This window comes from Caballeronia terrestris (assembly GCF_001544515.1).
Lineage (GTDB): Bacteria > Pseudomonadota > Gammaproteobacteria > Burkholderiales > Burkholderiaceae > Caballeronia > Caballeronia terrestris.
In genome coordinates, this window is sequence record NZ_FCOL02000040.1 from 1 (window position 1) to 50,565 (window position 50,565).

44 protein-coding genes are annotated in these 50,565 nt (G+C 63.8%); 21 read left to right on the forward strand and 23 right to left on the reverse strand.

The genetic code is table 11. The annotated features are described in order from the left end of the window. Positions 1-173 precede the first annotated feature (173 nt). The 6 genes from AWB67_RS24945 to AWB67_RS24970 form a co-directional block, all read right to left on the reverse strand. Complete coding sequence (locus AWB67_RS24945) at positions 174-1,016, reverse strand: ABC transporter permease (RefSeq protein ID WP_087658897.1); 843 nt, start codon at positions 1,014-1,016, stop codon at positions 174-176. Beyond that, positions 1,013-1,930, reverse strand: coding sequence for an ABC transporter permease (locus AWB67_RS24950; RefSeq protein ID WP_087658898.1), 918 nt, complete (start codon positions 1,928-1,930; stop codon positions 1,013-1,015). The genes AWB67_RS24945 and AWB67_RS24950 overlap by 4 nt, the downstream gene beginning before the upstream one ends. A 5-nt stretch (positions 1,931-1,935) precedes the next feature. Continuing rightward, positions 1,936-3,033 (reverse strand): ABC transporter substrate-binding protein, encoded by a 1,098-nt coding sequence (locus tag AWB67_RS24955; protein ID WP_087658899.1) that lies wholly within the window; start codon positions 3,031-3,033, stop codon positions 1,936-1,938. Positions 3,034-3,178: 145 nt separating this feature from the next. Further along, positions 3,179-4,102 carry a transglutaminase family protein gene (locus AWB67_RS24960; protein ID WP_087658900.1) on the reverse strand — a complete coding sequence of 308 codons (924 nt, stop codon included), beginning with the start codon at positions 4,100-4,102 and terminating at the stop codon, positions 3,179-3,181. After that, on the reverse strand, positions 4,099-6,675 hold the full coding sequence (locus tag AWB67_RS24965; protein ID WP_087658901.1) for a circularly permuted type 2 ATP-grasp protein: 2,577 nt from the start codon (positions 6,673-6,675) through the stop codon (positions 4,099-4,101). Before AWB67_RS24965 ends, AWB67_RS24960 begins: the two co-directional genes overlap by 4 nt. 53 nt (positions 6,676-6,728) lie before the next feature. After that, positions 6,729-10,196 carry a transglutaminase family protein gene (locus AWB67_RS24970; RefSeq protein WP_087658902.1) on the reverse strand — a complete coding sequence of 1,156 codons (3,468 nt, stop codon included), beginning with the start codon at positions 10,194-10,196 and terminating at the stop codon, positions 6,729-6,731. A 198-nt stretch (positions 10,197-10,394) separates the two neighbouring features. Here AWB67_RS24970 and AWB67_RS24975 point away from each other — a divergent pair, with 198 nt between their 5' ends. Further along, a complete protein-coding gene (locus tag AWB67_RS24975; RefSeq protein ID WP_087658903.1) occupies positions 10,395-11,597 on the forward strand; it encodes a zinc-binding metallopeptidase family protein in 1,203 nt (400 codons plus the stop codon). Between the two features lie 65 nt (positions 11,598-11,662). Continuing rightward, positions 11,663-12,469 (forward strand): transglutaminase-like domain-containing protein, encoded by an 807-nt coding sequence (locus AWB67_RS24980; RefSeq protein ID WP_087658904.1) that lies wholly within the window; start codon positions 11,663-11,665, stop codon positions 12,467-12,469. A gap of 19 nt (positions 12,470-12,488) precedes the next feature. Here AWB67_RS24980 and AWB67_RS24985 read toward each other — a convergent pair whose 3' ends face one another. After that, positions 12,489-13,517, reverse strand: a complete 1,029-nt coding sequence (locus tag AWB67_RS24985) for an alpha-E domain-containing protein (RefSeq protein WP_087658905.1) — start codon at positions 13,515-13,517, stop codon at positions 12,489-12,491. Between the two features lie 82 nt (positions 13,518-13,599). Continuing rightward, positions 13,600-15,072 carry a circularly permuted type 2 ATP-grasp protein gene (locus AWB67_RS24990; RefSeq protein WP_087658906.1) on the reverse strand — a complete coding sequence of 491 codons (1,473 nt, stop codon included), beginning with the start codon at positions 15,070-15,072 and terminating at the stop codon, positions 13,600-13,602. Positions 15,073-15,484: 412 nt separating this feature from the next. Here AWB67_RS24990 and AWB67_RS24995 point away from each other — a divergent pair, with 412 nt between their 5' ends. Both AWB67_RS24995 and AWB67_RS25000 read left to right on the forward strand, forming a co-directional pair. Further along, complete coding sequence (locus AWB67_RS24995; RefSeq protein ID WP_087658907.1) at positions 15,485-16,315, forward strand: alpha/beta fold hydrolase; 831 nt, start codon at positions 15,485-15,487, stop codon at positions 16,313-16,315. Positions 16,316-16,509: 194 nt separating this feature from the next. Next, positions 16,510-16,965, forward strand: a complete 456-nt coding sequence (locus AWB67_RS25000) for a response regulator (protein ID WP_087658908.1) — start codon at positions 16,510-16,512, stop codon at positions 16,963-16,965. Between the two features lie 3 nt (positions 16,966-16,968). Here the strand turns inward: AWB67_RS25000 and AWB67_RS25005 are convergent, their stop codons facing one another. Next, positions 16,969-17,208, reverse strand: a complete 240-nt coding sequence (locus AWB67_RS25005; protein WP_087658909.1) for a hypothetical protein — start codon at positions 17,206-17,208, stop codon at positions 16,969-16,971. 52 nt (positions 17,209-17,260) lie between these two features. Next, on the reverse strand, positions 17,261-18,826 hold the full coding sequence (locus tag AWB67_RS25010; protein ID WP_087658910.1) for a sensor domain-containing diguanylate cyclase: 1,566 nt from the start codon (positions 18,824-18,826) through the stop codon (positions 17,261-17,263). A gap of 172 nt (positions 18,827-18,998) precedes the next feature. Between AWB67_RS25010 and AWB67_RS25015 the strand changes: the two genes are divergently transcribed. Beyond that, positions 18,999-19,232, forward strand: coding sequence for a hypothetical protein (locus tag AWB67_RS25015; RefSeq protein ID WP_087658911.1), 234 nt, complete (start codon positions 18,999-19,001; stop codon positions 19,230-19,232). Positions 19,233-19,289: 57 nt separating this feature from the next. Here AWB67_RS25015 and AWB67_RS25020 read toward each other — a convergent pair whose 3' ends face one another. Together AWB67_RS25020 and AWB67_RS25025 are read right to left on the reverse strand one after the other, a co-directional pair. Then, positions 19,290-19,562 carry a type II toxin-antitoxin system HicB family antitoxin gene (locus tag AWB67_RS25020; RefSeq protein ID WP_125477661.1) on the reverse strand — a complete coding sequence of 91 codons (273 nt, stop codon included), beginning with the start codon at positions 19,560-19,562 and terminating at the stop codon, positions 19,290-19,292. A 100-nt stretch (positions 19,563-19,662) separates the two neighbouring features. Beyond that, positions 19,663-20,028: a hypothetical protein gene (locus tag AWB67_RS25025; RefSeq protein ID WP_143328422.1), complete on the reverse strand. Its 366-nt coding sequence runs from the start codon at positions 20,026-20,028 to the stop codon at positions 19,663-19,665. 293 nt (positions 20,029-20,321) lie between these two features. Here AWB67_RS25025 and AWB67_RS25030 point away from each other — a divergent pair, with 293 nt between their 5' ends. From AWB67_RS25030 to AWB67_RS25050, 4 genes are all read left to right on the forward strand, one after another. Continuing rightward, entirely contained in the window at positions 20,322-21,443 is a 1,122-nt protein-coding gene (locus tag AWB67_RS25030; protein ID WP_087658914.1) for a purine-nucleoside phosphorylase, read from the forward strand. A gap of 474 nt (positions 21,444-21,917) precedes the next feature. Beyond that, a complete protein-coding gene (locus AWB67_RS25040; RefSeq protein WP_235025298.1) occupies positions 21,918-22,199 on the forward strand; it encodes a hypothetical protein in 282 nt (93 codons plus the stop codon). A gap of 257 nt (positions 22,200-22,456) precedes the next feature. After that, positions 22,457-22,897 (forward strand): Hsp20/alpha crystallin family protein, encoded by a 441-nt coding sequence (locus AWB67_RS25045; RefSeq protein WP_087658916.1) that lies wholly within the window; start codon positions 22,457-22,459, stop codon positions 22,895-22,897. A gap of 25 nt (positions 22,898-22,922) precedes the next feature. After that, positions 22,923-23,345 (forward strand): Hsp20/alpha crystallin family protein, encoded by a 423-nt coding sequence (locus AWB67_RS25050; protein WP_087658917.1) that lies wholly within the window; start codon positions 22,923-22,925, stop codon positions 23,343-23,345. A 45-nt stretch (positions 23,346-23,390) separates the two neighbouring features. On the opposite strand, the gene AWB67_RS25055 is transcribed toward AWB67_RS25050, so the two are convergent. The 4 genes from AWB67_RS25055 to AWB67_RS25070 all read right to left on the reverse strand — a co-directional run bounded on the left by AWB67_RS25055 (position 23,391) and on the right by AWB67_RS25070 (position 29,496). Beyond that, on the reverse strand, positions 23,391-26,540 hold the full coding sequence (locus tag AWB67_RS25055) for a bifunctional diguanylate cyclase/phosphodiesterase (RefSeq protein ID WP_087658918.1): 3,150 nt from the start codon (positions 26,538-26,540) through the stop codon (positions 23,391-23,393). Then, the gene (locus AWB67_RS25060; RefSeq protein WP_087658919.1) at positions 26,537-27,349 is read right to left on the reverse strand and encodes a substrate-binding periplasmic protein; all 813 of its coding nucleotides are present in this window, start codon (positions 27,347-27,349) and stop codon (positions 26,537-26,539) included. Before AWB67_RS25060 ends, AWB67_RS25055 begins: the two co-directional genes overlap by 4 nt. A gap of 251 nt (positions 27,350-27,600) precedes the next feature. Further along, the gene (locus AWB67_RS25065) at positions 27,601-28,614 is read right to left on the reverse strand and encodes a cyclase family protein (protein ID WP_159964927.1); all 1,014 of its coding nucleotides are present in this window, start codon (positions 28,612-28,614) and stop codon (positions 27,601-27,603) included. Positions 28,615-28,695: 81 nt separating this feature from the next. Continuing rightward, positions 28,696-29,496, reverse strand: a complete 801-nt coding sequence (locus AWB67_RS25070) for a hypothetical protein (RefSeq protein WP_087658921.1) — start codon at positions 29,494-29,496, stop codon at positions 28,696-28,698. A 373-nt stretch (positions 29,497-29,869) separates the two neighbouring features. Here AWB67_RS25070 and AWB67_RS25075 point away from each other — a divergent pair, with 373 nt between their 5' ends. Then, positions 29,870-30,505: a hypothetical protein gene (locus AWB67_RS25075; RefSeq protein WP_200822300.1), complete on the forward strand. Its 636-nt coding sequence runs from the start codon at positions 29,870-29,872 to the stop codon at positions 30,503-30,505. Positions 30,506-30,529: 24 nt separating this feature from the next. Continuing rightward, positions 30,530-30,895, forward strand: coding sequence for a hypothetical protein (locus AWB67_RS25080; RefSeq protein ID WP_087658922.1), 366 nt, complete (start codon positions 30,530-30,532; stop codon positions 30,893-30,895). Between the two features lie 9 nt (positions 30,896-30,904). Here AWB67_RS25080 and AWB67_RS25085 read toward each other — a convergent pair whose 3' ends face one another. The 4 genes from AWB67_RS25085 to AWB67_RS25100 form a co-directional block, all read right to left on the reverse strand. After that, positions 30,905-32,458, reverse strand: a complete 1,554-nt coding sequence (locus tag AWB67_RS25085) for a phospholipase D family protein (protein WP_087658923.1) — start codon at positions 32,456-32,458, stop codon at positions 30,905-30,907. A gap of 71 nt (positions 32,459-32,529) precedes the next feature. Continuing rightward, positions 32,530-32,814, reverse strand: a complete 285-nt coding sequence (locus AWB67_RS25090) for a hypothetical protein (protein ID WP_087658924.1) — start codon at positions 32,812-32,814, stop codon at positions 32,530-32,532. Positions 32,815-32,883: 69 nt separating this feature from the next. Further along, positions 32,884-33,984: an extracellular catalytic domain type 2 short-chain-length polyhydroxyalkanoate depolymerase gene (locus tag AWB67_RS25095; RefSeq protein WP_235025299.1), complete on the reverse strand. Its 1,101-nt coding sequence runs from the start codon at positions 33,982-33,984 to the stop codon at positions 32,884-32,886. Positions 33,985-34,060: 76 nt separating this feature from the next. Continuing rightward, positions 34,061-35,632, reverse strand: a complete 1,572-nt coding sequence (locus AWB67_RS25100) for a sensor domain-containing diguanylate cyclase (RefSeq protein WP_087658925.1) — start codon at positions 35,630-35,632, stop codon at positions 34,061-34,063. A gap of 383 nt (positions 35,633-36,015) precedes the next feature. Between AWB67_RS25100 and AWB67_RS25105 the strand changes: the two genes are divergently transcribed. Further along, positions 36,016-37,206, forward strand: coding sequence for a chromate transporter (locus AWB67_RS25105; RefSeq protein WP_087658926.1), 1,191 nt, complete (start codon positions 36,016-36,018; stop codon positions 37,204-37,206). Here AWB67_RS25105 and AWB67_RS25110 read toward each other — a convergent pair whose 3' ends face one another. After that, positions 37,207-38,013 (reverse strand): ProQ/FINO family protein, encoded by an 807-nt coding sequence (locus tag AWB67_RS25110; protein ID WP_087658927.1) that lies wholly within the window; start codon positions 38,011-38,013, stop codon positions 37,207-37,209. A gap of 322 nt (positions 38,014-38,335) precedes the next feature. Between AWB67_RS25110 and AWB67_RS25115 the strand changes: the two genes are divergently transcribed. Together AWB67_RS25115 and AWB67_RS25120 are read left to right on the forward strand one after the other, a co-directional pair. Then, positions 38,336-38,719, forward strand: coding sequence for a DUF6632 domain-containing protein (locus AWB67_RS25115; protein ID WP_087658928.1), 384 nt, complete (start codon positions 38,336-38,338; stop codon positions 38,717-38,719). Between the two features lie 66 nt (positions 38,720-38,785). Further along, positions 38,786-39,460, forward strand: coding sequence for an HAD family hydrolase (locus tag AWB67_RS25120; protein ID WP_087658929.1), 675 nt, complete (start codon positions 38,786-38,788; stop codon positions 39,458-39,460). Positions 39,461-39,850: 390 nt separating this feature from the next. Here AWB67_RS25120 and AWB67_RS25125 read toward each other — a convergent pair whose 3' ends face one another. Next, positions 39,851-40,297, reverse strand: a complete 447-nt coding sequence (locus tag AWB67_RS25125) for a DUF3597 domain-containing protein (RefSeq protein WP_087658930.1) — start codon at positions 40,295-40,297, stop codon at positions 39,851-39,853. A 368-nt stretch (positions 40,298-40,665) separates the two neighbouring features. Between AWB67_RS25125 and AWB67_RS41480 the strand changes: the two genes are divergently transcribed. Next, the gene (locus AWB67_RS41480) at positions 40,666-40,959 is read left to right on the forward strand and encodes a hypothetical protein (protein ID WP_087658931.1); all 294 of its coding nucleotides are present in this window, start codon (positions 40,666-40,668) and stop codon (positions 40,957-40,959) included. 52 nt (positions 40,960-41,011) lie between these two features. Here AWB67_RS41480 and AWB67_RS25135 read toward each other — a convergent pair whose 3' ends face one another. After that, positions 41,012-43,021, reverse strand: a complete 2,010-nt coding sequence (locus AWB67_RS25135) for a glycoside hydrolase family 28 protein (protein ID WP_235025300.1) — start codon at positions 43,019-43,021, stop codon at positions 41,012-41,014. Positions 43,022-43,430: 409 nt separating this feature from the next. Between AWB67_RS25135 and AWB67_RS25140 the strand changes: the two genes are divergently transcribed. The 6 genes from AWB67_RS25140 to AWB67_RS25160 all read left to right on the forward strand — a co-directional run. Then, complete coding sequence (locus AWB67_RS25140) at positions 43,431-44,750, forward strand: MFS transporter (protein ID WP_087658932.1); 1,320 nt, start codon at positions 43,431-43,433, stop codon at positions 44,748-44,750. Between the two features lie 29 nt (positions 44,751-44,779). Next, on the forward strand, positions 44,780-45,580 hold the full coding sequence (locus AWB67_RS25145; RefSeq protein ID WP_087658933.1) for an NAD-dependent epimerase/dehydratase family protein: 801 nt from the start codon (positions 44,780-44,782) through the stop codon (positions 45,578-45,580). 161 nt (positions 45,581-45,741) lie between these two features. Then, on the forward strand, positions 45,742-46,530 hold the full coding sequence (locus AWB67_RS25150; RefSeq protein WP_087658934.1) for an HpcH/HpaI aldolase family protein: 789 nt from the start codon (positions 45,742-45,744) through the stop codon (positions 46,528-46,530). A gap of 792 nt (positions 46,531-47,322) precedes the next feature. Continuing rightward, the gene (locus AWB67_RS41965) at positions 47,323-48,900 is read left to right on the forward strand and encodes a type VI secretion system Vgr family protein (RefSeq protein ID WP_235025301.1); all 1,578 of its coding nucleotides are present in this window, start codon (positions 47,323-47,325) and stop codon (positions 48,898-48,900) included. Continuing rightward, positions 48,864-49,847, forward strand: a complete 984-nt coding sequence (locus AWB67_RS41970; protein WP_235025302.1) for a DUF2345 domain-containing protein — start codon at positions 48,864-48,866, stop codon at positions 49,845-49,847. The genes AWB67_RS41965 and AWB67_RS41970 overlap by 37 nt, the downstream gene beginning before the upstream one ends. Then, the coding region (locus AWB67_RS25160) for a T6SS effector phospholipase Tle3 domain-containing protein (protein ID WP_445344245.1) at positions 49,847-50,565 on the forward strand (719 nt) is incomplete at its 3' end. The genes AWB67_RS41970 and AWB67_RS25160, both read left to right, overlap by 1 nt.

Genomic DNA, 50,565 nt, shown 5'->3' on the forward strand with positions numbered 1-50,565 from the left:
AAAGCTGCTTTCTTTGCTTACTTTCTTTGCAGCAGCAAAGAAAGTGAGTCCCGCCCCGGACAGGGGCAGAGCCAATAGACCGAAAAGAAAACAAGTTCCATCGAAGCCCAGGCGCATCAAACGGTTGAAACCCCAACCCAACCCAACCCCACCCCCCAAGCGCCAGCAAAAAATCACACTGCTACGCCGGCATCTCCGACCAGCTTCTCAAGCATCCAGATCAGAGCAAAGTCGATCACGACGATAAAGACGGCAAACGAAAAAACCGTAGGATCGAGCGAAGAAACCGTGCGGCTATAAAGCCAGACCGGCAAGGTCATCGTATCGATGTTGTAAAGAAAGAACGTCACCGTAAACTCGTTGAACGAGACGATGAAGGCGAACAGCATTCCCGCAAGAATGCCCGGCCGCATCAACGGCAGGATCACATCCACGAGCGAGCGTAGCGGCGATGCCCCCATGACGGTAGCCGCCTCCTCGAACTCCGGCCCGATCGAAGCAACGGACGCCGCGCAATTCTTCACCGTGAACGGAAGCGCAAGAATCACATGCGCGATGATGAGCCGCACGACGCCCAACTCCACCGGCAGCGCATTGAACACGAGCAGCAGCGAAAGCCCGAGCATCACCATCGGATACACGAGCGGCAACGCAACGAGTTGCTCGACAAACGCCTTCCCGCGAAACTCGTAGCGATTCAAGGCATAAGCCGCCGGTACCGACACGGCGGTCGCAATCAACATCGTCGATACGGCGACGATCATGCTCGTCTTCATCGCCTCGCCAATCGAGAGCACGTCGCTCGCGTCCGGCGACACGAAGTTGTGCCAGGCCGCGCGATACCACTGCAAGCCGAAATGCTGAGGCGGAAATTCGAGCGTGCCCGACGCGCCGAACGACATCACGATCATCGTGATGATCGGCGCCGCAGTCAGCACGAGGACGATCGTCGCGAGCACGCTCGTCACGCGGCCAAGCTCGCCCGGCAAGCGCCGCGTAAAACCGATTGTGCTCATCTCCTCGCTCCCAGCATGCCGTGCACACGCTTCGTCAATGTCTTCGATAACGCCATCACCGCGAGCGCGGCCGCCATCAGCGCAACCCCCGATGCCGACGCCGCCGGCCAGTTCAGCAACGGCGCGACCTGATCGTGCACAAGCAGCGCGAGCATTGGCACACGCCTTCCCCCGAGCAGCAAAGGCACCGCAAAGGCGCTGACGTTGTACGCAAACACGAGCAGCGCGCCCGCGACAAAACCTGGCATCGCAAGCGGCAACGTCACGTCGCGCAAAATCTGGAGGCGCGTGGCGCCGAGCGTCGCGGCGGCTTCCTCGTGCGAGCGCGAAATCGCGCGCAACGCGCTGGACAACGGCAGCACTGCAAGCGGGAACGCAGTCTGGATCAGCCCAAGCAACACGCCCTGCTCGCGATACAGCCACAGCACCGGCCGATGAATCAGCCCCGTGGCAAGCATCATCCGGTTCAGCAAGCCCGCAGGCCCGAGGATCACGAGCCAGCCGTACCCTTGCAGCAGCAGGTTGACGAGCAGCGGCAGCAGCACGCCCGCGAGCAAGAGTCGCCGCGCGAAGCGCGACTGCACGCGCGCCATCGCCAGCGCGACGGGAATCGCGAGCAGTACGGCGAACACCGTACTCTCGGCGGCGAGGCGCAACGTGAGCAGCATCGAGCGCACGAAATACGGCTCGGCCAGCGCAACATAGTTCGCGAGCGTGAAGCCGTGCCATTCGTCGCCCCGCGCGCCGAAGCTCATCCGCACGACGACGAGCGCCGCCGCAAGCAGCACCGCAAGGAAAAAAAGGATCGGCGCGAGCAGCAGCCACGCGCGCACGCTCCCGCCGCCGATCACCGCGGGCCGAACGAGCGGATCGTCGTCGGGCGGCGCGGCGTGCTCCGTGTCGAGCGCGGTCATCGGGTTCACGCCGAGAAGATCTCGGTGTAGCGCTTGATCCACTGATCGTGCACGGCGGCGAGCGCCTTGTCGTCGTGGAGGATCGCCTTGTCCGCGATTAGCTTCGGACTCGGCACGAGCGCGAGACTCTGCTGCGGAATCACGGCCTTCGAATTGACCGGGCCGTTCAACACGTCGGCGGCCATCTTGCCTTGCACGCCTGCGTCGAGCGAATGATTGATGAACGCGTGGATCAGGTCGATGTCGCCCGGATGCGCCTTCGGAATCACCGTGAACATCAGTTGCGCGGCAAAGCCTTCCTTCATGCCGTAGGTCACGCCCATCTTGTACTCAGGCTTCCTGATCGCATCGGGGAAAAAGGCCGGCGAATAGATCCCGCCGATATCGAGCGACCCCGTGCGGAACAGGTCCGCGACCTGATTCGGATTCTCGCCGAGCGTCATCACACGGTCCTTCAGTTGCGCCAGCTTCTTGAAGCCCGGTTCGATGTTCTGCTGCGAGCCGCCATCGAGGCGCGCCGCGATTATCGCCATGTCGACGGCTTCCACCCATTCCGGCGGCGGCAGGAAAATGCGGCCGGCGTACTTCGGGTCCCACATCGTTTCGTAGGTCGTCGGCGCCTGCTTGAACGTCGTCGTGCTGTAGATCAGGCCATCAGTCCACAACAGATACCCGACGCCGAAGCCGTTCGCGCCCGATCGATACGACGCGGGCACGTCCTTCAGGTTCGGCAGCTTGTCAGGATCGGGCTTGGTCAGAAGGCCCGCGTCCGCGAGGCCCGACGCGCCGACGCCCGCGAGCGTGATCACGTCGTATTGCGGCTTGTCGCCCGCGGCCTTCAGTTTCGCGACCATGCCCGACGTGCCGTCCGCGCGGTCGGCGATGACCTTCGCGCCCGTCTTCGCCGTGAACGTCGCGGCGATGTTCTTCAGCGCGGCGAGACCGGTGTCGTCGGACCAGGTCAAAAGGCGCAGTGTCTTGCCCGAGAAGTTCTGGGTTTGCTGCGCGCGCGCCGCGATGAACGGCGCGGGCAGCACCGATGCGGCGAGTCCCGCGCCGATGGTCTTGAGCGCGTCTCTTCTGCCACGTTTGATCGATTGCACGTCAGTCTCCTTGAGCGATGCCGCCGCAAGAATGGTCGGCGCGCACGAGCAAGGTAGGTTTGCCAAAATACGCCCGCAAGCGAAATATCGTCATGGTTGCCATGCGTGGGATGCATGGCTGCGGGCTTTGACTGAAGGGAATGCTTCAGGTGTCGGAAGCGGCTTCTTCTTCGGGCGCATCAAGCCCGAGCACCGTCACGCCGACATCCACGCGATGCGACCCGCCGCCGAGAATCAGCCCTCTCAGCAGCGACACATCGCTGTAATCGCGGCCGATCGCGAGCGTGATGTGATCGAGGTCCGCGAGGACGTCGTTGGTCGGGTCGAGGTCGATCCAGCCGCTGCCCGGGCAGAACACCGACACCCAAGCGTGCGACGCATCCGCGCCGATCAGCTTGACCTGCCCCGGCGGCGGATCGTTGCGCAGATAGCCGCTCACATACCGCGCCGGCAGGCCGATCGCCCGCATGCAGCCAATCATCACCTGCGCGAAATCCTGGCACACGCCGCTCTTCAGTTCAAACGCCTGATGCGCGGGCGTATCGTATGAAGTAGACATCGGCCGGTATGCGAAATCCGCATGGATGCGGTGCATCAGGTCGATGGCGCCCTCGGCGAGCGGACGCCCTTCCGCAAAACTTTCGCGCCCGTAATCCTGCAAGTCCTGCCTGAGCCCGATATTCGGCGACGCGAAGCAGAACTCCGTCTCCGGCAGGAACGGCGCGCCCGCGCTGAAGCGCGTGCTCGCCGCGATGGTTTCCCATGCGGGCGTCGCGGCGGGATCGAGCGAGGCCCAGCGCGGCGTGAGTTCCACCGTTGTCTCGCTCAGCATCTGCAGCGAGCGATGCGGCGACTCCAGCGAAAAGTACAGCACGTCGTTGCCGAACGCATCGACGCGGCTGTTGATGTACGACGGCTCCGGCTCGATGCTCTCCTCGTGCGCGATCACGCGCTGCCACGCGGTGTTCTGCGGGCGGATCGTCGCGAGGTGCTGCGCGGTTTCGACGAAGGTCGAGTAGCGGTAAGTGGTCCGGTGCGACACCGACAGGATGGATTTCTCGATCGTCACGACGACACCTGCAGCGATTGCGTCTTCGCGTGGCTGAAAAAGCGCGCGCTGATTTCGTGGGCGGCGGCGCTCGCGTTGTCCTCGAGTTCGTCGCAGGTGGAGATGAGCTCGGCGTAGGTGCCCTCGGCATCGGTCGTGCAGAGCGTTTCGAGATCCGGCAGCGATGTCGCGAGACGCGTCGCCTGGCTGAAATCGCTGTGCGTGCCGCGGCCCGCGGCCTGCGAAATCTCCACGAGCTTCGCGCACAGCCGACGGTAAACGCCGTAAAGGCCGCGCGGATTCGTCGGCTCGACCACCAGCAGGTCGATCAGCGGCGGCACTTCGAAGCGCCCCGGATAGAGCGACCGATACGTCAGCGTGCTGTCGAAGAGTTGCAGCAGGAGATCGAAGGCGGCGGGCGTCGAAATCTGTCCGTGCTTCGCCGCCGTGCGCAGGTAGGTCGCCATCGTCGCGACCCGTTCGATGTGGCGCCCGGCGAACACGAGCCGCCACGCTTCGTCCCGCGTCATGCGATCGCCCTGCGCGCCGCTGATCGCGAGCAGTTGCGCCGCGAGCGTTTCGAGCGTGCGCGTGAGCATCACGCGGTCGTAGCGCTCGACGCCGCGCGGCGGTTTCAGTGCCTCGATGGCATCGCGGAAATCGTTGCGCGCCGTGAGGATCGTGCGCCAGTGGTCGGTCGAAAGGCGTCCGCGAATCTCGCCGCTCGCGCGCGCCTGGCTCGCAAGGTTCTGCCCGATGCTCGCCGCCGCGCTGCCCTCGCCGAGATTCGCGACGAGCAGCCGCTCCAGCGACGCCGCCGTGTGCCCGCTCTTCGGCGCGCCCGGGGGCAGAAGGCCCGACTGCCACGCAAGATCGACCATCGTGTCGAGCATGCCTTCGGCGTCGTTGCTTTCCAGCGACGAGAGAATCACGCGCACGAGCCGCACGTTGTTCTCCGCGCGCTCGCCGTAGCGGCCGGCCCAGAAGAGGTTCTCGGCGGCGCGGCTCGATACCGTCCGATGCTTGCGCACGAGATCGTCGGGCGTCATCGGCGTGGGGAGCAGCGAGAAGGTGGAGCTCGGATGGCTCGACAGCACCCACGTATCGACGCTGCTGCTGCCGTACTGCATCGATACCGACGGCTGGCGTTCGGCCCCCAGGCGCGTGAAGCCGCCCGGCATCACCGACCAGCCGCCGCCCATGTCGGCGATCGCGTAGACGCGCAGCACGCACGAGCGTCCCGCGATCGTGCTCTCTTCGTAGCGCGGCGCGTGCGAGCCGGGGAATAGTTCCTGAATCGTGAACGCGTCGGGCATCGATTCGATGCGCTTTTTCCAGGCCTCCAGCGGCTGAAGTCCGTCGCCGAAACCGCGCGGGCTGTGGCCGTCCAGTTCGACGCCGGGCCACGTCGGAATCACGAACGCCTCGTCGAGCGATTCCAGCGCCGACTCGCGCGCGGCCTCTTCGCCGCACCACCACGTCGGCACGCTCGCGAGTTCGAGCCGCTCGTTCAGCAGTAAATGCGAGATCGCGGGCAAAAAGCCATGCAACGCGGGCGATTCGACGAACCCCGAACCGGGCACGTTCGACACCATCACATTGCCCGCGCGCATCACCTGCAACAGGCCCGGCACGCCGATGCTCGAATCGGCGCGCAGTTCGACGGGGTCGCAGAAGGCGTCGTCGAGACGGCGGACCAGCACGTGCACGCGCTCCAGCCCCGCGAACGTCTTGAGAAACAGCTTGTCGTCGCGCACCGTGAGGTCCTTCCCCTCGACGAGCGTCACGCCGAGATAGCGCGCGAGAAACGCGTGCTCGAAGAAGGTTTCGCTGAACGGGCCGGGCGTGAGGAGCGCGATGTGCGGCGAGCCTTCCTCGCCCGCCATCGTCGCGCGGCCGCCTTCCACGAGCGATGCAATCAGCCGCGAATAGAACGGCGCGAGCCGCTGCACGCGCATCGAGCGGAACGGATCGGCGAACGTGCCCGCGACGATCAGCCGGTTTTCAAGTGCATAGCCGAGCCCCGACGGCGCCGCGGTCTTGTGCGCCATGATGACCCACGCGCCGCTCGGCTCGCGCGCGAGATCCACCGCGACGAGTTGCAGATACTGCCCGCCCGGCGGCGTGAAGCCCTTCACTGAGCGCAGATAGCCGGGATGCCCGAACACGAGCGCCGGCGGCAAAAAGCCTTCGTGCAGCAGGCGCTGCGGGCCGTACACGTCCTTGACGATCGCGTTCAACAGTGTCGCGCGCTGCTTTATAGCGCGCTCGAGCACCGACCACTCGCCCTCGTCGATGATGAACGGCAGCAGGTCGAGCGCCCACGGACGCGGCTCGCCGTTATCCGCGTAGACGTTGTAGCTGATGTCGTTGTCGCGCACCTGCTGCGCCACCGACTCGACCGCGTGATCCAGCCCGGCGATGCCTTCGTCGCCGAGCAGGTCAAAGAAGCGCCGCCAGATGTCGCGCAACTGGCCCGACTCGTCACGCAGTTCGTCCCAGTGCCCTTCCCTCACCGGAAGCGCACGCAATGGCGACGACACCTTCGCGCGGTCCGCGACTTCTTCGAAAGGGAGTGAAGTTTGAACGGCCAAGTTTGACTTTTTTGGTTTAGGGAGTCGCCGCCGCTGCCGTCGCAGTGAAAAGATCACCGGCGGCGGCGCAGGTCGAGCGTGAACGGAAACTCCAGACTGCGTTGGGCGGTGCCCACTTCCATGCGTCCCGGCGTGTGCCCGGTCTTGAAGAAACGCGCGCGCCGGCGGCTCTCCGCCTCATAGGCGTTGACCGGAAAGGTCGCGTAGTTGCGCCCGCCCGGATGCGATACATGATACCGGCATCCACCGATCGAGCGGCTGTTCCAGGTATCGACGACATCGAAGGTGAGCGGCGCATCCACGCCGATCGACGGATGCAGCGCCGAGGACTGCTCCCACGCCCGAAAGCGCACGCCCGCGACGTGTTCGCTCGCGCGGCCGGTGGGCTGCATCGGTAGCGGCACGCCGTTGACGGTTACGACATAGCGGTTGTCGTTCAGGCCGAGCACGTGCACTTCGAGCCGTTCCACCGACGAATCCACGTAACGCACCGTGCCGCCGACCGAGCCTTCCTCGCCCATCACGTGCCACGGTTCGAGCGCGTTACGCACGGTCAATTCGATGCCGCTCGTCTGGATCGCGCCGACGAGCGGGAAGCGGAACTCGAAGTGCGGCGCGAACCACGCGGCATCGAAAGCGTAACCCGCTTCGTTGAGTTCGGCGATGACGTCGTCGAAATCCATCCTGATGAACGTGCCGAGCAGGAAACGGTCGTGCAGTTCCGTGCCCCAGCGCGTGAGACGCGTCGTGTACGGCTTGTCCCAGAAGCGCGCGACGAGCGTGCGCAGCAGCAGTTGCTGCACGAGACTCATGCGCGCGTGCGGCGGCATTTCGAAGCCACGTAGTTCCAGCAAGCCCAGGCGGCCGGTCGGGCCGTCGGGCGAATAGAGCTTGTCGATGCAGAACTCGGCGCGGTGCGTATTGCCGGTCACGTCGATCAGCAGGTTGCGCAGTGTGCGATCGATCAGCCACGGCGGAATCCGCGCGCTTTCGCGGCCGCCCAGGCGATCGAGCTGGCGTTGCAGTTCGTGGAACGCGAGTTCGAGTTCGTAGAGCTGGTCGTTGCGCGCCTCGTCGACGCGTGGCGCCTGGCTCGTCGGCCCGAGGAAGAGCCCGGAGAACAGGTACGACAGCGACGGATGATTGATGAAGTAGCCGATCAGGCTCGCGAGCAGGTCCGGGCGCCTCAGGAACGGGCTGTCGGACGGGGTCGCGCCGCCGAGCACGAAGTGATTGCCGCCGCCGGTGCCGGTGTGGCGGCCGTCCGTCATGAACTTCTCGGTGCTCAGATACGTCTCGTGCGCCGACTGATACAGGTACTCGGTATGGTCGACGAGCTGGTCCCAGTTCGACGCCGGGTGGATGTTCACCTCGATCACGCCCGGGTCCGGCGTCACCTGCAGCATCTTCAGGCGCACGTCGCGCGGCGGCGGGTAGCCTTCGATGATCACCTTCATGTTGAGGTCGGCCGAAGTCGCTTCGACGGCGGCGAGCAGGTCGAGGTAATCGTCGAGTTCGGTGAGCGGCGGCATGAAGACGTGCAAGAGGCTCTTGCCGCTGCCGAACGCTTCGGCTTCGACTTTCGGTCCCGCCGCGCGCGCGGGGTCGCGCGTTTCGATGCAGAGCGCCGTGCGTCGAATCCATGACGCGGATTCACCTCTTGAAGGCGAGCGCGATGCTTGCGCGGACGTGGCCGGTCCCGCTGCTCCTGCGGCTGCTCCCGCTGCGCCGACGGCACCGTCGCCCGTGCCGACGCCGCTTCCCGCCTCGCCGCCTTCCGCCAGCGTCCCGCCGCCATACTGCATGCGCAGTTCCGCCGCCGATCGCAGCGGCACCGGCGGCGCGAACGGATCGTGCGCGTGCTGGTACGGATAATCGCCCTTGCTCACCCACGGCAGCGATTCGAGCGGTAGCCGGTAACCCATCGGCGAATCGCCGGGAATCAGGTACATGCGGTCGTCGCGGAAGAACCACGGGCCGCTCACCCAGCGCGGCGACTGCATCGGCAGGTCGCGCTCGCGCGTGATCGGCAGCACGTAGCCCGTCACCTTCGACAACCCCGCATCGAACACGCGCCGCAGACGCACGCGTTCCAGTTCGTCGTCGAGTTCGGATTCGAACGGATCGACGTTCACCGGCAGGCGACGCTCGCGCCACAGGTAGTAAAACGTGTCTTCGTAGCCCGGCTGGATGTGCTTCGTATCGAGTGCGAGCTTCTGTGTCAGATGCGTGATGAAGCGCTCGGCGTCCGCGGGCGTGTAGTTGCCGGGCTCGCGTTCATCGGCGAATAGCGACGGGTTCGACCAGATCGGCTCGCCGTCCGCGCGCCAGTAGAGCGACATCGCCCAGCGCGGCAGTTGCTCGCCCGGGTACCACTTGCCCTGCCCGATATGCAGGAAGCCGCCCTCGCCGTACCGGGCGCGCAGCTTGTCCATCAAGCCGACCGCGTAGCCGCGCTTGGTCGGCCCGAGCGCGTCGGTGTTCCATTCGGCGGCGTCGCGGTCGCGCACCGCGACGAAGGTCGGCTCGCCGCCCATCGTGAGGCGCACGTCCATTTCGTCCAGACGCTGGTCGACTTTCGCGCCCATCGCCTGCACGGCGGCCCAGACTTCCTCGGTGTACGGCTTCGTCACGCGCGGCGTTTCCAGCACGCGCTCGACCGACATCAGATGCTCGAACTCGACTTCGCTCTCGTCGACGGCGCCCGAGATCGGCGCCGCGCTGCCCGGCTCCGGCGTGCATGCGACCGGAATGTGGCCTTCGCCCGCGAGCAGGCCCGAGGTCGGATCGAAGCCGATCCATCCCGCGCCCGGCAGATACACCTCGCACCACGCGTGGAGATCGGTGAAATCGACCTCGGTGCCGCTCGGACCGTCGAGCGAGCGCTGATCGGGCGTAAGCTGGATCAGGTAGCCCGACACGAAGCGCGCCGCGAGGCCGAGCTGCCGCAGCGTCTCGACGAGCAGCCAGCTCGTGTCGCGGCAGGAGCCGAGCGCCTTCTCGAGTGTTTCTTCGGGCGTCTGCACGCCCGGCTCCATGCGGATAATGTAGGCAACCTCGCGCTGCAGCCGCTGATTCAGTTCGACCAGAAAATTGGTCGTGCCGGCGGGCGTCCTGTCGATGCTGTCGACGAACGCCTTGAAGCGCGGCGTCATCTCACGCTTGACGAGATACGGCGCGAGTTCCTCCGCGACGTGTGGCTCGTACTTGAACGGGAACTCCTCGGCGCTCGGCTCGAGGAAGAAGTCGAACGGGTTGTACACCGCCATCTCGACGACGAGATCGACCGTGATCTTGAACTCGCGCGTCTTCTCAGGGAAGACTAGGCGCGCCTGGTAGTTCGCGAAGGCGTCCTGCTGCCAGTTGATGAAGTGATCGGCCGGCTCGACCCGCATCGAATACGACACGATCGGCGTGCGGCAATGGGGTGCGGGCCGCAGCCGCAGCGTTTGCGGCCCAAGCGCCACGAGGCGGTCATAACGGTAGTGCGTGATGTGGTTCAGCGCGACTCGGATCGACACACCTGGCTCCTCAACGAATTATTGGCAACGACGCCGTTGCAGTTCTGGCGGATTGTACGTCGCAACCTGCGGCGGACAATTTACCGAATGCTAAAAGTCACTGGACGGTTCACCGCGTGCAAAGCGACAAAAAAATCCGCGGCACGCGCCTTGCTGACAGCAGTCAGACCGCCCTCTGTCCTCATCCCACTGTCTACCATGAAAACATTTCACTGCGAACGCTGCCAACAGCACGTCTTCTTCGAAAACGTGAAATGCGAATCCTGCGCCGCGCTGCTCGGCTACGTACCCGAACTCGCCGAGGTCTGCGCGTTCGAGCCGGCTGCCGAACAAGGCGAAGGCGTGCCGCTCTGGGTCAATCTCCATGCGACCGCGAACGGCGCGCTCTATAAGCAATGCAATAACTACGCGTTGGAGAACGTCTGCAACTGGATGATGCCCGCCGATTCTCCGGACGTGCTCTGTCCCGCGTGCAACCTCAATCACACGATCCCCAATCTTTCCGTTCCGGAGAACCGCGTCTACTGGTATCGGCTGGAAACGGCCAAGCGGCGTCTGCTCTACGCACTCGCCGCGCTCGGGCTGCACGTCGAGTCGCGCAAGAGCGATCCCGTCACCGGCTTGCAATTCGAGTTCATGGAAGACGGTGGCGTCGGCGAGAAAGTGCTGACGGGGCATGACAACGGCCTCATCACGATGAACATCGCCGAAGCCGACGACGCCCATCGCGAGAAAACGCGCATGGAGATGGGCGAGCCATACCGCACCTTGCTGGGGCATTTCCGGCATGAAATCGGCCACTACTATTTCGACCGGCTCATCACCGGCACGCAATGGGAGGCGCCGTTTCGCGAGCGCTTCGGCGACGAGCGCGCGGACTACGGCGAGGCGCTCGCGGCGCACTACGAATCGGGACCACCCGCCGACTGGGACATGTCCTACGTGAGCGCGTACGCGACGACGCATCCGTGGGAGGACTGGGCGGAGACGTGGGCGCATTACCTGCACATCGTCGATACGATCGACACGGCGGCCGCATGCGGTCTGGAACTCAAGCCCGACGACGACAACGAGCCGACCCTCACCGACAGCTCGCCGATCGAAAGCGAAACCTTCGACAACCTGATGAAACGCTGGTTTCCGCTGACGTACGCGCTCAACAGCCTCAATCGCAGCCTCGGTCTCGCGGACGCGTATCCGTTTACGCTCGCGCCTGCGGTCATCGACAAATTGCGCTTCGTTCATAAGGTGATCGCGAAGGCGGGCGAAACATCGCATGAGCCGGTGCAAAAGCAGATCAGCGAGCCTGGTGTCGAAGTCACGCAAGCGGACGTTGTCCAGGACGCGCCCGCTCCCGCGGACGCCGCACTGAACCCTGAAGGTGGTACAGCAGTTGCTTGATTGCAAAAGCCGCGAACGGCATCTTTTGTGATTTTCATCCTGCACCAACCTGAAAGGGCACTTCGATGAGACTGCGCGTCGGTTACGAACTGGTTTTCGAGTGTCCGCAGCCAACGCCGATGTTGCTGATGCTCAACACGCATTACTCGCGTGCGCAAGACATGGTCGTGCCGGATCACATCTATACCAATCCGCTCGTACCGCTGCGGCAATACCAGGACCTGTTCGGCAATCTCTGCACGCGGCTGACCGCGCCGCCCGGCGTGCTCACGCTCTCCGCGCACGGTGTCTTCGAAGTCCCGCCGCATCACGAACTGCCCGACCTGAACGGCTATCAGCACAGCATCGAAGAACTGCCCGACGAATGCATGGTCTACCTGCTCGGCAGCCGATACTGCGAGACGGATCTTCTCTCTAACGCCGCGTGGCAGATGTTCGGCCACATGCCGCTCGGACGCGATCGCGTGCAGGCGATCTGCAACTACGTGCACAACCATATTCACTTCGACTACAACTGCGCGCGGCCGACCAAGACCGCCTTCGAGACCTGGAAGGACGGTGTGGGCGTCTGCCGCGACTACGCGCATCTGGCCGTCGCGCTATGCCGCGCGATGAACATTCCGGCGCGCTACTGCACCGGCTACATCAGCGACGTGGGCCTGCCGCCGCCCTACGCGCCGATGGACTTCTGCGCGTGGTTCGAGGCGTATCTCGGCGGCACGTGGCACACGTTCGACCCGCGCAACAACGCGCCGCGTACCGGACGCATCCTGATGGCGCGCGGCCGCGATGCCGCCGATGTCGCGATCAGCAATACGTTCGGTACATCGCTGCTGCGCAGCTTTCTGGTCGTCTGCGAGCCGGATTACTGAGCGGGCCTCTTCCCGGTGCTCATGCCACCGGCGGCGTGGGCTCCAGCTTCTGCTTCTGCGTTTGCCCTTCTTGCGACCGCGATTGCGACTGAGCGCCTTGGTCCGGTGCAAGCGGCACCAGGAAGTCACGGCTGATGCGGCTCGCGAGATCGTTCACACGTGCAAGAAAATCGACGAGATAGGCATGCAGTCCGCTATCCATGATGTCCTGGATGCGGCCGTCGGCGAGTTCCTGACACAGCGCGACCGCGAGCCTCGACGTCTCCGAACTGCGACCGTTCATCACGCGACCGATCAGGTGCTGCACTTCCGCGATACTCGCCGCAAGCGAACGCGGCCAGTCGACGTACAGGATCAGCAGCCCCGCGACGCGCTCCGGCGTAATCACATCGCGATACACCTTGCGGTACACCTCGAAGCCCGACACCGAACGCAGCACCGCCGTCCAGTGGTAGTAATCGAAGGGTTGCGCCGACGTATCCGCGCGCTGCTCCAGCATCTCGAACTTCACGTCGAGAATGCGCGCCGTGTTGTCCGCGCGTTCGATGAACGTGCCGAGGCGCATGAACCAGAACGCATCATCCTTGACGAGCGTGCCGAGTTGCACGCCGCGCGACAGGTGCGAGCGGAACTTGACCCATTCGAGGAACTCGTAGGGATCGCGTTCGAGCACACCGTCGGCGAGCAGGCGCTGCGCATCGAGCCACGTCGTGTTGAGGCTTTCCCACAGCTCGCTGTTGGTCGAACTGCGCACGGCGCGCGCGTTCTCGCGAGCCGCGCGCAGGCAACTCATGATCGACGACGGATTCGACAGGTCGCGCGCCATGAAATCGATGACGTCGCGGTTGCTCATGCCTTGATGCCCGGCGGCATAGTCGCCGGAGAGCTCCGAAATCGACAGCATCGCGCGCCAGCCCAGTTCCGCGTATTCGTCGGATTGGGGCAGCAGCGACAACTGGTAATTCGCGTCGAGCATCCGGGCGGTGTTTTCGGCGCGCTCGGTATAGCGCGCCATCCAGAAAAGATGATCCGCGGTACGGCTCAGCATGGGTGGTCCAGTCCTCTTGTTCGACTCTTTGTTGAATGGTCCGACGTGCTTCTTCCAGCGTTCCAGCGCTGATTCCAACGCTTCAGCGCTCGAGCACCCACGTATCCTTCGTGCCGCCGCCCTGCGACGAATTCACGACGAGCGACCCTTCGCGCAACGCCACGCGCGTGAGACCGCCCGGCACCATGCGCACCTGGTTGCCCGACAGCACGAAGGGCCGCAAGTCGATGTGGCGCGGCGCGATGCCCGCTTCCACGTAGGTCGGACAGGTCGAGAGCGCGAGCGTCGGCTGGGCGATGTACTTCGCCGGATTGGCGACGAGCGCCGCGCGGAACGCCTCGATCTCCGCTTTCGTCGATGCCGGCCCGACGAGCATGCCATAGCCGCCCGCGCCGTGCGTTTCCTTCACGACCAGTTCGTGCAGGTTGTCGAGAACGTGACCGAGATCATCGGCTTTGCGGCACATCCACGTCGGCACGTTGTTGAGGATCGGTTCCTCGCCGAGATAGAAGCGCACCATGTCCGGCACGTAGGGGTAGATCGACTTGTCGTCGGCGATGCCCGTGCCTACCGCGTTGCACAGCGACACGTTGCCCGCGCGATACGCCGCGATCAGGCCCGGCACGCCGAGGGTCGAATCCGCGCGGAAGACGTTCGGGTCGAGGAAGTCGTCGTCCAGGCGCCGGTAAATCACGTCGACCCTCTGCGGACCCTGCGTCGTGCGCATGTAGACGTGATCGTTATCGACGAAGAGGTCCTGCCCTTCGACCAGCTCCACGCCCATCTGCTGCGCAAGGAACGCGTGCTCGAAGTATGCCGAGTTGTACATGCCCGGCGTCAGGACGACGATACCGGGGTTGTCGACTCCATCGGGTGCGGCGGCGCGCAGCGTGTCGAGCAGCAGGTCGGGATAGTGCGCGACCGGCGCCACGCGATTGCGCGCGAAGAGATCCGGGAAGAGCCGCATCATCATCTTGCGGTTCTCAAGCATGTACGAGACACCCGACGGCACGCGCAGGTTGTCCTCGAGCACATAGAACTCGCCCTGCCCCGCCCGCACGATGTCGATGCCCGCGATATGCGCATAGATATCGCGCACGACGTTCACGCCGACCATCTCCGGCCGGTACTGTGCATTGTTCAGGATCTGCTCGGCGGGAATGATGCCCGCGCGAATGATCTCCTGCTCGTGATAGACATCGTGGATGAAGCGGTTGAGCGCGTTCACGCGCTGTCGCAGGCCGCGTTCGAGCGCCGCCCATTCAGCGGCGGGAAAGATGCGCGGGATCACGTCGAAGGGAATCGTGCGTTCTGCATCGACGCCGGGCTCGTCCTTCGCGCCATACACGGCGAACGTGATGCCGACGCGCCGGAAGTTGAGGTCCGCTTCGGCTCGCTTGTTGCGGATCTGCTGCTCGCTTTGCGTCGCGAGCCAGTTCATGAATTCGAGGTAGTGTGTGCGCGGATCGCCCGCACCGCGAAATGCCGCGGGCGGCACACCGGCCGCCTGCAAGTCGGATCGCTCGAACATCTCGTTGAAGAATGCTTGCGTCATAAACCGGTCTTCCATGTGAAGTGCCTGCCGGATCGACTCCGGCCTTCTTGTGCCTGCCTTCAGTACGCGCGCAATCGGTGCACCGGACTGGGGCCGGTGCTTCATGTGCGGCGCGTGCCCAAAGCGCGATGCACATATTCTTCCCCGACAAAAAGAGCGACAACGCGCGATGCACAACGCGTTGCGTCATCCGTCGCCGCGCCCCAGTCGATTTAACTCTTTGGTTAAAGCAACAAGCGCGCCATGTGAGCCGCGCTTGATGGGCGGGTCTTGCATGGCGTGGCGCGTACGGAATTGCGCGGCGATCGGTGGAACGCGTGTAATCAGGCGGACGCACCAGCACGGGGCAAGATTTGCACCCGGCTTCGTTTTATCCTTGGCGTTCGTCAACTTATCGAGGCCGAAGCCACTCATGACCGGCGTTCTCTTCCTGCCTGAATCGTTCGAATTCGATGGCCAGACCGTCCGCTACGGCGTGATCGGGTCAGGCGAGCCGATGGTGTTCGTCCACGGCACGCCGTTTTCGTCGCAAGTGTGGCGACGCATCGCGCCGATCGCGGCACGCACGCGGCGCGTCTTCTATTTCGATCTGCTCGGCTACGGGATGTCGGAGCAGCGCGATGGGCAGGACGTGTCGCTCGGCGTGCAGAACCGGCTGCTTGCCGCGCTGCTCAAGCACTGGCGGATCGACAGGCCCGACATCGTCGCCCACGACTTCGGCGGGGCGACGGCGCTGCGGGCCGCGCTCCTGAACGGCTGCGAATACCGGTCGCTGCTGCTGATCGATCCGGTGGCGGTCGCGCCGTGGGGCTCGCCGTTCGTGCGACACGTGCGCCAGCACGAGGCGGCGTTCGCGGGCGTGCCGGCGTACATCCATCAGGCGATGCTCGACGCGTATCTGCAAGGCGCGGTGCACCGTCCGCTCGATGCCCAGACGCTGCGCATCCATTCGTCGCCGTGGACGGGCGCGACGGGGCAAGCGGCGTTCTATCGGCAGATCGCGCAGATGGACCAGCGCTACACCGACGAAGTCGAGCCGGGGTACGGGACGCTGCGTTGCCCGGTATCGATTCTGTGGGGCGAGGAGGACGGCTGGATTCCGATCGAACGCGGTGAAGCGCTCGCGGCGATGATTCCCGGCGCGCGCTTCACGCGTGTGGCTGGCTCAGGTCATTTGATGCAGGAGGACGCGCCGGAAGCGATCGTCGGGGAGTTGCTTGCCTTCATGCAGTCGGAGGCCTGAACGCGACCCTGGCCCAAATAGTGCATTTCGTAGCCACCTGATAGCGGCGCGCACGTCCAGACGGGCCGCGCGCCCGATAAATGCCCCGGCGCAGTGCGTTCGTCGTCCCAAGCTGGTGCACGACGCTGCTGCGATGCACAAGAACGGCATCCAATGAAGTCAAAAATGCCATCCCCGACCCTGACGAGGATTACGTGAACAATCGCGCGTCCGAACCGAGCCTGGCACGATATGCACTCTGGAATCGCAAGCACAAACGCAACACGTCGAAGTCGAAACGCGTACTCGTCGCCGATGCCGACAAGGCACTCGGCGAGTCGCTCGTGTCGTTGTTTGCGCTGAAGGGATTTGCCTCGCAGTACGTGCTCGACGTAGCGTCGCTACGAACGATCGTTCGAACGTGGCAGCCGCAGGTGATCTTTCTCGACACGCGCATCGGCGCATGCGGCAACTACGCGCTCGTGCGCGAACTGCACGCGATCAACGAGGAACCGGCGAGTCACATCATCGCGATGAGCGGGTTTTTGCCGGAGGAACCGGTTCATCTGCTGAAGGAAGCGGGCTACGACGGACATTGCCGTCGGCCGTGCGCCGTCTGGCAAATGACCGATCTGCTCGACGAAGCCTTCGCGCCGGGGACGCCGCGCTGAGATTTAGTTGGCGGGATGCTGGGCGACGCTCGTCGCGTCGTGCGATGACGGTTGCGGTTGCGGCGTGAGTGCGAAACCGGCGGGAGCGGCATCGCTGGCGGCAACGGTTCTCTCTACGGTGCCCGGATCGGTCACCTGCGCGTGCTTGCCGCCGCCACCGTAGCTCACGATCATGAGCGTGGCGAACACGGCGACGCCGACCAGAACCGCTACGACGGCAAATCCCTGACTCTTCTTCCGCATATTTCTTCCCGATTCCGATTCGATATTTTCACGCGCATCTTAAACACAACCCTCAAGGTTCGCGCGCGAAAAGCGCCGAGGCTTCGTCCGAGGTGTGCCGCGGACCTCGTACTCGCACGACGCCCCGTCCGGTCGCCTTCGCATCGTAGAGTGCCAGGTCGGCGTGTTTCAGGACCTGATCGAACGTTTCGCCCTTCTCGGCCACCGCGATGCCGACGCTCGCGCACACGACCGCCCGCGTACCCGAAGACAGCAAGTACGGCGCGCCCAGCTCCTTGACGATGCGCTGCGCGAGCACATCACTTGACGACGCGCCCGTCTGCGTGACGACGACCGCGAACTCGTCGCCACCCAGCCGCGCGACGAGTTCGCCGCGCCGCATCACGTTGCGCAGGCGGTCCGCGACCTGCTTCAGCACTTCGTCGCCGGCGTTGTGGCCGTGCGAATCGTTGACGTCCTTGAAGCCGTCGAGATCGACGTACATCACCGTCACGCGATGCCCTACGCCGCTCGCGCATCCGGCCATCAGCCGTCCCGCGTGATCGCTCAGGTAGCGGCGGTTCGGCAGGCCCGTCAGCGAATCGTGATGCGCCCAGTGCAGGATCTTCGCCTCCGACTTCTTGCGCTCGGTGACGTCCTCGATGATGACGACCTCGCTGCCGTCGGGCACCGGATTGCGCGTCATCTCCAGATGACGGCCGTCGGTGAGCTTGAGGTCGAGCGGCGTGCGTTCGTCCGCGAGCCATTGCGTGCAGCGCTCGACGAGTTGCGAGCGCAGCGTCTCGCCGAACTTCGCGAGCCCCACGTAGCCGATGAATTCCGGCAGCGGCACGTTGAGCCGCAGCATCTCGACGGTCGCGCCGAACAGTTCCGCCGCTTTCCGGTTCGCGATGACGACACGGCCGTCCACATCGATCGTGCAGAGTCCATGCGGCATGTGGGCGAGCGCGGCGTCGAAGCGCGCCGCGAGTTCCGCGTGTCGCTGCTCGGCCGTCATCAGGCCGACCAGGCCGCCGTAGTGGCGCTGCACCACCGACGCCATCGCGCCGATGTACAGAAAGAGCGGCGGCACGAGGATCCAGCAGGCGGTGTCGTCGGCGAGCGCCGCGCCGATGCCGATCGGAACCGCGCCGAGGCACACCTGCGCGACGGCGAGGCGCGGCAGCGACGCGTTGCGCGACGCAATCCCGCCGAGGATGCCCGCCGTCACCATGATGGCGAGCGCGGCGAGCACATAGTCGCCCGACATCACGCAGCCCATCGTGCCGAGTCCGAAGAGCAGGCACGCGGCGAGCGCAAACGGCGTGTAGCGCACGGCCCACGGTCCGGGGTGAAGCGCCGCCGGACGGCTTCGCACGCGATATCGATGCACGACGCCGAGCCGCGCGCCGAGGATCACGAGGTCGAGCGCTAGCCACAGGAGCGGCCACCACTCATACAGGCGCACGGCCGCGACCAGCGCGACGAACAGGCTCGCCGCGCCCGAGAGCAGCAACGGGCGACGGTCTTCGAGGACGGTCGAGAGGAGGGCACTGCGGATAGCGGGCGTGATTTGCTGGCCGTCCTCGGTCGGCGGTGTCGCCAGAATGGAATCGAGGAGGGAGGTGTTGCCTGACATACGGTGGCCGTGTCCGAACGAGGGTTCCGAGAGGCCGCACCGGAGCCGCCGCTATCCATGTTTACGGCGCGGGCTGGCGGTTTCTTTAACGGCGGCGGATAGCGGCGTCGTGTGGTCGAACGCACATGGTAACGGTTATGCCGCAGCGGCGCTCGGAAACGCGGCGGCTAAAATGGCGCCGTCGCAACCCTTGCCCATCGCCATGCCCGATTCACTCCGACGCGCGCGCTCGAAGCGCAAACCCCTTCGCGGCGCGCTCATGCGCTATCAGGACCGCATCGCCGAAGTGCTGGGAGAAGCACGCGGACAGCGCGTGATGATCCGCTCGATTCATGCCGATGGCGTAGAGCGGAGGACCGCGGTGAAGTGGCGGAATCTCGTGCCGTTGGAGGAGCAGCTGTTTTAGCAGCACTTTTGCCGCGCAGTTCGCCGGCAGTTCAATCAGCACGTCGCCGTGCTTCGCTTACGACGGCGGCGGCACTGCGCGCTTGTCTTCCAAATAGAAGTCCATCGCAGTGACGAGCGCGTTGGGAGCCATGTCGATCGCTTGATTGCGCGTCTTGCCGCAAGTGATCGCTTTGGGTATATCGCAGAACTTGACCGCTAAGCCGGTGCCGTCCTGAATCAGGCAGGCGGGTATTTGAACATGGTGGTTCCTGCGTATGGCGCAGGATCGGATGCCGGGTTGTTTGAGGATGCCAGCAGCGATGAAGCTATCAGGTCGGTACGATGCCAAGCACATCAGTCCTATAGCCCGACGGGCGCCAGGCCGTTCATTGTCGATTGATACGCTGTTCGGAGCCTGAGGTCGCCCTTGTCGCCTTCCACGCGCACGCTCACGCCGTGCGCCCCTGCCTCCATCGCGTGGGGGACGGCATCAAGGCCGACAGTAGCGCGAACGCTTGCCGGATCATCGAAGGCTTGACGCTTTCGATCACTTCCGGCTCGTTCAAGGCTTCCGGCTCCGGTGGTTTCTCAGGCGGGGTCAGGGCTTCACGCGCATCAGCGCATCGCCGGTTGAGCAACATGCGCATCTCGCGCTCGTCGATCAGCGCACGCGCCTGCAGCCAGCCGCGCTCGAAGCGCAGTTCGTAGTCGATGTCGGTGAAATCGTGATAGCGGCCGGTTTCGGCCAGCGCCACCGCCGATGAAATGACCCGCTGCAGCGTCCATGCTTCTATTTCGTTGATGTCCGTCGGCACGCGCCCCTCGCTCACGGATGAGGTGTTCGGATCATAGCCCGGCTTCGCTGCAGACTCCGTCGTCTGCGGACAACACCTTCTCAAAAAAGAGCGGCGCGCGGCGTTTCGATGGATGTCCATCACGAGTCTCTCAGGCGTGGCGCGGTCGACATACGATCATCGCGGCTGCGCATCGTCCAGCCTCGCAGGTGCCATCCGCCTTCGATTTCCCGACCGCCTGAACTTTTTTCGCTCCTATAATCCCCCGTGCCACCCGGCCTGTCCTTGTGCTTTCCAACCTCACGGAGTCACCGATGAATGCGATTGCGCTGTCGAAGAAGAGCCTGCCGCTCCGCCGCTCGTCCCGGGTGCTCATCGCAAGGAGCGCGGTCGCGATCGCCGCCACACTCGCCTTCGGCGCTTGTACGACAACGTTTGCGCAAGACTCCGGCGGCTCCCGATTCGAGCGGCATCAAGGCGGCGAAGGCCGCGACGTCAAGGTCATGATCATCTCGATGTTCGGACCGGAAGGACAGGTCTGGCTCGATCGTCTCGGACCGTGGAAGGCCATCAAGGTGCCGGGCCTTTCGCCTGACTATCCCGATGTGCATTGCAACCGGCAGGACATCTGCGTGATGACGACCGGCATGGGCCACACGAACGCGGCGGCGTCGCTGATGGCGCTCACGTTCTCCGATCGCTTCGACCTGCGCCGCACGTACTTCATGATCGCGGGCATCGCCGGCATCGATCCGCAGCAGGGCACGATCGGCTCGGCGGCGTGGGCGAAGTACCTCGTCGACTTCGGCATTCAGTGGGAGATCGATGCGCGCGAGAAACCCGATAGCTGGCCGAGCGGCTTCCTCGGCATCAATACGAAGACACCCGATCAGAAGCCGCCGCTCGACTACCGGACGGAAGTGTTCGCGCTGAATGCGAAGCTCGCCGACACGGCTTTCGCGCTGTCGCGCAATGTCACGCTGTCGGACAGCGCCGAGGCGCAGACGGCGCGCGCGAAATTCGACTACGCGCCGGCGAACCGCCCGCCCAAGGTGATCCGGTGCGATACGCTCGCGGGCGATACGTGGTGGTCGGGCAAATATATCGGCGAGCGCGCGCGCGTCTGGACGAACCAACTCACCGATGGCAAGGGCGTCTACTGCACGACGCAGCAAGAGGACAACGCGACGTACGAAGCGCTCAAGCGCGCGGCGAGCACGGGTCGCGTCGATTTGAACCGTGTCGCGGCGCTGCGCTCGGGTTCTGATTTCGATCGTCCGTACGAAGGGCAGCCCGCTGCCGACAACCTCGTCAACTATGCGACGCAAGGTGGCTTCGCGCCGGCCATCGAGAACCTGTATCGCGCGGGCAATCCACTCGTACAGGATATCGCCACGCATTGGGGAGAGTGGTGTGATGGCGTGCCTGCACGGTGAGTTCCTGCGGCGGCGCGAGTATGGTCGCCAGTGCTTGAGGTGAATTGATTTAAACCGTTTGATGCCCTAAGGCTTTCAGAGGAATTTTTCTTCGATTTATTAGCGTTGTCCCGCACAGCAGCAACGCTGACAAGCCCTTCCTTTTAAGCCTTAGCGGCAAGCAATTTTTAATCGGCTAGCGAACGCAAATCCCTGTCTTGTAAGCACGCGCGCTCAAGCAAGTAAGTAATTGCTCCAGATCGAGTCCCCTCGAACGAATACCCGCTTGACGAGGACTATACGTTCGCTGGCGGCGTCTATAAATTTAGTGTTGTGCTTGCCGTCATGCACGAGGTTCAACTTGTGCGCGGCGTTAGCCAAACCCGGCGGCCCATCGTCAGCAGTCTCTTGGTCTCTGACAGGCGCCATCCCTTCGCTCTCACGCTAAGAGCGATCCGACACGACCGACGCAATCGAATACCTCAGGAGCTCATCATGAACGTAAAACTCATCGCCACTGCTGCCGCAGCAGGACTTCTCGTCGCTCAGGCCGCGTTTGCGCAGATGCCCGAGCAAGCGCAGCAACTCGTGCAAACCATGCGGCCGATGCAAGCCGCCGCCGGTTCGAGCATGTCACAGGAAGCATCGACGCAAGCGGCATCGACGAATGAAACGTCCTATGGCGGCGCGACCGATACACGCAGCATGTCGGCCACCGCGCGCCGTCAAGGCGCTTGCGGCGCCGCGCAGAACTGCGACATTTTCTTCGGCCAGTAAGTGCAACATCGGGACGTGTAGAACAGCACGTCCCTTTTTATGTCCACGCTAGCGGACATAGCCAAATAAGGCCACCAAGACGCATTTCAAGCCCTCCCCTCCTTTATATCGACATCACCCGAAAATAACGTTCGAGTGATATTGAAACTCCCCGCGCAGATCCTATCTCGGTTTCAGAACGGCACGACGACATTCGCGTCGAGCCCCTTTCTGATACCAACGTCCTTATCGACGGACATGTAACGCGGAGATAAATCATGAGTGACTTCTACTTCGGCAGCGATCTGCTCGGAGACCTCGAACGCGTGCAGCGCCAGATGTCGGCGCTCTTCGGCAATGCGCCGTCGAGCATCCGCGCGAGCCGCACCGACGCGTTCCCGCAACTCAACATCGGCAGCACCGAAGAGTCGATCGAGATTGTCGCGTTCGCGCCCGGCGTCGATCCCGCCGCGCTCGAAGTGACCGTCGACAAAGACACGCTCACGATCAGCGGCGAGCGCAAGCCGATCGACAAAAGCGCGAGCGGCGAGACGCGCACGTATGCGAAGGAGCGGTTTCACGGCGCGTTCCGACGCGTGATCGAACTGCCGCAAAACGTGAATCCGGACAAGGTCGAAGCGCGTTATGCGGACGGCTGCCTGACGATAAAGGTCGGCAAGCGCGAAGCGTCGAAGCCGCGCGCGATCGCCATCCAGTAACCGATACCAGACTTGAGGGAAAGCCATGAACGAGAACACACAGGTCGCTCAACGTAACGCGGGCAGTGCGGGTAACGCGGGTGAAGTCGCGCGACGCAACGATGATCGGGCGCGGCGCGTCACGCTGACACCGGCCGTCGATATCGTCGAGGACACTCACGGCGTCACGCTGTGGGCCGATCTTCCGGGCGTGCCGCGCGAGAAGCTCGATGTGAAGGTACACGACGGGCGTTTGTATATCGAAGCCGAAGCCGCCGTGTCGACGCCGGACAACATAAGACTGAATCACGTCGAGATTCGCGCGCCGCGATTCGCACGCGCGTTCACGCTGAGCGATGAATTCGACACGTCGAGAATCGATGCGAATCTGCAGAACGGCGTGCTGAAGCTGAGCATCCCGCGACGCGAGGAAGCGCGTCCGCGTCGGGTGGAGATTCGGGCGGAGTGATGTTGGATGGACCGGTCATCGTCTTGGGGCGATGGCCGGTTTTTTCTATCCAGCCACAATCCCATCCCGCGCTTCAGCCCGCTCCCTCTCGGAATTTCGCCACGGATCAAACCGGCTAACAAACGCCTCGAACGCTTCGATCGCTACCGGCCTGCAGAAGTAATAACCTTGATACGCGTGACATCCCGCGCCCGCCAGAAAATCCCGCTGCGCCTCGGTCTCCACGCCTTCCGCGATGACCCCCAACCCCAGGCTCTGCGCCAACGCGACAATGGTTCTGGCGATCGTCGCATCGTTCGGATCGACGAGCACGTCGCGCACGAACGACTGATCGATCTTCAACTGATCCAGCGGCAGCCGCTTCAGATAAGAAAGCGACGAGTATCCGATCCCGAAGTCATCGAGTGAGAACACCACGCCCTTGGCCTTCAGCGCGTACATCTTCCGAATGATGTCCTGCACGTTGTCGACGAGTACGCTCTCCGTCAGTTCCAGCTTCAGCCGGTTCGCCCGCGCGCCCGTGTGACCGATCACCGCCAGCACCTTGTCGACGAAATCCGGCTCGCGCAATTGCTGCGCGCTGACATTCACCGCGATCGTCAGATGCGCGGTCTCCGGTCGCGTCGACCACAGCGTCAATTGTCTGCACGCCGTCTCCAGAACCCAGTTGCCGAGGGGCAGGATCAGACCGGTCTCCTCCGCGAGCGGAATGAACTCCGCGGGCGGCACGATGCCACGCTGCGGATGCCGCCAGCGCACCAGGGCCTCGGCGCCCGTCACGCGGCCGCCGTCGGCGATCTGCGCCTGGTAGTGCAGCAGGAACTGCTCTTCATCGATGGCCTTGCGCAAATCCGCCTCGAGCGCCGCGCGCTCCAGCACCACGGTCTGCATCGCGGGATCGAAGAAGCAGAGCGCGTTGCGTCCGCGCTCCTTCGACTTGTACATCGCGAGGTCGGCCTGCTTGAGCAGCTCGTCGATCGATGTGCGATGGCCCTGGAACACCGTCGCGCCGATGCTCGCCGTGCTGCGGTATTCGACATCGCCGAGATGGTACGTGTTGCCGAGCACTTCGAGAATCTTTTCGCCGATAGCCTCGGTCTGGATCGCCGCTTCCTGCCGGCTTGCATGCAGGCTGCCGAGCACCACGACGAACTCGTCGCCGCCGACGCGCGCCACCGTATCGCTGTCGCGCACGCTCGCGGCAAGCCGCTGCGCCACTTCCTGCAACAAGCGGTCGCCCTTGTCGTGGCCGAGCGTATCGTTGAGCGTCTTGAAGTGATCGAGGTCGATGAAGAGCAGCGCGCCGCATGCGTCGCCGCGCGCGCTCGCCGTGATCGCCTGCTTCAGGCGGTCGAGCAGCAGCGAGCGGTTAGGCAGGCGCGTGAGGGCATCGAAGAACGCCAGTTCCCTGATCCGCTCCTCCGCGATCTTGCGTTCGGTGATGTCGTGATGCGTGCCGACGTAATGGCTCACGACGCCGTCCTCGCCGCGGACCGCCGATACCGTGAACCACTTCGGGTAGATCTCGCCGTTCTTGCGGCGATCCCATATCTCGCCCTGCCAGCCGCCTTCGCGATCGACCGCCTCCCACATCTCGCGGAAGAACGTCTCATCATGACGGCCGGAGCGCAGGAAAAGCGGCGTCCTGCCGACGACTTCCTCGGGCGTATAGCCGGTGCATTCCGTGAACGCCGAATTCACGCGCAGGATGATATTGCGCGCATCGGTGACCATCATCGCTTCGAGCGAGTCGAAGGCGACCGCCGCGATGCGCAACTCCGCTTCGAGTTGCTTGCGCTCGGTGATGTCACGCCCGCTCGTGCGAAAGCCGGTGAACGCGCCCTTGGCATCGCGGATCGGCCCCCATGAGACTGAGAACCACACCAGCGAGCCGTCCTTGCGCACGCAGCGGAATTCGAGATCGTCGCCGCGCAGGCCGTGCATGCCCTTCAGGAACAGCGGCGCGACACGCGGCATGTCTTCCGGATGGATCAGCGTGGCGGCGAGGTCGGGCATCGCCATGCATTCGTCGACGGTGTAGCCGGTGTATTCCCTGACCGACGGGTTGATCCAGCGCGGCTTGCCGTCCGGGCCCCACCAGACTTCCCAGTTGACCGTGCAATCGGCGATCGCGCGGAACTTCTCTTCGTTTTCGCGCAATTCGCGCGTCATCGAGGACGCCATGTGCAGCGCGCGCCGCCGGCCCGTCATCGTGAGCCAGGCGAGTAACGCGAGCAGCAGGCTCAGGCCCGTGCCGCTCACGGCGATCAGCAATTCGGCGTTGCGGCCGAAGCGCGCCCTGAAGTCGTCATGGGCGTGCATCGCGAGTGTCCAGTTGTGGCCGTCGACCACCAGATACTCGCTCGCGGACACCACGGATTTCACGTGCGGCAGGTGCTTTTCCGGCGATCGGTGCAAAAGCGTCGCGTCGGAGATGCCGACGCCGTCGTAGATCGCGAGGCCGAGTCCGGGCAGCCGCTCACCATACAGGCTCGCGATAACGTCGCTCATGCGAAACGATGCGTACACCCATGCGATCACGCTCGCGCGCCGCTCGGCGACGCTGTCGTGCGGCAGTCCGCGTGCGTAGACGGGCAGGTACATCACGAAGCCCGGCGGTGCGTCGGGCTCGTTGTCGACGGTCAGGCGCACCTTGCCGGTGATCGCGGCCATGCCGGAATCGCGCGCCCGCTCCATCGCGGTGCGGCGCGTGGCGTCGGCCCAGGCGTCGAAGCCGAGCGGGGCGCGATTGCGGCCGACGTACGGCTCGCGCTGCACGATCGGCGCATAGTCCGCGCGCGGGCCGCCCGGCTGGATGGCGTAGTCGATGAAACCGAGACTGCGCATGGTGGCGACGTGCGCGTCGCGGCGCACGGCCGGCACCCATTCGACAATGCCGATCGCCTGCACGCCCGCGAAGCTCGGATCGAGCACGAGCGTGCCGACGTAGTCGCGAAAGTTGTCGCGTTCGATCTGATCCTTCGCGGCGAAAAGGCTCTGCACGCCACGCAGCATCAGCTCGTAGGTCGCCATGCGCTGATCGACGCGGCTCACAGCGTCGCCGAGCGCGAAGTCGAACTGCGACAGCACCTCGTGGCGGGACGCTTGCCGTTCGTGATCCCAGACGGCCCACGTCACGCCAAGCGACGCGCACAGGATCATCAGCGGCAACAGGACGATGCGCGCAAAGTTCACGGCGGAGTCGGGAAATCGACCATCGAGGCAGCGAGATCGCGCCTGAAGTATTTCTCGAAGATGCGGCGCACGGTGCCGTCGGCGCGCATGTCGTTGACGAGCGCGCGCCACTTGTCCTGCTCGGCGGCCGGCAGCGCTTTCTTTGACATGATGAGGCCGTGCGGCACCGCCGGATCGTTGAACTCGATGATGGTCGTGACGTCGCGGATCTTGCGCTCGTCGAGCGCGGGGTAGTCGAACGGCTCGATGATCATGCCCTGGATGCGGCGCGTCATCAGCGCCTGGTAGAGCGGATCGAGCCCGCCCGCCTGGCTCGTGCGGTTCGCGGCGGAGAGTTCGTCGACGAGGCGGTTCGCCGAATCACTGTAGCGGAAGCTGCGGATCACGCCGAGCTGGAAGCCGTCTTCGTGCTCGAAATCGGTGAGCCGCTGGATGCCGGCATCTTTGCGCACGAGCAAATAGTATTTGTTGCTGAAGTACCAGGCGAACGACGCGTACTGGTTGCGTTCGGCGTTGGCGATCCCCGACAGGCTGAAATCCAGCGCGCCCGATTCGATCAGTTGCCAGATCCGCGCGCGCGACATCAGGCTGACGCTGATCTTGCAGCCGCTGCGGCGGATCAGTTCGTCGGCGAAATCCTTGTCGATGCCGGTGTCGGTATCGGCGGAATAGAGCAGGCCGTGATCGTGCAGCGCGAGAGTGAGCGGGCGCGAGCAATCGGGGCGCGCGGCTTGGGCGGGACCGGCTGCGAACGCATGGCTGGCGCTGGACAGCGCCAATAGCAGGCCGGCAAGACCGTGTCGGACCACAATATCTCCAGGATGATGAGCGACCGGAACGCGGGCGTTATCGCCGGCGTCTCTCCGATGGCGCGATTGATCGTGTCTGCAGTCGTGCGGCGGGACGCCGGGAGGCCGGGAGGCCGGCGCATTGACGCACGGCCGCTCTCCAAACGGACTCCCTACTCGTTGACGGCAGCGTGGCGCCGTTCTTGAGGTCGGGCGGAGGATTTCGTGAATGAAATATTTATGTCGGCCGGGCGCGGCACACTTGAGAACACTCAGAACATCGCGATCGGATTGACGGGCGAACTCGTCGCGCCCTTGAAGCGCCACGGCCCGACGGTCACGAAGAACTCCCAGCGCCCTTCCTGCGCGCAGTGGAGCGCGAGCGCGTCGAGGTCGGTGTTGTCGAGGATCGGCAGGCCGAGGTACGGTATCGCGACCATGTGCACCGGTTCGGTCCAGCGCTTGAAACCGGGCGGCGCGGGATGCACGTCGCTGTCGGAATCGCTGCTCACCACGGCGATGCGCCGTTCGCGCAGCCACGGCAAGCACGACGCGTGGAGCCCCGTGCCAAGTTTCAGCGCGTTGCGCGCGCCCGCCCCGTTGCGGATGAATAGAATGTCGCCCTCGCGCACGACGAGCTTCTGCGCGCGTTCGGCGGCGTCGAGATCGGCGGGCCAGATCGTCGAGCCGGGCGGAAGCGGCCCGCCCTTGAGCGCCGCGATGTCGAGCAGCACGCCGCGCCCGGCGATGCCCTGCGCGCCCATCACCTCGACGCCGAGCTTCGTCGCGCCTTGCGGAGTCACGGCGCTGATCGGAAAGCCGTTGTACATCCCCTGCTTGCCTTCGGGCGTGAAGAGATGGCAAAGCGCGTCGAGGTGAGTGATCGCGAAACCGTGATACACCATGCCGATGTAGTCGATGCAACCCGATTCTTCCGGCAGCGCGTCCGTGTAGCTGCGCATTTCGTAGGTCTGGCGGCGCACCCCGTCGGCGGCGGCGACCGGGATCTCGCGCGCGAGCGGGATGATGTGCCCCGTGCGGACGAGCTTAACAGCGGCGAGCCTCATCGCCGGCGTGATGTAGTTGAGCGTGCCGAGCTGGTCATCCGGTCCCCAGCGGCCCCAGTTGCTGAGCGCGGCGAGATGGCGGTCGAGGTCGGCATCGTCGTGGATGGCGATGTCGGGGGGCAGCGGCGTCGTCGGCGATTGCGCTGCTTCGACGGAGGGCAGCACGGTGGCGGTCGCGCCGGACAGCGCGGCGCTCAGGAATCGTCGGCGGGACGGCATCGCGCATCTCCTCATCGATCGCTTGTCGGTGCTGGAAACTATAGACGCTGCGCGACGCGTCGATGTGAGCTTTCGCCGCTTTTACCCCGGCGCCTGCAGCCTGACGATATCGGTGAGCGCGCGTTCCGTTCGCGTATCGAGCTGCAGTTGCGTGCGGATCTGGTTGATCGTCTCCTGCCGCCATTGGTCGATGTCGATTTCGAAGCGCGGGTCCGGGTCCGGCCGCCGGAAGCGTCGCGGAATCGGAATGCGATGCTCCTCGCCGATGCGCGAAATGCACGCGAGCACGAGCGCCTTGTCCTCCGGCGAATAGCCTTCGAAATACCCGAGCGCGTTGAACGTCGCACTCGCCGATACCGCCGCGCCACCGCCCGCTTCGGTCGCGGTCGCGGTGACTTCGGTGCTGTAACGCTCGCCGCCGCGCGACGTGAGGGCGAGCTCGAACGACACCGGATCGATCGTGTATTCGAGCGTGAACTCCGAGCCGTCGAAGGGCACGTCGACCGTTCCCTGACTGCCCCACACGGGCTTGCCGCCGACCGTCCAGGTGACCGTCGGCGGCGTGAGCGGCGTGGCGCTGCCGCCGAAGCCGGTCGTCGCAACGTCGAACTGACAGAACGAAAACGTCGACCAGCTGCCGTATTTCACGTCGTTGCCGCAAGGCGTGCGCTCCTCGCGCAGCACCTGGCCGCCGACGATGCCGTCCGTCGCGTTAGCTGGCGCGATCGTCAGGGTTCGCTCGGCGCTCGTGCGGTACGAGATGTCGGCCCAGCTATTGCCTTCCGTGTCCTCGTGCTCTTCCAGCGTGATGACGACGGCCAGGTTCGGCACCTGCAAGTCCGTATCGATCGAACCGGACGCGATCGCACCGCGGAACCACACGCGCGGTCCCGCGATTCACGCATTCCGCTGAGGGATACGCACGCCACGATCCTTTCGCCATGCCTACGGATTCTAGGAGCCATGCCGCGCTTTTATAATCCGTTATGTGCGCGCGCACACCTAACGTGGAATGCATTCGATTCATTCGCAATCCACTTTCATTCGATTGCTTGAGAGTGGCGGAACACGGCTATGCCGCAGGCTTGCCGCAATGAAGTTCGCGATCCTATATTGCGTGTGGGCCGTTTTCACGCTTCCATTCGCTATGCGATGAATCCGCCCATGCGCCTCCACCGTTCCGTCGAGCGAGTGTCCGCGGCGCCCTTGCTTGCGTCTGATGTTACAGACGCTTCGTTCAACGACCGGAGTCACCATGACACGAAGCCGGAGCCGCCATCGCAGGTCCGCATGGCTCGTCGCGCTGCTTTCGGCGCTCGCACTATGCACCGCATGCACCGTGCAGCTCGCGCCGCCCTACGATGCGTCGCTCGTGAACGGAATTCGCGGCGTCAGCAACAACATCATGGAACTCTATGCGTCGGCGGGGATGGGTGTTTCGAAGACAACCTTCAGCGAGCGCGCGGGCCAGTACAACGAAATCATCGGACGTGCGGATGCGCTTGCGTTGCAATCGCAAAGCCGCCCCGTCGCCGATAGCGCGCTGCGCGACAAGGCCGATCAGGCGATCAAGCAGAGGCTCGCGATCAGCCCGCTTCCCAGAACCGTCTCCGATGACGCACTGGCGCTCGCCGCCGGCGAATGCGCCGACGCGCGGCATGTACCGCGCACGCCGGCGCTGCCGTCGTTCGGGCCACCGCCCGCTAATACTCAGCAGCCACAGCTTCCCGCCAGCGCGCTCGCGCTTGCACAAGTCGCGCGCGCGATCGCACTGCTGCGCGACACCGACTGCGCGCACGGATTGAACGGAGCGCAGGTCGCCGCGAACAAGGGGTACGTCACGCACTTCATGTCGGAAGCGCTCGTCTACGAGACTTTCCTGCAACGGTAAACCGTCGAACATCAAGGAGCCGTCATGGCACTCGATCTCACCAGCGTCGCCGATGTCTTCAAGGACAGCATCTCGTCCGCGGTCAAGACGACGACCACCAAGGACCTCGCGACCTTCACGGGTTTCGCGCAAAGCCAGTTTCAATCGCTCGTGCATCAGTCCGCGCTCGTCACGGGGATGATCGAAGCGAACGTGTTCACGGCGGCAGAGCGTTCGTTCTACCTCGACGGTCTCGGACAAATGGCGCAGGGCTTCGCCGAGACGCTCGTGCAACTGATCGTGGTGGAACTGGAGAAGCTGATCAACGCGGTCGTCGATGCGATCTATGCGTCGATCAACACGGTCGCGGGCGTAGCGTTGTCGGCGCCGCGCATGGCCGCGCCGGCATAGCGCATCGCTTCACAACTGCGATTCAATCGGCAGCAGGCCGAGGAACCAAATGCCGGTGCGGCGCCACGCCGATACGTCCGGCTCCTTGTCGAGCACCGTGACCGTGCCGTTGGCGGCCGTATCGATCCACACGATGTGGCTGCCGCCGTTCGCATCGGGGCGCAGTTCGAGCCGCCACGCAACGCGATCGAGATTCGCATCGATGCCATCGACCACTTCGCGCGCCGCCGCCTCGCTCTCGCAGTACACGCCGATCTCCGTGTTGAGTTCGACCGAGCGCGGATCGAGATTCATCGAGCCGATGAAGATGCTCTTGCGGTCGAATACATACGTCTTCGCATGCAGTGACGCCTTCGACGAGCCGAACGTCGATTTCTTCCCTGTCGACTCGTCCCCGGCGACGGGCTTGAGCTCGTAGAGCCGCACGCCCGCCTCGAGCATGTCTTTCCGATAGCGCTGATACCCCGCGTGGACTGCGGCGACGTCGGTGGCCGAGAGCGAGTTGGTCAGCACCGTGACGCGCACGCCGCGCGCCGTCATCCCGCGCAGCCATTCGACGCCCGCCTTCTGCGGCACGAAGTACGGCGAGACGATCAGCATCTCGCGTTCGGGCTTGAGATCGAGCGCCCGGAACTGCGACATCAGATGCCCTTCTGCATCGCCCGGCGCGCGCGTGATCTTCGCCGGGTCGTCGTAGAGCAGCGTCGCGCGGCCCCACGAGAACTGCGCATCGCGCGTGTGGATCACGTCGGTCAGGCGCGCTTTCGCCTGCTGAAAGTACGGCGTCTCCATCTCGGTCGAAAGGTATGCGTCGAGCTTCGCCCGATAGCCGGCGAGCGCCTCCGGGTCGGCGCTCTTCCCCATCAGGCGATCGACGGGATACGCCGACTCCGAGTTCCAGTATTGATCGAAGGCCGTCGACACTTCGCGCACGACCGGGCCGTGCACGAGCACGTCGAGGTCGCCGAACGCGACGGTCGTCGATGCGCCGAAGTATTCGTCGCCGATGTTGCGGCCGCCGAGAATCGCGCCCTGGTTATCGGCGATCAGCGCCTTGTTGTGCATGCGCCGATTCACGCGGAAGAATTCGACCGCGGAGCCGAGCTTCTTGAAGCTGCGGCTCGCGACCGGGTTAAAGAGCCGGATCTCCACGTTCGGATGCGAGTCGAGCGCGAGCAGCACGCGGTCGTCGGCGTTCGTGCCGAGGTCATCGAGCAGGAGCCGCACGCGCACCCCGCGGTCCGCCGCGCGCAGCATCGCCGCCGCGAGCGTGCGGCCGGTCGCGTCGTCGTGCCAGATGTAGTACTGCATGTCGAGCGTGCGGTCCGCGCCTTCCATCAGGATGACGCGCGCGACCAGCGCGTCCATCGCGTTGGGCAGCAGGTGGAAGGCGTTATCGGCGGGATGCGTCGCTTCGCCCGGCGCGAAGGCGACGCCGAGGCGGGTGTCGGCGGTGTTCTGGAGCGCGTGCGTTTCAATGCGTCCGGCCTGTGGCGGCAAGCTCGCGCACGCGTTGAGAAGCATGACGAGCAAAGCCGCGAGGCAACGTCGAAGCAGGATCATGTCCGCTCTCCACCAGGCTGTAGTTCACGCGTTGGGGAAGTGTAGCGGCATGATCGCTTTGCAGGGACGCGTTATGCGCCAGGATTCTTTTCCGGCAACGGTTGATCGGTGCCCGGTTCCACCGGCGTGGGGATCGCGTCGCCGATCGGCTTCGATACGTCGACGGGCGGCTCGGCTGGCGGCTCGTAGGTCGAATCCGGGCCGGGATCGGCGTCGGCCTTTTCGGGCAGCGGCTGGTCGAGGCCCGGCTCGACCGGCGTCGGTATCGCGTCGCCGATGGGCACCGAGATTTCCGTAGGCGGCGCGGCCGGGTCTTCGTCCGGCGTAGCGGGTTCGTCCGAGGGTGCGGTCGTCATGGCGGCCTCCTGCCGGCAGTTGTTGACTGCTTTCGACTGCGCAAGTCCCGTTCCACACGTGCCGCCCTCTCAATGCGCCGCGCCCGAAGTCAGCCGGTCGATCATGTTGCGGATCGCGCGCATCTGGATGCCTTGCTGGTCGGCGAAATGGCGGTCGGTGTAGCCCCACCAGTCCCAGCATCCATTGGGATTCGACAGCGGAATCGACACCGCCTGCGGATACAGCACGACGATACGGTTGTTGTCCGCCCACTTCGCGTAGCCCGCGTTACGCACGAAGGTCGTGCCGTAGAAAAGGCCGCCGCCCGGCGGCGACTGCAGCGGCAAATAGTCCTGCCCCTGCTCGCAGCCATGCAGCGCGACATGCAGGCGGCACGGTGTGCCCGCGCTGCACGACGCGGGCACGTAGAGCCAGCCGCTCGTGTCCATCCCCGTCGATGATCCGAAGAACGACGACTTCCCCTCCGGCACGTAGCGGCTCTGATCGAAGCGGATGAAGCGTCCTTTCGGCGTCGTCGCGGAAGGCGGTTGCAGCGGGTTGGGACCGTAGATCCAGCTCAGGATCACCCGCGCGGCATCGTAGCCGCACTTGCCGATGAACGGCGACTCGGTCGCGCTGCACGGCACACCGTAATCGACGGTCGGCATCGTGTGGCCGGCATTCGGGAGTTCGATCTTCGAGACGTTTTGCGCCGGCGTGCCGAGCGCCGCGTAATAGCCGATGAGTTGCGTGACGACTGGGCGCGGCACGGTGGCATCCTTCGCGCCGGAAAAGGTAATCACGCGCTGGCGGCGAAGATTCGCGACGTCCTCGATGAGGTGGCTCGTGGCCGATGTCTTCGTGAACGTGACGAGTGCCGGGACGCTTGCGCTTGCGGGCGTCACGTCGCATGAGCTTGCGGGCGCGATCGTGCACGAGCAGCGCGTCGTCGCGATGCGGATGTCGCTCTGCGAACAGTAGTACGGACCCGCCGCGACCACGCCGACGCCTTTGATGATCGACGAATACGCGACCGCGAGCTGCACCGCCATGAAGCCGCCGGAGGAGATGCCGGAGACGGAGGTCTGCGTGATGTCGATGTTGAGCGCGGGAAGCTGCGGGTAGTTTGACGCCGCGCTGGCAAAGCTGATTCGCGCGATCAGGGCGCAGAAGCACAGGATGGCTTTCATCGCTCGGGGTTTCGCTGGCGCTTGTAGTTTGGATGCCTCAAACAGTGTAAGCCACGAACCCCAGGCGCCGGCATCTTTAACGAACGAGCAATCCCTGCTCGATATCCGTGCACTCTGCGGTGATCACTTCCCCCGCGCAGCGGCTTGCGAACGCCACCATGTTCCGGCCCATCGCCTTCGCGCGATAGAGCGCGCGGTCCGCGTCCTTCAGCATGTCGGAGACGTCCATGGCCGATTCCGGGTCCCAGCTCGCCGTGCCGATGCTCGCGGTCACGCGGCCGAACTCGCTGCCCGCGTGAGCGAGCGAGAGATCGCTGATCGCCACGCGAATCTTCTCCGCGATGAACGACGCGCCCGCCGCCGGCGTATTCGGCAGCACGACCACGAATTCCTCGCCGCCATAACGCGCCGCCGTATCGCCGGGACGCCGGATGCTTTCGCCGATGCACTTTGCCACTGCCGCGAGCGCCTTGTCGCCGGCCTGATGGCCGTAGGTGTCGTTATAGGCCTTGAAGCGGTCGATATCGACGAAAAGCAGCGAGAACACGCAACGCGCACGGCGCGCGCGCCGCCACTCCAGATCGAGCACTTCGCCGAACGTGCGGCGGTTGTTCAGGCCCGTGAGGCCGTCGGTGCGCGCGAGCAGTTGCAGCTCGGACTCCGCGCGCATGCGCCGGCGCAACTGCGTGCCGAGCACCGCCGAGAGCCCGACGAACGCGAGGCCGAACGTCGCCATCAGCGAGCCGATCGTGAGCGCGCGACGGCGCCAGGCCGCGTAGATGTCCGTCTCGGCCATCGCGACCATGATGATGAACGGCAGATGCGGCAGCGTCTTGAACGTATAGAGGCGGCGAACGTTGTCGATGCTCGCCGTATCGCTGAAATCGCCTTCCTTCTCCGCGATGAAGCGCTTGAAGGTGCTCGCAGTCTTGATGTCACGGCCGATGATGCGCACGTCGTACGGCTGGCGCATCACCATCAGGCCGCTCTGCCCGATCACCGACGCCGATCCGCGCTCCCCCAGCGACAGCCCGGCGAACAGGTTGCGGAAATAGTCGAGGCTGATCGCGATCATCGCGACGCCGCCGAACGAGCCGTCGGCGCGCGTGATGCGCCGGCTCAGCACGATGCTCTGCATGTCGTGTTCGAGCGTGAAGCGCAGCGGATCGCTGATGTAGAGGCCCGCGTCGCCCGCGCGCTGCGCCTTGAAGAATGCGCTGTCGGCAAAATTGGCCTTGCGCGGCGTCTCACTGACCGAATCGACGACGATGTCGCCCGCTTCGTCCAGGACAAGCAGCGCTTCGAGATATTTGGCCGTGGCCGCGCGGTCGAACAAAACGTCGCGACGCAGATGGTCGGGCAGCGCCATGACTTCCGGCTGCGCGAGGCCTTCGATCACGGCCTGGAGGGATAGGTCGTACAGCTCGAAATTACGAACGATGTCGCGCTCGGCGATCAGCGCGACGTTACGCGAGGTCTCGCGCGTGCGTTCGAACGCATCCTGCCGGCTTTGATAAAGAACGAGTGCGCAAAGGCCGACCATCACCAGCGAAATCAAGGCAGCGCCATAGACGATGCCATGAAGCGCAGTCGATTCCTTGCATTTGAACCGGTCCCTCTGTCGAATAAACCATTCGTTCGTTTTCATTGGCCGTGACTTATTGAAACGTTTGCCCAAAGGATTCTATTTTTAAACGCGCTTCAGGGCTATGAAAAAAATCGGACGAATGGCTTTCGTTGGATAAATGACGAAGTCAGCAATGGTTTCGTAAATCGATTTTCATCGCCGTGAGGGGGCTGCGTTAGTATCCACTTGCCTTGAAGCCCAATGGCGCCTTGCTGGCGGGGACCGCGGGTTTGTCCCGCATTGCACACCTGACCCGGATCGGATATGTAGCACGAACATTCGTATCGACGAATGCGCTTGCCTTCGGGCCGCATTCGTGACGCCTTACTGCGGCCGTTAATCGACCGGCTGGACGAAAAGTCGGCAGTGGGGTTAAGCATTTCTGAAATACGACCACAAAAGCGATGACAAGTGTGAACAGCGAATTAATCAGCGAGCCTGAATCGCTCTGGCGGTTGTTCTGGACCGTATGCGGTTTATCGGCGGTATCGTGGGGCGGGCTCGCATTAATGGCGCAACTCGAACGGCATTATGTTGAACGCCAGCCGCGGCTTTCGCCATTGGCATTCGCCGATCTCACTGCGCTTGCGTGGATGGTGCCGGGGCCGGTTGGCTGCAACGTCGCGGTGCAATTGGGGCACGTGCTGCGCGGACGGGCAGGCGCGTGGGCGGCGGGCATCGCGAGCGTCTTGCCGTTTTTCCTGTTGATGACCGTTTTCGCGATTTTCTATCGCACGCCGCTGATCCGCTCGCTGACTTCGCAGACGCTCGTCAATCACTTCAGCGTCGTTTTGGCCGTGCTGATCGGCGTTACCTGGTACAAGCAGACTCGCACGATCCTGCGAGGAAAGGTCGAATGGGCGGCGGCGGCGTTCGCGTGCGCCACGCTCGCGCTGGCGCATGGACCGGCGGCCTATGTGCTCGTGCTGGCGAGCACGTTTGCGGCGGGATGGATGCTGGAAGCGGAGCGCGAGACGAGCGTCGATGTCGTACACGCCCGCCGCGACTGGCGCTTACCGGTCGTGCTCGTCGGTTTGCTGCTGATTTTCGCGCTGCCGCTGCCGACGCCGTGGCAGTTCACGCTGCTCTGGCCCCGTCTCGCGGGCGCGGGGTTGACGCTCTTCGGCGGCGGATTTTCGGCGCTGCCGGTGCTGAAGGCGCTGTTCGTGAGCCCGAGCACCGGCGTCTCCGATACCGACTTCACGCTCGCCTTCGCCCTCTCGCCGATCGCGCCGGGGCCTTTGCTGAACGTGATTCCGTTCTTCGGCTATCTGATTGATGGGTGGATCGGCGCGCTCGTTGCGACGGTCGCGCTATTCGTGCCGTCGGGGTGTCTCGTGATTTTCGCGCAGCGGCATCTGGCGGCGCTCAAGACGTATCCGCGCTTCGAGAATGGCATGCGCCTGCTGCGCGCGGCGACGACCGCGTTTCTCGCGATCGCCGTGTTGAAGATCCTTCTGCACATCCCGCCGCAGCCCGCGTATCTTGTGACGGCCGCGTTCGGTTGCATGTGTCTCGCAAAGCTGAAGCTGCCGGTTTATACCGTGTACGCGACCGTTGCGGGCGCGTTCGGGATCTGGTTGCTATGCCATTGATCAGGCGGCAGCTTCGGGGGCGGCCGGACTTGCGACTTCTGTAGCTCCGGCCGTGGAAGTTGCAGCTTCCGCGACGGCGGCGGCAGGCGCTACGGCTGCGGGAGCCGTTTCGGTTTCGGAAGCTGTGGCCACGGCACTGGCCACGTTAGTAGCGACCGGGGCCGGTTCTTCCGCGCCCTGCCCCGCCTTGCGAGCGGCTTTCGCGATGCGGTTCGTTTCGGAACTACGTGCGCGGACCGCATCTTCCGCCGATACGGCTCCGGCCGCCTCGCCCGCGAGATCCACGCGCGGCACCCCTTCGACGAGACACGACCAGTAGCGGCTGCCCCGGCACCAGATCTTGATCGCGTCGCGCAATTCGGCTTCGGTCAGCGCGAGTTCGCCGGCGAGTGCCACCAGATCCTTGAAGATGCCGACCTTCAGCGGAACCTTCGATGCCGGCTTCTTCGGGAACGCCAGCGGGAAGCGGTTCTGCAACTTGCGGATCGTGAGGACGGCCGGGTCGGTGATCTTCGCCTCGGCCGGCTTCGCTTCGCTCGCCTTCGCTTCGACCGCCGCCGCCGCGACGCGCGGTCCGCGATGCGGGCGCGCCGGACGCGCCTGCTTCGGCGGCTGCGCGGGCTTCGCCGATTGCGGCTTCGTCTGGTGCGGCTGCGACTTGGTCTGCGTCGGCTTCGCCTGCTGCGACTTGGCCTGCGACGGCTTGGCCTGCTGCGACGGCTTCCCCGGCGCAGACGCCTTATGCGGCCGTGCTTTCGACTGTTTGGCGAGTTGCTCTTTCAATACCGCGAGTTGTTCGAAGCCCATCGTGCATGCCTCAGGAAATTTTCGATGCTGGTCGCGCGTTCGAAGCGCGCTGGGAAGCCGCGTGACGCGACCAAAGAAACCATGATACGCAACCGCTTCACATTCTGCCGTGAGGCACGCGGACCGGTCATGCCCGCTATTGTGCCGTCCGGCGTGCTGCGGGCGAAAAAAAGCCCGCGCATTTGGCGGGCTTAATCCATATCGGTTGAGACATGGAGGAGACAACGTCAGTATAAACCCGAATCGAGATTGGCGCTACACGCGGCTCGATTTCGCATTTCGCGTCTATAACGGTATGCATCGACAGAGGCACCCGTTCACCATGCACGACATTGATCGCATTCGATATTTGCGCATCGCGCTCATCGCGGTCGGATTGATCTCGATCGCGGGGATTTATCCGCTGATGCTGGTCTGGCCGTCGGGCTGGGCGTGGCACACCGGGCATTCCGACTATCCGATGATGATTGTCGGCATCTACGCGACGCTCGGCGTTTTTCTGCTGATCGCCGCGCGCGATCCGCTTGCGCACCTGAGCCTGATCTGGTTCACCGTGTGGTCGAGCGTCGTCCACGGCGCGATCATGACGGTTCAGGCGCTCGCCGGCAGCGGCCAGCGCGGCCATCTGATCGGCGACGTGCCCGCGCTTTTCATCATCGCGATCGTGCTTGCTGTCCTGACGCCGCGCCGCGCTGGAAGCCTCTGAGCGCGACGCGTGCCATGACGCTGCCGTACACTGATCCGCCGACCACTCTCCCGAAGGACTCCCATCATGCGCATCGAAACGTCATTCCTGTTCGACCTCGACGGCACGCTGGTCGATAGCGTCTATCAGCACGTCCTGGCGTGGAAGGAAGCGCTCGACGACGAAGGCATCGAGCTGTCGGTGTGGCGCATCCACCGCAAGATCGGCATGAGCGGCGGGCTTTTCATGAATCAGTTGCTGCGCGAGACGCACGGAGAGATCAGCGAGGATCGCGTCGAAAACCTGCGGCGTCTGCATGCTGAGGCGTACAAGCGGCTGCGGGCGCAGGTGTGTCCGCTGCCGGGCGCGCGTGAGCTGCTCGCGGCGCTCACGGACGCCGGCACGCGCTGGGCGATCGCAACGAGCGGCCGGATGGAGACGGCGGCGGTCAATCTGGAGGCGCTCGGGGTCGATCCGGCGAAGGCGGTCGTCGTGACGCGCGACGATGTGAAGTACGCGAAACCCGATCCCGATCTGTTTATCGCGGCGGCGGAGCGGCTGGGGGTGTCGATCGAGCATACGGTGGTCGTCGGCGACAGCATCTGGGACATGCTCGCGGCGCGGCGTTGCCGGTCGCTGGGAGTGGGCTTGTTGTCGGGCGGGTACGGGATGGAGGAACTCGAACGGTCGGGGGCGCTGCGCGTATACGAAGATCCCGCCGACTTGCTGCTGCATCTGGATGAGGTTGCGGCGCGGCCGTAGACGGTTACTCAATGCGTTCGCGGGCCGGGTTTGAAGAAGTTGGAACAAGTTTGCACAAGCGACGCATCTGGTGAGATCGCGGGGTGCGCCAGAAGAATCGCGTGCCGCAGCTTAGCGGGATTTGGCTCGCTCGCGGCGCCAGCAGGCGATTGGTCGATGCACCCGCAGGCCGGGTCTGAAGAAGCGACGCACCTGGTGAAATCGCGGGGGGCGCCCGAGAAAAGCGCGGGACACAGCTTCGCGGGACCCGCCAGGTCGGTTGCTCAATTCGACTGCGGGGCTTTCAGCCTGCGCTGACCGTTTCCGAGAAATCAACGCGGCCCCGCGGCGACGTGACGTCGCGCGCTCACAAACAATCGGCGCGGCGTTCCAGGCCGCGCCGATCTCGCCTCAGTCTTTCAAGTCGGCCGGGACCTTGCCGCCGTTCTCGGCGAGCTTCTTCATCACCGCCTTGTGCAGCCACATGTTCATTGCGGCCGAGTCTTCGGTGTTGCCGCTGTAGTGCAGTTCCGCCGCCAGCTCCTTGCGCGCCGTGAGACTGCTGTCGAGGCCGAGCAACTTCATCAAATCGACGATCGACGTGCGCCAGTTCAGTTCCTGCCCTTGCTTCGCCTGCATCGCGGAGAGAACGGATTCAACGTCGACTTCCGGCATCGGCGTGACCGGCGGCTGGACGGCGCCCGCAGCGGCAGGCGTCGATGAACCCGCAGGCGCGGCGCCCGGTGCGGCTGGGCTCGGCTGTTGCGCCGTGGCGGGGGCGGCGGCCGCGCCGGAGCCGGTCGCGGCCGGGTGATCGTGCGGGAAAATCTTGTTGAGGATGTTCGAGAAAATGCCCATGTGCGTCTCCGATGACAGGGTGGGTGACTCGTCCGAGAGCGCAACGATCGTTCCTACCCTGCTTTTAAACGCCCGCACACATTCACATTCGTCGAGTCCGAGCCGCCGATGATGCCGATGATGCCGATTCGCAACGCGGCCCGAAAAAATGCCTGCGGCCGCGTATTAGCGCCCTATAACAAAAGCAGGAAGCAGTTTTGGCAAGCCGGAATCACGCACCGGCGCATAAAGAACGCACGTTCATCGGACGTAAAATCGCTTTCAGGAACGCACGCGCCTCGACCTCGCGGCGACGTGCGCCAATTTCCCTCCCCCTTTTGCCGAGAAAAGGAGTCTCGCAACCGAGGCGTCATGCAAGGAGCATCAAAATGAAGTCGACTCTCGTTTTGAACGCAGTTTTGAGCACGTCGAGCGCCGTTATGCTGGCGGCGGCGAGCGTCGCGATCGCGCAGGAAACGCCCGTGCCGCAACCCTCCGGGCGAGCGCTGATGCAGCACAACGCCAACACGTCGGCACAATCCACGACCGACATCTCCTACGGCGGCAGCTCGGATACCCAAGGCGCGGCGGGCGGCGCGAACCCGTCACAGGCGGTGCCGGACGCGCAATCGGCGAGCCCCGCCGGCGCGCGCACCACCACGCAGCCGACTCCCTCGCGCTAGATACTTCCACGCATTGTCGGGCCTGCCTCAACAGGCCCGACTCCGCCAGCGCCTAGCGGGCGTCGGTCACCGTCATGTTGACGGTCTTTCCCGCGATAAGCGTGTTCGAAAGCGTGATGTCGTGCACGTTGTATGCGTAAATCGGTCCGGGCGACGTCGAGGTCGCCGGGCCCGTCGCGACCGGCGTCCCGAAATCGCAGTTCGTGATCGTGACGCCTGCGATCCCCGGAATCGCGGGCGCCGGCGCCGGGCCGTTGTAGTCGAACGCGACCGGGCCTTGCGCGACGACCGCCTGGAAGCACGATCCCGTCACACCGTTCAGCGTCACGTTGGTCGCCTTCACGTTCGATATGTTGACGTTCTGCACGAGCGCCGGACGCGTGCGGATCGCGTCCTTGGACGGCTGGTAGTCGCAATCGAACGTGATCAGCCCGCCCTGCGCCGCCGACGGATTCGCCGCAGCCGCCGTTGCCACGCCGAGCGGCACGGTGCCGTTGATCGGGCTGCCCGCGAGCAGGCTGCTGCCGTAGCCCGAAGGCGTGAGGCTCACGCCGTTCGGCAGCGTCACGCCATCGACGTAGAAATCCTTCACGAAACCGCCGCGATTCATGTTCGTCTTGATGCGGATCGCGATGTTCAGCGAATTGGTCGCCCAGAACTGGTTGAGCATCGCGAGGTTGCGCGCGTAGATCTTCTGCACGCCGCCGCCCATTTCGCTGCCGAGCGTGATGCCGCCGTGGCCGCTGTTCATCGTGCAGTTCTGGATGACGTGGTTCTGCGCCGGGCCGTATTCGTTATCAAGATTCTTGCCCGACTTGATCGCGATGCAGTCGTCGCCGGTGTTGAACACGACGCTTTCGCACAGGACCATGTCGCAGGCGTCGGGGTCGAAGCCGTCGTTGTTCGGGCCGATGCTGTCCACCGTCACGCTGCGGATCACGACGTTCGTGCAATCGGTCGGATGGTGCTGCCAGAACGGCGTGTTGATCGTGCGGTAACTTTCCATCAGCACGTTCGTGCAGCCGAGGAATTCGACCATGCACGGTCGCAGATAGTGGCCCTTGCCGAAGATGCGCTTCTCGATCGCGACACCCGCCTCCGACAGCGCCGGCAAGTAATTCTGGTCCTGTTGCCACGGCGTGGCGGGATCGGTGAGGCGTGTGTAGAGCGTGTCGGAGATGCCGGGCGCGGCGGTGCGTAAATCGACGTTGTTCGGGTTCGCATAGGCCTGCGACGGCGTCGAAGAACCGGCGAATCCGTAAGCGCCGCTGTTGCCCTTCCACGTCCACCAGCAGGTGCTCGTGTTGCCCGTGCCCGCAAACGGCGTCATGCCCTGGCCGTTGAGGATGGAGCTGTCGCCCTCGCCGGTGATCGCGATGTTCTTCTGGTTGCGCGCGTAGACGGGCGGGCCGTAGTTCAGGCAATCGTTCGACTGCCAGCGGCTGTAGAAGAGCTTGCCGTTCGCGCCGCAATCGATCGGGCCGTCCTTCGCGAAATCGGCGGGATTCTGGCTGAAGTAGACCGTGCAGTTCGCGCTCAGATGGAAGTTGACGTTAGAGAGCAGCACGAGCGGGCCGGCGCAGTACCAGTCACCCGCGGGTACGACGACTTTGCCGCCGCCCGCCGCGTTCGCCGCCTGGATCGCGGCGAGGAATGCGGGACGCGAATCGAAGGAGCCGGGCGCCTGCGTCTTGTCGGCGCCGGTGCTGAGCGGCGACTTCGACGGATCGGTGTACGGATTCACGGCCGCCACGACGGCGCAGGTTTTCGCGCCGTAATCGGTGACGAGGAACGTCCGGTCCGGGAACATCGACTGCGCCACCGCCTGCAGCGAGTTGATGATCTGCGTCGCCGCGCCCGACGGACCCCAGATCGGGTCCTGTGCGACGGGCGGCGTGGGGTCGCCGGAGTTGTCGTGCCCGCCGCAGCCGCCGAGCACGCCGAGCGCGCCGAACATCGACACGCTCGCCGACGCACCCGCTAGCAGCACGAACGATCGCCGCGCTTGGGATTGCGGTGCGGATTGCGCTCGGTTTTGATTCTTGTCCTCGCGATGTTTCAAGTTCGTCTCCTTTTATCCGGCCATTGCCGGGGTCACGGTTGCTCGGGTGAACCGAATCGGCGTCTCGTCGGAGGACGCTTATACAAACGATGTCATACAACATTATTCCCTTCGTCTCCGGCGTTTTTTTGGGCGTTCAGACCTGAGCCCACTCGTATGGTGCCGAAGATAGCGAAGCGGTCAGATAGCTGTCAAGCAACTTTTTGCGATTTTTGCAGGCTCAAACCTACAGTAGGCTTGCTGATGAGGCTTATCAAAACGGGGTTTACCCGCTTTCAGGCTGTTTGAGGTTGACAGCTTTGTGTGATTCACCGAAAGTTGTCGTACACATTCTTTCAGACGTCAAAGTTAAATTAGTTATACGACGTCTTATATGATTGCCCCGCATTAACCGGGAAGGAGACACGCCATGCCGGCAGACAAGATCAAGGGATTGAGATGGTGGATCGTCGGGCTGATCATGCTCGGGACCGTATTCAACTATCTCGCGCGCAGTTCGCTCTCGGTCGCGGCGCCGACGCTCACCGACAGGCTGCACATGACCACGCAGCAGTACTCGTACGTGGTTGCGGCATTCCAGGGCGCCTACACGGTGATGCAGCCGATCGCCGGCTATATCCTCGACGTGGTCGGCCTCAAGATCGGCTTTGCGATCTTCGCGACGGCCTGGGCGGCGTCGAACATGCTGCACGGCCTCGCGACCGGCTGGGGCTCGCTCGCGTTCTTCCGCGCGCTGCTCGGCATGAGCGAGGCGGCGATCTTCCCAGCCGGCATGAAGACCATCACGCAGTGGTTCCCGGCGAAGGAGCGCTCGGTCGCGACCGGCTGGCTCAACACGGGGACGTCGGTCGGGGCGATGCTCGCGCCGCCGCTCGTCGTGTTCTGCATTCTCCAGTTCAACTGGCAGACGGCGTTCGTCGTCACCGGCGGCATCGCGCTGTTGTGGGTCGCGCTGTGGGTGTTCTTCTACCGCTCGCCCGCCGACCATCCGAACCTTTCCGAAAGTGAGCGCGAGTACATCCTGAGTGGCCAGGAAGCCGGCAAGCTCGATTCGACGCAGCGTCCTTCGTGGAAGCAGTTGCTCGGCACGCGCCGCTTCTGGGGCATCGGCATCCCGCGCTTTCTCGCCGAACCGGCCTGGCAGACCTTCAACTTCTGGATCCCGCTCTATCTCGTGTCCGTGCGACACATGAACCTGAAGGAGATCGCGCTCTTCGGCTGGCTGCCGTTTCTCGCCGCCGACCTCGGCTGCGTCGTCGGCGGGTATCTGGCGCCGTTCTTCCTGCGCAAGTTCAACACGTCGCTGCTCACGTCGCGCAAGCTCGTGATGATCTTCGGCACGCTCTTCATGTTCGGGCCGGCATGCATTGGCCTCGCGACGAACCCTTATGTAGCGATCGGCCTCTTCTGCCTCGGCGCGTTCGGCCATCAGGCGATTTCGGGCGCGCTTTATACGCTCGCATCGGATGTGTTCGGGCAGCACGAAGTCGGCACCGCAACCGGCCTCTCCGGCATGATGGGCTGGCTCGGCGGGATGATCTTCTCGCTGATCGTCGGCGCGCTCGCGACCACCATCGGCTATAACCCGCTCTTCGTCTGCCTCGTGCTATTCGACATCGTTGGTGCTACCGTCGCATGGTTCCTGCTGAGGCCGGGTGACTACGCCGGCACCCTGCGCGCGCCCAGGGTCCCGACGCCCGCCGCGCCCGCAAACAGCATCGGACGCTAACGCCGACCATGACACAAGGACCCAATATCGTGACCAAGATTGCATTGAGCGGTGCCGGCGGCCAGCTGGGCACCGTATTGCGAAAGACGCTGCTCGAACGCGGCTACGACCTGCGCTCGGCGGGCGGCTCGCGTCCCCTCACGCCGATCGTCGAAAACGAGGACATCATGCACGGCGACCTGCGCGATCCGGCCGTCGTCGACCGGCTGCTCCACGGCGTCGACGTGCTCATCCACATGGCGGGCACGAGCGTCGAGCGGCCGCTGCCGGAGATCATCGAGAACAACCTGCGCGGGCTCGTCGAGGTGTACGAAGGCGCGCGGCGGAAGAAGGTCCGCCGCATCCTGTTCGCGAGCTCGAATCATGCGATCGGCATGTATCCGGTCGACGCGAAGCTCGCGCTCGACTGCGAGTTTCGTCCCGATGGTTTCTATGGCCTGAGCAAGATGTGGGGCGAGGGCATCGCGCGGATGTATTGGGACAAGCACGGGATCGAGACCGTGTGCGTGCGGATCGGAAGCTGCATCGAGAAGCCGACGGAGTTTCGTCACCTCAGCACATGGCTCTCGCATGACGATTTGATGCGTATCGTCGAGCGGACGATCGATGCGCCGGAAGTCGGGCATATCGTCGTGTGGGGTGTGTCGGACAATACGCGCAGTTACTGGAACAACGACGGCGCCGCGCGGCTCGGCTACGTGCCGCAGCAGAACGCGGAGGATTTCGCCGACGAGATCCTGCAAAAGCCGAATCCGCTCGATGCGATTGGCCAGCGATATCAGGGCGGAAGTTTTGCCGGCATCGACTTCACGCCTTTGGATGAACGCTGAAATCTTGCTTCGGATGTTTTCGTCATGCCCGCCTTGGCAATCGCAAGCGGGCATTTGCGCTTTACTATTGAGACCGCCCGTCCCGGCGCTGCAGCGCACGCCGGCGGCGCGTTCGAAGCCACAGGCCCGAGACGCGGCCTGCCAACAAGAGGAGCACGAGCATGCGTGAGAACCGGATTCGTTCGATCTGGAAAGCTGGCGGGGCGGTCGTCAACGGATGGCTCGCGATCCCGAGCGGGTTTTCCGCCGAGACGATGGCGCATCAAGGGTGGGACTCGCTGACGGTCGACCTGCAGCACGGCGTGGTCGATTATCAGAAAGCGGTCGAGATGTTCACGGCCATCTCGACGACCCAGACCGTACCGATGGCCCGCGTGCCCTGGAATGAACCCGGCATTCTGATGAAGGTTCTCGACGCGGGCGCGTATGCGGTGATTTGTCCGATGGTCAACAGTCGCGCGGATGCAGAGCGGCTCGTCGCAGCGACGCATTATCCGCCGCTCGGGACGCGGAGTTTCGGGCCGATCCGGGCGTTGCTTTATGGCGGCGCAGATTATCCGACGCAGGCTAATGAAACGGTCGTGGTGTTTGCGATGATCGAAACGCGCGAGGCCCTGGATAATCTGGAGGAAATCGTTTCCACGCCGGGGCTGGATGCGATTTATATCGGGCCTTCGGATTTGTCTCTTGCGCTGGGGTGTACGCCGACTTTCGATGATGTCGATCCTCCGGTGGTCGAGGCCATCGAGCGTATTCTTGCGTGCGCTAAAGCGCATGGGGTGGTGGCGGGGATTCATAACGGCACGCCGGAGAAAGCGCTCGAACGGATCGCGATGGGGTTTCAGTTCGTGACCGTCAGTTCGGATGCGCGGTTGATGGCGGCTGGCGCGCAGCAGGTCATGGGGAAGATGCGGGCCGGGGGTGCGAAGGGATCGGACGAGGGGTATTGAGGGCGGGGGCCTTGAGCGGATTTTCGCTGAAAATTGGCGTAGGGCCTCGATTTTTTACATCGTTCGATGTGATGTTTTAGCCGCCGTATATCCCTGTCCTTTTTCAGGTGGCATAGCGGCTCCTTAGCCGTCAGTTTATGCCTCGCACCCAAACTATCGGATAGGCACTGATTCTCGCAAGTCTGCCCAAATTCCCCCAAACGGAGGCGCGCTACGGAACGCTCACAGTACGCTGACAGAGACAGTATGGCCCGTCATGAAATCGACCGGTCTTCGGCGCAGTATCGTCGCGAACGACGAGTTCAGGAATGTTAGGACGTGACGTTGCACGGTTTCGGCGTGCAACGTCACGCCGCCTGGCTCGATCAGCTACACGTACCGATGGACGTCACCGGACGGGATACGACGCCGCGCAGTGATCGGCCGCTATCCGCAACTTTCACTCGGTGAAGTGCGCGAGCAGCTTCGAGCCGGAATACGGCCGCGTTTGCCGCATCTGCGGAGCATCGCCGTGCGTCAACGGACTCATGAGTGGCGTGTCGTGTATGACTCGCATATGTGCGTCCGTGCACGTTCGGGGGCGCGGACGCCGGCGACCCGGCGAAGTGGTGACGCCACTGGACCATTTTTCGGGTTTTGATTGCGTGCCTGCTTCGACATGACCTTCTCCTTCAACGTCGATCGGAAACAGCCTAAATTTCCATAAATTTCGGAGTTTTCTGTTATTTAAGATCTGACGAAATGGCTAATCTCCCGATCACATAAGAAATAAGTAACGGGAGAAAATCGTTCGTGAGTTCGACTATCGAGCCATCCGGCGTGGCGCGCCACGCCACGCATCAATCCGTTGTTCCTTCACTTCACGAAACCTACTTCCTCGATGTACCACGCGCGGTCAGTGCCAAGGACATGAGCGTCATGTGCTTCACCGGCGTCGAAGCGATCGGCGAAGCAAGGCGCTTTGCAATCACGCTTACCCATTCTCTGGCGAATCTGCCGCGTGGCGATTATCTGAATCGCCCGGCCGCCTTTACGATTCAGCCGCCACGCCTGCCCGGCGGGTTTGTGTCGACGGGCACGCGCCGCAAGATTCAGGGCGTCATTACCGCGTTCAGCCAGCTCGCCAGCAACCGCGACCAGACAACCTATGAAATCGTGCTGGAATCGCGCCTCGCGCTGCTGCGCAATACGCCCAAATGCCGGTTCTTCTTAAACCTGAGCTTTCCGAGCATCATCGAGCAGATTCTGCGTGAGCACGGTTTCGATGCGATTCGCGCGCGTTTCGACTTCAGGCTGTATCGGCAGTACGAGCCGCGCGAATTCGTCATGCAGTGGCACGAGAGCGATCTTGCATTCATGACGCGCCTGTGCCGGCGCGCGGGCATTTGGTTCGTTCAGGAAGAAGGCGAACACTGCGAAGTCGTGCGCTTCGGCGACGACCTGACCCACTACCGACGCAAGCCCGGTTTGAGCGTGCCGTTTCACGCGCAGGCCGGATTGGCCAACGCGGGCGCGGAGTCGATCGAGTCCATCGAGACGCATGCCAGGACGATTCCCGAGCGGCAACTGGTGCGCGCCTACAACTACCGCACTGCGCCGCTTCCAATCGACGCCGAAAGCATCATCCGCGGTGATGACACCACTTACGGCGAGACGTACACCTGGGCCGCGCACCACCTGACCGATGACGAGGCCAGGCACGAAGCTCAACTGAGACGCGAAGCGGCGCTCGCTGAACAGATCGTGTATCACGGTGCGGGGAATGTGATCGACCTGACACCATCAAGCGTGCTCAAACTCGCGAATAAAGTGCTGCCCGAAGCCGAGCACGGCGTGATGGTGGTGCGTGTGGAGAGCGGCGGTTCGCGCAGTGACGCGTATCGCAACAGCTTCACTGCGATTCCCTCGGAGCGCCTTTATCGTCTGCCGCTAAACGAAGAAAGCTGGCCGAAGGTGCACGGCACGATCAGCGGAGTCGTAACGTCGCCGAGCCGCTATAAGTTTGCCTACGTCGATGCAGCGGGTGAATACGTGGTCGTCCTGCACCTGGACCGGGACCCGCGCCCCGCTGGCGGCAACAGTTGCCGGCTGAGACTGGCGAAGCCGTTCGCTGGCGCGAACCAGACCGGCTTTCACTTTCCACTGATCGACGGGACCGAGGTTTTGGTCGCGTTTCATGATGGCGATCCGGACCGCCCGTTCATCGCGCACGTCATGCACAACGCGCGCGCGACGGACGTCATCGTCAACGATCAGCGCTGGTTGAGTCGCAACGTGCTGCGCACCCAATCCAACAATACGTTGCAGATGAGGACTGGGACAACGAGCAGCACATCAAGCTCGCGACCGAGCACGGCAAGTCGCAATTGACGCTCGGTCATAGCGTGAACCGCAAGCGAGAGAAGCGCGGCGCCGGTTTTGAGCTGCGCACCGACATGAAAGGCGCGATCAGAGCCGGACAAGGCCTGTTCCTGTCGGCCGATGCGCAGCCGCTCGCGAACGGGCCGCATCTGGATATGAAAGCGGCGCTCGGTCAGTTACAGGTGGCGCTTGCGCAGGCGCAGGGGCTTGCGCAGGCCGCAAGTGTCGCCAAGGCTGAAATCGCCGATCTGAAAGCCGAAAACGAATGGCTCAAGAACAGTGTGAACGAGTTGAAGGAAGCGGTGATGCTGCTGTCTTCACCCAAGGGGATCGCACTGGCGACGCCCGACCGGGTGTCGGTTGCTGCGGGCCGTGACGTGAATATCGCAACCGGCGCTGGATTTAACGTCAATGCACAGCGCAATGCGAGCGTCGCCGCCTCCGACACGCTGTCGCTCTTCGCTCACAACGGCGGGGCCAAGCTGTTCGCGGCGCGCGGCAAGGTGCTGGTCCAGGCGCAGTCCGATGCGATGGAACTCGTGGCGCAAAAGGACATGCACCTGACGAGCGCGAACGGCACGTTGATCGCAAACGCTGCAAACGGCGTCGTGCTGCATGGCGGTGGGACCGCCTACGTGAAGCTGAGCGGCGACAACGTCGAGATTGGTGGCGCGGGCAACTTGATTCTGAAGATCATTGGAATTGACAAGTCCGGTCCTGGTTCGCTGTCGATGCCATTGCCGAAGTTCGAGCAGACCACCATCGGCCACGATGAGCACTTCATTTTGAGCGATCGACTTACCGGGCGGCCGGCGGCCAATCGCCCATACCGGATTCAACTGGCGGATGGTCAGGTCATCGAGGGCGTGACTAGCGGCACGGGCGCGACTTCGCTCAAAGCGGGCGATATCGCGCAAGGGATGACCCTGTTGAAGAAAAAAAGGACTGAATCCTGATGAGCGATGAACTGAATCAACCCAATGATGCGGGCGCGACGCCGGACTCGGCGAACGCAGGTGAGCGACCGATTGAAGTGAAGCGCTATCAGCACGATGTTGCCACGCGGCTCGTGCCCATGCAGATCGATCATCTTGGAAGACAGTTTTGGGAATCGTATATGACGCCCGTGAGTTATCAAGTGCGGGCGCTGGTCGAGATTCCGCCGCATTTGCCGGGGATTGTTATCTTTGTGCACGGGGTGAATTCGGAGGGGGAGTGGTATGACGATGCGGAAATAGCGCTGTGCGAAGGACTCAACAAGCGGTTGAACCGTGGCGACATCAAGCAAAACAGATATCTTGATCGAGATCCCGACACCAAGAACCCCATTCCGCGTCGAATCGACCCGGAGTGGAAAGACGCTTACTCACCCGTCATCCGCTTTTACTGGGGCTACAGCGCAAAGAAAGGCACCGAAAAGCAATGGCGTATTCCACTTCGAAATGACAACGGCTTTGACGCTTGGGCGCCTGAGTGCAACGAGGAGTTTGGCCCATGGTATTGGGGCGGCGGCCCCTTCCAGAACGGCACGAACAATCTCCAACAGTGTTGGAGCCACACCGGATTCAAGCGTCACGTCTTCGGCTTCGACCTTCAACATCTGAACACCGAGACGGATCGCCAATTGCAGGATGCCCCGCCGCGCAGTTACTACGCACACGCGGCACAACGGCT

Coding starts and splice junctions, on each gene's coding strand:
- AWB67_RS25140 (WP_087658932.1), top strand. CDS start 43,431: ATGCCGGCAGACAAGATCAAGGGATTGAGATGGTGGATCGTCGGGCTG.
- AWB67_RS25075 (WP_200822300.1), top strand. CDS start 29,870: ATGACACGAAGCCGGAGCCGCCATCGCAGGTCCGCATGGCTCGTCGCG.
- AWB67_RS24985 (WP_087658905.1), bottom strand. CDS start 13,517: ATGCTGAGCCGTACCGCGGATCATCTTTTCTGGATGGCGCGCTATACC.
- AWB67_RS25120 (WP_087658929.1), top strand. CDS start 38,786: ATGCGCATCGAAACGTCATTCCTGTTCGACCTCGACGGCACGCTGGTC.
- AWB67_RS24950 (WP_087658898.1), bottom strand. CDS start 1,930: ATGACCGCGCTCGACACGGAGCACGCCGCGCCGCCCGACGACGATCCG.
- AWB67_RS25095 (WP_235025299.1), bottom strand. CDS start 33,984: ATGAAAGCCATCCTGTGCTTCTGCGCCCTGATCGCGCGAATCAGCTTT.
- AWB67_RS25045 (WP_087658916.1), top strand. CDS start 22,457: ATGAGTGACTTCTACTTCGGCAGCGATCTGCTCGGAGACCTCGAACGC.
- AWB67_RS25065 (WP_159964927.1), bottom strand. CDS start 28,614: ATGCCGTCCCGCCGACGATTCCTGAGCGCCGCGCTGTCCGGCGCGACC.
- AWB67_RS25150 (WP_087658934.1), top strand. CDS start 45,742: ATGCGTGAGAACCGGATTCGTTCGATCTGGAAAGCTGGCGGGGCGGTC.
- AWB67_RS25115 (WP_087658928.1), top strand. CDS start 38,336: ATGCACGACATTGATCGCATTCGATATTTGCGCATCGCGCTCATCGCG.
- AWB67_RS25005 (WP_087658909.1), bottom strand. CDS start 17,208: ATGCGGAAGAAGAGTCAGGGATTTGCCGTCGTAGCGGTTCTGGTCGGC.
- AWB67_RS25030 (WP_087658914.1), top strand. CDS start 20,322: ATGAATGCGATTGCGCTGTCGAAGAAGAGCCTGCCGCTCCGCCGCTCG.
- AWB67_RS41480 (WP_087658931.1), top strand. CDS start 40,666: ATGAAGTCGACTCTCGTTTTGAACGCAGTTTTGAGCACGTCGAGCGCC.
- AWB67_RS25085 (WP_087658923.1), bottom strand. CDS start 32,458: ATGATCCTGCTTCGACGTTGCCTCGCGGCTTTGCTCGTCATGCTTCTC.
- AWB67_RS25110 (WP_087658927.1), bottom strand. CDS start 38,013: ATGGGCTTCGAACAACTCGCGGTATTGAAAGAGCAACTCGCCAAACAG.
- AWB67_RS25050 (WP_087658917.1), top strand. CDS start 22,923: ATGAACGAGAACACACAGGTCGCTCAACGTAACGCGGGCAGTGCGGGT.
- AWB67_RS25105 (WP_087658926.1), top strand. CDS start 36,016: ATGACAAGTGTGAACAGCGAATTAATCAGCGAGCCTGAATCGCTCTGG.
- AWB67_RS25125 (WP_087658930.1), bottom strand. CDS start 40,297: ATGGGCATTTTCTCGAACATCCTCAACAAGATTTTCCCGCACGATCAC.
- AWB67_RS24975 (WP_087658903.1), top strand. CDS start 10,395: ATGAAAACATTTCACTGCGAACGCTGCCAACAGCACGTCTTCTTCGAA.
- AWB67_RS25040 (WP_235025298.1), top strand. CDS start 21,918: ATGAACGTAAAACTCATCGCCACTGCTGCCGCAGCAGGACTTCTCGTC.
- AWB67_RS25100 (WP_087658925.1), bottom strand. CDS start 35,632: ATGAAAACGAACGAATGGTTTATTCGACAGAGGGACCGGTTCAAATGC.
- AWB67_RS24980 (WP_087658904.1), top strand. CDS start 11,663: ATGAGACTGCGCGTCGGTTACGAACTGGTTTTCGAGTGTCCGCAGCCA.
- AWB67_RS25090 (WP_087658924.1), bottom strand. CDS start 32,814: ATGACGACCGCACCCTCGGACGAACCCGCTACGCCGGACGAAGACCCG.
- AWB67_RS25010 (WP_087658910.1), bottom strand. CDS start 18,826: ATGTCAGGCAACACCTCCCTCCTCGATTCCATTCTGGCGACACCGCCG.
- AWB67_RS24945 (WP_087658897.1), bottom strand. CDS start 1,016: ATGAGCACAATCGGTTTTACGCGGCGCTTGCCGGGCGAGCTTGGCCGC.
- AWB67_RS24990 (WP_087658906.1), bottom strand. CDS start 15,072: ATGACGCAAGCATTCTTCAACGAGATGTTCGAGCGATCCGACTTGCAG.
- AWB67_RS25015 (WP_087658911.1), top strand. CDS start 18,999: ATGGCGCCGTCGCAACCCTTGCCCATCGCCATGCCCGATTCACTCCGA.
- AWB67_RS24995 (WP_087658907.1), top strand. CDS start 15,485: ATGACCGGCGTTCTCTTCCTGCCTGAATCGTTCGAATTCGATGGCCAG.
- AWB67_RS25080 (WP_087658922.1), top strand. CDS start 30,530: ATGGCACTCGATCTCACCAGCGTCGCCGATGTCTTCAAGGACAGCATC.